Source organism: Pseudomonas sp. 43NM1, assembly GCF_002836905.1.
GTDB lineage: Bacteria > Pseudomonadota > Gammaproteobacteria > Pseudomonadales > Pseudomonadaceae > Aquipseudomonas > Aquipseudomonas prosekii.
In genome coordinates this window covers 56,253-112,446 of record NZ_MKGS01000184.1, presented here as the reverse complement: position 1 = coordinate 112,446, position 56,194 = coordinate 56,253, and the positions used below count along the sequence as shown (strand labels likewise).

Below are 56,194 nucleotides of genomic sequence, written 5' to 3'. Positions count from 1 at the left end.
ATGTAAGCGTCGGCGGCATCCAGCAGCGCGCGGTAGTTTTCGTCGCCGCGCGCGAGGTTCTCGGACAGGTTCGGCTGGAACGTCGCGACGCTGCCATCGAACGCCTGGGTCAGGCCCACCAGGGTCATGCCACGATGGGCGAGGCCACGGAAGTCCACGGTTTTGCCACCGTGGGCGCCGCTGACGGCGATGGTCACGTGCTCACGGCCAGGTTTCATCGCCGCTTGATCCCACTCGCCGAGCACGCCCAGCCACCAGCAGAAATCTCGGTTGCGGTAAGCGCGAGGAGGGCGGTCGTGGGCGCCAACCGAGAGGTAGACTTTTTTGCCGCTGCGCTGCAATTCATCGGCAATCTGCACCCCGGACGAACCGGCGCCCACCACCAGCACCGCGCCTTCCGGCAGTTGCTGCGGGTTGCGATAGTCGGCCGAGTGAAGCTGCGTGAACGGTGCGTCTTTCGGTGCAATCGGCGGGATCACCGGGCGCTGGAACGGCCCGGTGGCCGCGACTACGCGATTGGCTTCGATCACGCCTTCCGAGGTTTCGATGGTGAAGCCGGGACGACCGACGTTGCGCTGGACTTTCTTCACTTCAACGCCGGTGCGAATCGGTGCGTTGAATTTTTTCGCATAGGCTTCGAAGTAATCGGCGACCCGCTCTTTCGGGGCAAAACCGTCGGGGCTGACGTCGTCAAACTCAAGCCCTGGAAAGCGGTCGTGCCAGGCCGGACCGTTGGCCACCAACGAATCCCACCGCCCGGTGCGCCAGCGTTCGGCAATGCGGCTGCGTTCCAGCACCAGATGCGGCACGCCGAGTTTGCTCAGGTGTTCACTCATGGCCACGCCAGCCTGACCGGCGCCGACGATCAACGTGTCTGTTTTTATTTTATCTGTGGTCATCTCAATACCCTTCGAAGTGGGAGTCAGGTCGGTTATGACCTGCCATCTCTTGGGCTCAAGACTAGGGTTCACCCTGGTATCGGTAAAATATTATTAAGCTGGGAACTGAGCATAAATAACGGATGCAGAGGGTTTGCGCGCGGCTGTGCGGCGGGTTGGTGTATCAACATTAAAAGGACAGATTTATTTTCCAGACAAATAAATCTGTTCCTTTAAACGCTTTAAACGGTCCCCTTGAACCGAAGCTATTTGGTTTTCCAGTTGCCGCCGCCCGATTCGCAATCGATCCGCGCCTGATCGATGTGTTCGGCGCCGTAGTAGTACGTCGTGACTTGGGCGTTGTCGGGGATGTTCAGCGATTTGGCGTTTTTGTCTTTGCTGGTGGAATGCGGGTTGGCCAGGGATTCCTGGGTCAACGTGGCCACGCAGGTGGCTTGATAACGATCGGCGCAATGCTCGACTTTTTTCTTGGTGCTGCTGATCATTTCCTTGCTTTCGTTGCTGCACGACCAGTCGATGGAGTTCACCGGCATGCCTTCGTACTCGTAGCAGGTATGCGATTCGACCGCGGGCACGGAAGGGCTTTGTGATCGGGTTTGCACATCACAACCTTCAGCCATGGCAAGTGCCGGGCTGAGGCTGGCGATAAAAAACAGAAGCGGCAGTCTACTGTTCATCGGGATTTCCTCCAGGGAGCGCTTTCCTCGGAGGAGGGACAGCGCTATAGAGTTTCGAAAACAGCAGCGGGTCTGGGGTTCAATTCGTTTTGCGCAGCATCTCGCTCGACCTGCTGCCATAAATCCTGTGGCGAGGGGGCTTGCCCCCGTTGGGTTGCGCAGCGACCCCCAGCTTCCCCATGAAAGAAACGGTTGCCTGGATTTACGACTGCTGCGCAGCCGAACGGGGGCAAGCCCCCTCGCCACAGGTGGTCACTATGCAGTTTTGTTGGTTCAGGCTTTGCTTGCCGCCAGGTATGCCCCCAGCCGCTGGCCCATCTCCGCGCCGAGGGCTTGCAGACCGCTCAACGGGCGGACCATTACCTCGAACTCGACAATTTTTCCGTCCTCATTGAAACGGATCATGTCGATGCCCTTCAGCTGTTTGCCACTCACGCTGGCGCTGAATTCCAGCACCACATTCAAGCCATCGGCGGTCGCCAGTTCGCGGTGGTAGGCAAAGTTCTCGAACACCCCGAACACCGTGTTCAGAATCATCGAAACCACCGCCGCGCCGGGGTAAGGCGTGTGCGCCATGGGCGAGCGAAACACCGCGTCAGGGGCGAGCAACGAGGGCAAGGCTTGCAGGTCGCCGGTGCGAATCATCGTGTGCCATTGGCTCAAGGATTGCGCGGCTTTGGGGTGCAGTTGCAGTTCAGACATGTTCAGTCCTTTATTTTTGTTGTTAGATAAGCGCACAGAAGTATCGTCAAAAGCGCCGATATTGCCAGTATTGCCCACGATCAGACGATTTTCGGGAGCGGTGCTGGCCTTTGGATGCGGAACTTACCTTCAGGAAAACCAAGATGAGCCAGACATTGGAACGCGCGATTGCTATCGCTGCGGCTGCGCATGAAGGGCAGGTCGACAAGGGCGGATCGCCTTACATTCTGCATCCGCTGAAAGTGATGCTGCGGGTGAGCACCCTGGAGGAGCGTATCGTCGCCGTGCTCCACGACGTGGTCGAAGACACCGGCATCAGCCTCGACGCGTTGCGACAGGAAGGGTTCAGCGAAGCGGTGCTGGAAGCGATCCAGTCCGTCACCAAAATACCGGGCGAAACCTATGAAGCCTTCGTCGAACGCGCCGCGCTGAACCCGATCGGCCGAGTGGTCAAACTCGCCGATCTGGAAGAAAACAGCGACCTGTCACGAATCGCCCAGCCTTCGTGGGACGATCTGGAACGCGTCGAGAAATATCGCCGCGCGATAGGCGTGTTGCGTTCGTAAGCCTCACGCCCCAACCCCGACCTTTTATCAATCCTGCGCAAATGTGCAGCAGCCCCAAAAACAGGGGACCGCTGCGCGCTCCAGCGCGAGCAAGCTCGCTCGCCACAGGGGCGGTGGTTGGCTAATGGCGGGGCAGGGAGGTGAGGTGTAACCCTAACCCCAACTCAATAAACATCGCGCAAATAGCGCTTCTGCTCACTCATCTGCCGCCAGTAATTCGCGGCATTTTCGGCACTTAACCCACCGTGCTCCTGCGCCACCTCGTGCAGCACCCGGTCGACATCCTTGGCCATCTGACTCGCGTCGCCGCAGACATACAGCTGGGCGCCGTCCTGCAGCCAGCGCCACAATTCGGCGCCTTGTTCTCTGATCCGGTCCTGCACGTAAATCTTCTGTGGCTGATCGCGGGAGAAGGCCAGGCTCAGTTGCGTCAGCAGGCCGTCGTGCTGCATGCCTTGCAATTCTTCGCGGTAGTAAAAATCGCTGGCAGCGTGTTGTTCGCCGAAGAACAGCCAGTTGCGACCCTGATCGCCACGGGCGCGACGTTCTTGCAGGAAGCCGCGAAACGGCGCCACGCCGGTGCCGGGGCCGATCATGATCATCGGCACGTTGCCGTCGCTGGGTGCGCGAAAGTGCCGGGTTGGCTGCACGAACACCGGGACTTCGCCGCTGGCCACGCGGTCGGCAAGGAAGGTTGACGACACGCCTTTGCGTTTGCCGTAGCGCACCGCTGCCACGGTCAAATGCACTTCCTCGGGATGCGCCTTGGCGCTGGAAGCAATCGAATACAACCGTGGTTGCAGACGTTTCAGCGCGCCCAGCAGCTCAGCCGCCGAGCACTCAATCGGAAACGCCTGCAGCACGTCCGCCAATTGCCGGCCCCAGAGCCAAGCCTTCAATTCCTCCTTGCGCTCACAACTCAGCAACTGTTTCAGCTGTGGATTGGCGCTGCGCTCGGCGATAAACGCCAGGGTTTCGCGATTCGGCCGGGCAATCTCAAAGTGCTCGGTGAGCGCCTGACGCAGTCCGACATCGCCGAGTTTGTCGACAGTCACGCAGGTGTCCGCGCCAAGCCGCGTGAGCGCGAGCACTTCGTCGACCAGTTCCGGACAGTTGCGCGGCCACACGCCCAAGGCATCGCCGGCCTCGTAGCGCAATCCGGAATCGGCCAGATCCAGCGAAAACATCCGCGTTTCTTTATGCAGGCTCTGCTGATTCAAGTGCAGATTATTCAGCAGCCGCGAAGCGTAAGGATTGCTTTTGCCGGGCGCTTCAATCGGGCTCGCGACGACACCGGCACTCAACGCCTGCGCCGGTTTCAGCAATTGATGAAACTGCTTCAGCCAGGCCTGCGCGCGTTCTTCAAACTCGGTATCGCAATCGACCCGATCCAGCAGCCGCGTGGCGCCAAGTTCCTGCAAGCGTTGATCGAGTTGTTTGCCGTGGTGGCAGAACTGCTCGTAGTTCGGATCGCCCAGCGCCAGCACGGCGAAACGCAGCGATTCCAGACGCGTTTCGGCGCGGCTCAAGGTGTGCCAGAAACCCTCGCCATTGTCCGGCGGATCGCCGTCACCGAAAGTGCTGCTGATCAGCGCCAACGTCTGCGTGTCCGCCAGTTTGCTCGCCGGGAAATCGGCCATCGCGCTCAATTCCACGGCGATGCCTTCTTCGCGCAACCGCGCGGCAAAACGCTGCGCCAGTGCTTCGGCGTTACCGGTTTGCGAGGCCCACAACATCGTCACCGTCGGCCGGTTATCGTCGGCCAACACACCCGGCGCCACGGCACTTTGCACCCGGCTGAACAAGCCGCCGAGCAAGCCGTCCAGCCATAACCGCGTGCCCTCGGCCATCGGCGCGTTGGCGGGCAGGGCAGGGACACCAGCGGCCTGGCGCCCGGCAGTCGATTGCAGGCCGCTGATAAAACCGGCGAGGTAGGTGCGTTCACTGTCGTTCAGTTGCGGCGAAGGCTGGCGATTGATGCCGGCGAGCTCGGCAAAAGCCTCGATGCACGGCATGGGCAGTTCCTCAGTTGCACCGGCAAGGTCAATGTCTGAAGGCGTCGCGACGTGCAGAAACTGATGCTCGATCAGTTCGACGCGCTGCAGCGCGACCGCGCAGAACTTGAATTCCGGCTGCAGCGAAATCGGGTCGACGGCATCGTTGGTCACCGCGTTGATCGCCAGGTTTTCGCCAAACACATCGTTCCAGTGAAACGGCGCAAAACAGTTGCCCTGACGCACCCGGTCCGTGACCACCGCCGGCAGCACCGCGCGACCACGCAACGAACGAATATCGAGGTGATCCTTGTCCTTGATCCCAAGGCTGGCGGCGTCTTCCGGGTGGATTTCAACGAAAGGCCCCGGATTCAGTTTGTTCAGCGTCGCGACTTTGCCGGTCTTGGTCAGCGTGTGCCACTGGTGCTGCAGACGCCCGGTATTCAGCACAAACGGGAACTGCTCATTGGGCATTTCTGCCGGCGACAAGTGCGGTCGGGCGAAGAAAATCCCCTTGCCGCGCTCGGTGGCGAACACGATGGCCGGGCGACTGCCGTCGTCATCAATCTTCAACTGTTGACTCACGCCATCGTTCAGATAACGAATCGGATTACGCCACGCAGCCGCGTCGGCGGCGCACGGCCATTGCACTGGGCTCTCGCGCAAACGCGCATAACTCGCGCCGCGAATGTCATACCCGGTCTTCGGGTTCCAGGCGCGTTTGATCTCTTCAAATACCTGCGACGCCGAGCTGTAACTGAAGGCCTCGGCGAAGCCCATGGCGCACGCGACTTTGGCGATGATTTGCCAGTCGGGCATTGATTCGCCAGGCGCATCCACGGCTTTTTGCATCAGCGTCAGGTTGCGCTCAGAGTTGATCATTACGCCTTCGGCCTCGGCCCACAGCGCGCCGGGCAGCAAAATGTCGGCGTAGCGATTGGTCTCGGTGTCGAGAAAAGCGTCCTGGGTGATCACCAGTTCGGCGTTCTGCAAACCTTCGATGACGGTCTGGCGATTCGGCGCCGAGGCGACCGGGTTGGTGCAGATGATCCAGCACGCCTTGATCTGCCCGGCGCGCATCTGTTCGAACATCGCCACCGTGCCGCCACTCACCGTGCGCGGCAGGCTATCGCGAGGGATTTGCCACAAGTCTTCAATAAATGCGCGATCGGCTTCGACCAGCACCGAACGCTGACCAGGCAGGCCCGGGCCCATGTAGCCCATCTCGCGGCCGCCCATGGCGTTGGGCTGTCCGGTCAGGGAAAACGGCCCGCTGCCCGGCCGGCAAATGGCGCCGGTGGCCAGGTGCAAATTGCACAGCGCGTTGGTGTTCCAGGTGCCGTGGGTGCTCTGGTTGAGGCCCATGGTCCAGCAACTCATCCACTCGGCCGCAGCGCCAATCCATTCGGCGGCCTGACGAATATCGGCTTCGCGCAGGCCGGTAATCTCGGCGACGGCGCTCGGCGAATAGTCTTCGAGGAACGCCGGCAGCGCTTCCCAACCTTCGGTAAAGGACGCGATAAAGTCCGGGTCGGTGTGGCCGTTTTTCACCAGCAGATGCAGCAAGCCATTGAGCAACGCGAGGTCGGTGCCGGGTTTGATTTGCAGGAACAAACCGGCCTTGTCTGCGGTGGCGTTGCGCCGCGGATCAACCACGATCAACTTCGCCCCAGCCTTGACCCGATCCATCATGCGCAGGAACAGAATCGGGTGACAGTCGGCCATGTTCGCGCCGATCACCAGGAACACCTCGGCGTGGTCGAAATCCTCATACGAGCCCGGCGGCCCGTCGGAACCGAGCGAGAGTTTGTAGCCGCTGCCGGCGCTGGCCATGCACAGCCGCGAGTTGGATTCGATGTTGTGAGTGCGCACGAAACCCTTGGCCAACTTGTTGATCAGGTATTGCGCTTCCAGCGACATTTGCCCCGAGACATAAAACGCCAGCGCGTCCGGGCCGTGGCGATCCAGCAGATTGCGCAGGCGGCTGGCGGTTTCGTTGATCGCTTCATCGATGCCAATCTGCACCGGATCGCGACTGCGCTCCTGGCGCAAAAAGGCGTTTTCCATGCGTCCCGATTCGGCAATCGCCTGGCCGCAAGTCGTGCCTTTGGTGCACAGCCGGCCGAAATTGCTCGGGTGCGTTTTGTCACCCGTGACCTTGATAACGCGGTTGTTTTCGACCTGCATGACGATGCCGCAACCCACGCCACAATAGGGACAGATGCTGCGTACGCTGGTGTCCGTCATTTTCGCCCCTCGATCTGTTGCTTGGCCTGCCCAACCCGAAAACAAAAAAAACGCCATGTGACCCTCCGTTATGCAAACGGGGATTACACGGCGTCTTTGTCGTAGGTGGGCAATCAGCGTTGACTGCTTTGAGGTGTTATTAGCAAGTCACGCGCCATAAACGATGATCAGTGTTCAACGCCGGTAAATCAGCGGGCCGGGGTTGAACGCGCGGCAATTGGAAGCGCTGGCTCAAGCTGTAATCGATGCACTTTTTTATAGCGCCGTGCACCAGTCGGAAGCGCAATCCTCGCGCCGCAGCATCGAGGGCTATCGCGATAAATCGCCGAGTCGCCCGGTTTCAAGGGGGGCGCGGCGATTGGCACAAACGCTGCAAGTCCTCAGGCAAACCCATTGCGAATACGCGTTGGGTCGCCCCCTCGGTCAACGACGATCGAATGGCCAACAGGTCGTGGGCAACATCGGTGGAGCAGGCATAGATGCCTGATCACAACACCGCAAAAGAACAGGCAAAGACGCCTGGAACCGCAAGGTTTCAGGCGTTTTTTTTTGCTTTTTGAACCGTGATTGGCCGTGCAAGGGTGCTTCTTATGAATTCCAATGTTGCCGCGTTGAACAAACTGCAAACGCTGATCGTGATCGGCAATGGCATGGTCGGACATCATTGTGTCGAACAACTGATCGAGCGCGGAGCGCTGGCGGACTATCGGCTGCACGTCTTCAGCGAGGAGCCGATGCGTGCCTACGACCGCGTGCATCTTTCCGAGTACTTCACCGGCCGCGATGCCGAGTCGCTGGCGCTGTCGGATGCGTCGCTGTACCAGACGCCGGGCGTCACGCTGCACTTGGGCGTGCCGATTCTGCAGATTGATCGCGAGCGCCGCGAGGTGATTACCGCGCAGGGTTGCGTGGCCTACGACAAGTTGGTATTGGCCACCGGCTCGTACCCGTTCGTGCCGCCGATTGATGGCGCCGAAGGTGACTCGCGGCTGGTCTATCGCACGCTCGAAGACCTCGACGCCATCCGTGCGGCAGCGGCCAATGCGCGGCGCGGAGTGGTGGTCGGCGGTGGTTTGCTCGGTCTGGAAGCGGCCAATGCCCTCAAGAGCCTGGGGCTGGAAGCGCACGTCGTCGAGTTCGCCCCACGCTTGATGCCGGTGCAACTGGATGACTTCGGCGGTCTGGCACTGAAGGCGCAAATCGAGCGACTCGGCGTCGGCGTGCACTTGTCCCGCGCCACGCAGTCGATCAGCGCTGGCGAGGATTACCGCTACCGGATGAATTTTGCCAATGACGAATTCCTCGAAACCGACCTGATTGTGTTCTCCGCCGGGATCCGCGCACGGGACGCGTTGGCCCGCGACTGCGCGTTGGACATCGGCCCGCGCGGCGGCGTAGTGATCAACGACGAATGCCTCAGCAGCGACCCGAACATTTACGCCATCGGCGAATGCGCGGCGTGGAACGGCAGCCTGTTCGGCCTCGTTGCGCCGGGTTACCAAATGGCCCGCGGGGTGGCCGCGCAGTTATGCAAGCAGGGCGCCGAGCCGTTCCTTGGCGCGGACATGTCGACCAAACTCAAATTGCTCGGCGTTGACGTCGGCTCCATCGGCGATGCCCACGCCCACACGCCGGGCGCGCGCAGTTATCAGTTCATCGACGAAGCGAGCGCCAGCTACCGGCGTCTGGTGGTCGATGCCAGCGGCAAACACGTGATCGGCGCGGTGCTGGTCGGCGACAACAGCTACTACGACACGCTGCTGCAATACGTGCAGAACGCGATTGCCTTGCCGGCGGAACCGGCCAGTCTGATCCTGCCGTCGTCCGCAGGCGCGCCGACCCTCGGCCCCGGCGCATTGCCGCAAAGCGCTACGGTCTGCTCGTGCCACAACGTCAGCAAAGGCTCGATCTGTTCAGCAATTGACGGCGGCTGCACCGACCTCGGTTTGCTCAAAGCGCAGACCAAGGCCGGCACCGGTTGCGGCGGATGCGCCGGCCTGCTCAAACAGGTTTTCGAGCACGAGTTGATTGCCCGTGGCGTCAGCGTCGACAAAAGCCTGTGCGAACATTTCGCCTACACGCGTCAGGAACTCTATGCGCTGGTGCGCGTTGAGGGCGTGCTCACCTTCGAAGAATTGCTCGCCAAACACGGGCGTGGCCACACCGGTTGCGACGTGTGCAAACCGGCGGTGGGCTCGATTCTCGCGTCGTGCTGGAACCAGCCGATCATGGATGCGTCGCTGGTGCCGTTGCAGGACACCAACGACACCTTCATGGCCAACATGCAGAAAAACGGCACGTATTCGGTGGTGCCGCGCATCCCCGGCGGCGAGATCACCGCCGACAAACTGATCGCGATTGGCGTGGTGGCGAAAAAGTACGACCTCTACACCAAAATCACCGGCGGCCAGCGCATCGACCTGTTCGGCGCGCAGTTGCATGAATTGCCGGAGATCTGGAGCGAGCTGATCGAAGCCGGTTTCGAAACCGGCCACGCTTACGGCAAATCCACGCGCACGGTGAAATCCTGCGTCGGCAGCACCTGGTGCCGTTACGGTGTGCAGGACAGCGTGAAAATGGCCCTGCTGATCGAAGACCGCTACAAAGGCCTGCGCTCGCCGCACAAACTCAAATTCGCCGTGTCCGGTTGCACTCGCGAATGCGCCGAAGCACAGAGCAAAGACGTCGGCGTGATTGCCACCGAAAAGGGCTGGAACCTTTACATCTCCGGCAACGGCGGCATGCGTCCGCGTCATGCCGAGTTGTTCGCCACCGACCTCGACGATGACACGCTGATCCGCTACATCGACCGTTTCCTGATGTTCTACATCCGCACCGCCGACAAATTGCAGCGCACCTCGGTGTGGCGCGAGAGCCTGGAGGGCGGTCTGGATTTCCTCAAAGAAGTAATCATCGAAGACAGCCTCGGGCTCGGCGCCGAACTCGAAGCGCAGATGCAGTTGGTCGTCGATCGCTACGAATGCGAATGGGCCAACGCCCTCAAAGACCCGGAAAAACTCAAGCGCTTCCGCACCTTCGTCAACGATAAACGCCCGGACCCGGACATCCATTTTGTTCAGGAACGCGGCCAACGGCGCCCGATCATGGCCGCCGAACTCAACCTGATTCCGCTCACCGAGGAGATTGCCTGATGAGCCTTTCCATCCCCCAACGCGCACCCGCCATCGACACCGCCGCCACTTGGCAACCGGTCTGCGAACAACAAGATCTAGTGAGCAATTCCGGCGTCGTGGTCTGGCTCGACGGCGCGCAAGTGGCGCTGTTCTATTTGCCGGGCGCCGAGGGCAAAACCCTCTACGCCATCGACAACCATGACCCGCAATCCGGGGCGAATGTGATCGGGCGCGGCTTGATTGGCAACATCAAGGGTGACCTGGTGGTCGCCTCGCCAATCTACAAACAGCACTTTCGCCTCGAGGACGGCAGTTGCCTGGAATACCCGCAGCAGCGCTTGCGCGTCTGGCCGGTGCGGTTGCAGGGCGGGGTGGTTGAGATCGGACCTCTGCAGACTCGCTAAGATTTGCCAGCGTGAATTGCACTGTGGCGAGGGGGCAAGCCCCCTCACCACAGGGTTTCTCGTAGCTGTTACGTGACCATTCGTTCAATCGATAGTGAACATCACAAATAGCGAGTTCTGGTTTTTTCAGCATCGGAGGAGGATGGCGACATACCGATTTTGGTTCTGAAGGAACTGCGCGATGAGAATTTCAACTGTCCTGGCCCTTGTCGCTGCACTCAGCGGCGGTGTCGCCGCCACCGCCCCGGTTTATGCTGCCGAGCCGCAAACCTGCCATTTCCTGCCCGTTGGCGGCAGCAACGCCAGCCTGCAACACGGTCAGTCGGTCGGCGTGCTGTACAGCGAAAACACCGTCAACACCCTGCAATACCTGGAGAACTACCACAGCGTCGCGGTCAACGGCAGCAAGAATCCCGCGCTCGATTCGCGCATCAGCAACGCCTTCGTCAAAAGCTCCGACCCAACACTGGCGATCAACTGGCTGATTTTATAACCCCTTTCTAGAAATGCACACTACGTAACGAATTGCAACGGGAAACCTCCTGAAGCCTTTGTTTATTGTGACCACATAGAAATGCACATTGTGTATAGTGCGCGGGCTTTTTTCTAAGGTGGTGGTGTCATGACGGTAATTGCGGTGAGAGGGAAATTTCTGGATCTCGGTGAGTCCATGCTCAACGAGGGCGTCGAGACGGTTAAGGGAGTTGTGACTGTCAGCGGGGCGGGGGTGTTCGATGAGAATGAACGTCTGTTGCCACTGATTTCTTCATTTCTGAGCGAAAAACTAGTTACCAAAAAATTCGCTTTGCAGACAGCGCTTACCTATGGGCGCAACTTGGAATACTGCCAGGAGTTCCTGAATGGTCGACGAGAGCTATCTGCCTGGGAGCGCGATGAAAAATTCCTCCATGTGGGTCGACCAGTCCTTCGTCAATACGTGTCCGAGATGCAGAGTCAGGAGTTGGGTTCTAAAACTATTCGCAATCGGGATGCATCGACTCTGTCCTTTATTTCAAAGTTTCTATGTGTTGCACGAGACGACCGCCCAGCCTACCGGACTGATGACCCTTATACAGCTGGTCTGATCTCGCCTGCCCCAAAATCCACACTAGTAAAATCCTGCTCATTGCCCGACCTCAAGATTTTGATTGAATCAACTCCCTATGAGCGTGAGCGGTGTTTGCTGCAGTTTATTTTTGACGGTGGAGTTCGCCGTTCTGAAGTCCCAAGAGTTACGAGAACACCTATAGATGAATCGATCAGATTGGGCCAAGCAATCTCCCCAGCTGACCCGAGACCTCTAGGCGTTCCGACCAATTATTGCTTGCTTCATATCAATGGGAGCAAAGGCGGAGGAGACCAAATCAAAGAGCGTATGAGCATTGTTAGCCCTGCCACTCTGGAGCGTATCAAGCGTTATCACGCCTCCGCGATCTACAAACGTCACAGCCGAAAGTTTCCTAAAGACGAAGCGCCTGCATTCCTGAATGCTCATGGGGAGCCCTACACCGCCAATTCCATCAGCGCCTTGCTCAACCGAGTGTCCAAGCGAGCAATACAGTCGCTTCGACTCGGGAAGTCAATCTCGCCCCATAAACTTCGCCATGGTTATGCCTACGCTCTGCTCAACAGCAAGGACATCGGGGAGGACTATTTAGAGCGCTTGGCGATGCTGCAGAAGTCTTTGGGGCACGCGGACTTGAAAACGACTGAAATGTACACCCAAGTGCCTGCAAGCCTTTTGAATGCGGTATGTGGCACGAACTCAGACGCTGCCTCCAAAGCGTTTGATATGGAGCAGCTGTCTTCCACGACCCGCCTCTCGATAGATGCGAGGGCGAAGAAATGAGCAAGGCAGAACAAACGGGCCGCGCTGAGAGTTTGATAACCACTTGGGTGGGCAGCGTTACAAGTAGTCGAGCGAAGTTGCTTGCTTTGCCTCTCAACATTCGAAAAGAAATGGCTATCACCGTCAAATCAGTGGCTGAGGGTGCGGGGGTAGGTACGACAACTGCCCTTACCAACATTCATCTCACTCAGCCAGTGATCGACGCAATGATCGCTGAAAATATCGTTGTTCCAGGGCATAGCGGTATAGCCTGTGAGTGGCGTAGAAGATTTTTAAATTGGTATGAGTGCCTCTCTAACGATGAAAAAGAAAATATTCCGATTTCTGGGGGGACGATAAAGAAATCTGAATATTTAGCTAAGATTCCAGAGTTGGATGGTTATGATTTTGCAGTCATAAATTATCCTTTGGCTAGGCAAACCTTTAATGAGATTTTGGATGATCTCCGCAGTCGAGGTGTAATTAGTAATAACTACATGTCAGTGAAGGAGCGCGCTGCCGCTGACGCCCTTAAAGTAAAGGTGAAAACCGAACGGGTGAACGCTGACTTTGAAGCGCTGCGAAGTATGACGCTTTCATCTGCAGCTGATCTTGTGAATTCGACGCCGGAGAAGCCTTTTCACAGTCTTTTGCATTTATTTAGTTCCGCATCGGTGGAGTCGCATAGCGATTCTGGCCAAGATAATTACTTTGTGGGATGGACGTATACCTGCAAGTGCTTGGTCAATCATGGTTTTTCAGGTGCTGAGCCACTCGAGGAAGTTCTTGGAGAGTATTTGCTATTGCAGGTTCGCGCTTATTTGGAGGATTTAATTCTTAAGGACGAAATTTCTACGGGGTACGGAACCTCGATTATGAGCTCCGTCAGGATCACTTTGAAAACAGCGGTTCAACTTCCAGGGCTTCCATTTTCATCCTTTTATGCAGCGGAAGGATTCAAGGTAAGGCGCCATACCGAAACTTATCGCCCATATTCCAAGTCTGAGCGAAATCGTATTTCACAAGCAATCTCCAGCGACATAGAGCGAATTCGAATGCTCACTCAAGCCTACAAATTCACCGGAGTTGGAGTCGATCCGTTAGACGTAAATGGTGAGCTGCTGCATGGTTTAAGAACTTTGGAAAACGCGCGCTGGATATTTGAGAACAAATTGCGCTGTGTACCTATTGGATTTCAATACAAATACTCTGACAACCCGTACGAATCTGCATTCATAAAGATTGTTACTCAATCAAGGCTCGGGTTAGAGGCGGTCTACAAGAGTTGGGGAGTGCTAAATCGACGAGACTCTAACGTGATCGCCCCATACGTTGCGCGGATTGCACAAGTTACCGGGATGAATGTTGAGTCTATAGCAAGCCTCGGAGTGGAAGATTTTGTTCTTAAAAGTGAAATTGGTGGTAGGCCATATCTTCGCTACTGGAAGGAGCGCTCAACTGGTGAGAAAATCGCTTTCATGGATTTATTTCACGCGGATATTACTTGGCTGTCTGTCTCTCAAGCCAAAGAAGTTAAGCGAATTTTTGATGATGTTAAAAGTATTACAGCAGTATTTAGGGCGGATGCTCCTGATGAAGTTAAGGATAAGTTGTTCATTTTTAGTTCTTCTAGTGGAAAATTTTTTGGAGAGATTAAGTCTTTAGAAACGGCGAACAAGAATACCGTAGCTCTAATGCTTGAAAATATTGTAAAGCGACATGAGTTGAAGGCTGATCTCGGTGAGCCGCTCAATTTGTTGGTTCCGCGATTTAGGCCTAGCTTGGTAAGTGAGTTGATTGACAATGGAGTACCCCTGCCTCAAATTCAGTTGATGCTTGGTCATAAGCATATTGCGACTACGCTTGGATATCTGGATAAGCTTGATTTTAACAAGGTCGCGCGGGATAAGTTGGATCAAGCGCTGAGGAGTCTTCATTCTAATGCAATGTCAGCGGAGAAGGTTGACGCGCAGGCTATTCCGGTAGCGCCAGTTCACGATCCTAAAATTATTTTTAAGACGCCTCTTGCTGCCTGCCGAGATGTAATGAATCCGCCTGATTATATGAAAAAACTCAAGTCATACAATCCTCAAAAGCCCTGCCAGCTTTATAATAAATGCATTTCGTGCAATAACGTGATAATTACAGAGGCGAATTTGCCAGATTTATTTGCAATGCAGCGCGATTATTTACGTATGATCGAGTTGGTTGCTGCAATGGAAACCCCTTATTTTGATACCATTCGTGAAAATCTCTCCGTGTTGTCCAAAATTCTCGATCCTCAATTTTCAAGTTTTAGTTCTGAACAGCTAGAGAATGGTCGGCGCTTGTCAGAATTTGTCGAAACTAGCGTCCTAGTGGATGGAGTGATGCTATGAATCTAGTCAATCTCTCGAAGCTCGAATCTTTTCAAAATTGGAGGCTCGATTTAATCGGTTACTTGAAAGCCATAGCAGGCACCGTTCAGATCTCGTCAAGTGATGTTTGCGAGCATGACGCATTCGTCAGTATGTTGGATTCGAGCTTTCGCTATCAAAGCTTGTTAGGGATGTCGGTTTCACTGCGGTCAAAGTTTGGGGATTCCTTTTGGGATTTCAATTTAGATAATCCGGATGTACCTCGGAATCTGCGCGGCTCGGCCCAGTATATAGATTTCAATCAGTTTTCAAGTATTCCGCCTTTAATCATAATGGAGTTTAAGGCTGCTTTTTTAAGCTATTTGTGGATTCCACAAGAGCTAGGCATTAGCGCCGGCAAATCGACCTTTAAGGTGTATTCGGTTATTAGGGTTTTCAAAAGAGGATTGTCATTTGTTGATGCCTTATACGCAGAATGCTCTAAAAAATATGGACGAGCTTTTGTTAATGACAATTTTTTAGGGTTGAAGGATATCGAGGTTGAGCATTACAAGAAAGTGTCAGTTGAATTCAAAAATACCTACGAGGGCTCTATTGATACTTTCTTTACGGTCGTTCGCTCACCGGTTCTTGCGCAGCGTGTCTTTGGAGGGCAGGTTCCATTTGTTGATCTGGCAAATCTTCCATGGAAGAATCTTGGCAGTAGGAAATCTGACGCCAAGGAGAAGCCTCGGCTTGTTTTGCCGAACTCGGTTTTTGAGAAGGCTTCATTGTTGGCCTCTTTAAATGTAGTGGATTTTCTTGACGCTCTTGGAGAAGAGGTAATAGATAAACAGTCACTCCTTCGTAGAAACGAAAAGGGGCATAATCTTGCTCAAATATACAGTCTCTCACCTCGTAATTACGATTTGTATGTGATCAATCGACTTCGAAATGCTGATTATCATTCATCACAAATTATTGACAATCTATTTGAAGTCTTGCCTGAGTTTTGGTCTAGAATTATACCTAATCAGCTTGTGGAGCGCGGAACTTCCAAGAAAATGGCTGAGGGAGATTTGGATAAAGAATTTCTTGAGTACATTATGTATATTCAAGAAAGTCTTTGTTATATTATTGCGCAGTACACTGGTATGCGGCCATCGGAGCTATCAGAAGTATTGGTTGATACCTGTATTAGCAAGGTGAATGAGTGTTACCTGATCGGTAGTCATGTACTAAAGAATCAGGATAAGTTTTCCAAATTGTTCGATGACTGGTGGGTTGCTATTCCAATCGTGCGTGATGCAATCAATGCGGCGAAAATTTTAGCTAGAATTACGCAAAACCGTTACGTATTTTCAGGCATGAATGTGACAGCTTTGACTGGTACCCCTATTGCCCATGGCTCTGTAGGTTTGTCAAATATGATGGCCAGATTTTTTGGTCGCTTTCTTGATAGTGACAACCTAGAACGGTTGTTGGAGAATTATTCGCCTTACACTTTAAGACATACGCTGGCTTATCAACTTTTCCGGGCGGATGTAGGGCTTCCTTTTATCTCGCATCAGCTTAAGCACTTTAAGGAAACAATTGGTGGTATTGATCCCAATAAATCTTTCAGCGCGGTCACACTAGGCTACGGGGAAATTGGGCTGCAACTTACGGCTGGAAAATCTAAAGCGTCACCCACTGCTCAAAGCCTTCATCGTGAGGCTGCGTTAGAAGCAATTAAGGCTCAATTTGATCCCAATGGAAACTATGCAGGCGTTCATGCTGAAAAGCATTTGGAGGGTGTGCAAAAGTTTTTTCAAGGGTATATTGAAGCTGGCTACACGAAAGAGGAAATCTTCGAGCAAATGGCGGAACAAGGCTTTGGAATCATAAACGTGGGGACGGGCTTCTGCTATGGTAATGAAACGGAAGAATTTGATGACAATGTGCCCTGCCTTGGATCTCTGCGGTGTAATCCCGTCCGTTGTCAAAATGCAATCGTTACTAAAGCTCATTTAGGAAAATGGCGCGAAGTTCGCGACCAAAATAGGAAGGCGCTCAATAGCCCTGCATCTATATACAACAGAGAGCAGATACTCGCGTCCATAGAAGAAGCTGAAAGTGTTCTTTTGCATCTTGGCGAGGATATCGACTGATGAGTGACAAGGCATTTGACAAACGCAACAAAGAGGATTTCGATAAAGTTACGCAAGTTCTCCTTGCTGGAATTGTATCGATTCGCTCGGACTCTTCACTTCGGGCAACCATTGCTGAGTTAGCCCGATTAACTGGCGTTCATAGGAATACAATCAGTAACAGAGAATGGCCTCAGGATCAGTTAGATGACATCAAGGAGCAACGACGTCGGGTAGCGGCTGCGCGCCAGTTGAAGGTTGCGACTCGAGAGGATCCGGTAAGCATCCTAACTGACAAGCTAGAGAAGAGCCGGCTTGAGGTGGTCTACTGGTTTACGCAGGCAAAGGACGCTGAAGATCGCTTCCTCAGCAAAGAGCGAGAGAGTAAAAATTTTCAGGAATCTCAAAACTATTACATAGCTCGTTGCGAGGCTCAGGAAATCACTATCGCCGAGCTGCGAAAAGAGGTTCAAAAGCTCCAGAGAGTGGTTGACGTCCTAGAGTCAGAGGCTGGGCAGAAAGCGCCATAAACCTATATTAACAATTGCTTCCGGTGTTCTGCGATGGTGAAACGAAATCTCCTATCGTTAGGGTGCCGGGGCGATTGTTTTTTGCTAAGTGGTTGAGGCGTTACTCAGCGTATCAGGTGGTAAGTAGAACGGGATCAGGATGAGGCGCGTTCTTTGTTGCTTATGGTGACCAATCCGTAAGCGTATATCAAATGGCAAGTATGTTCTGGCTCTGCAAGCAGTTTGGCTGATTGATATCTCCAGCCATCACGCCTGCACAAGTGAATGCTCGCAGTGCGATCTGCGAGTGGAGTCCACCCTATTTTTCCAATGCCCATACACCGTAGACCTGGATAGCCCGAGCTTCTCCATAACGTCCTTCCGGCTGAATCCTGCCTCCTTGAGCTCCTTAATAGCCAGAGCATTCTTGTAACCTTCCGTAAGCGTCCGGTAGATACACCTTGACCACACCATTTTCCCCTCAGTGACCTCCGTAAGCCTAGGGTTGCTCATCGCCGCCTCGTACGTAAGGTGATTGTGGCAAGCGGAGCATGCAGGCGCGAGACTGGAAGCCGGAAGGGTCAAGACAGCGGCGAAGTGGTGGTTTAGTTCACGACAGCCGTGCGGAGGCGTGAGCGTCAACCTCGATTCCTGGAATCATTTCAACCGCCGTCGTCGCAGCTAGATCCCCAGATAATCTCTGAGATCGGCCATCGCTTACAGTGTCATAAACGACAGCCACGTCAGAGTCTGCGCGCAGAAATCAGGTTGCCGCGGTGTCCGGAAGCGTGCCGACACGATCCATCCCCCGTACACTACCGGAAACTACGACGTCTTCTCTCAGGGCCGAGCCAGGAAGGAAGAGATCAATGGGTTGAGCGCTGATGCACACTCCTCTGGAACCCAGTGGCCGCAACCTGGCAAAACGTGCGATTCAACGTTGGTGGCGTAGCGGCGGATGTTTTCGGGCTGCTGGGCCCCGAATCCACCATTACCACCACCGCCAACCGCGAGGACAGGCAGTGTTAATTTGGTCGCTACCAACTTCTCGTTCTGCGCGATCGATTGTGGCAGCGCGCGATAGTATTCAAACGCGTGGTGGAAGGTCTGGGGCTTAGAGTATGACCGCACGTAACGGTCTACCAGTTCATCAGTGAACACCGCTTGGTTACTGGCATGGTGACGAATGAAATGCGTCAGGAACAACCGCTCGTTACCTTTGACCATTGCGTCAGCCAACTGACCTGAGGCTGCGAAGAAACTGTGGTGCCATCCCGGTGCTTCTCCGGTCGCGACAAAGGCTGGCAGCGAATAGAGCGTGTCGTCAGGAATTGTCGCTTCGATGAAAGCGGCCTTCACAATATCTTCTGGATGGCGGGCCACCATTGGATAGCTATTCCAGATACCAATGTCGTGGGCGACGAGATAGAAGGGCTTGTTCGCACTAATCCGCTTGGCTAGCTTGTGGAGATACTCAGAGATATCCACGCCAGTGAAGGTAGTCTGCGGCGGCGCTGACAAGCCAAGACCTGGTAGATCGACTGCTACGACCGTATAGCGTTCCGCGAGTTGCGGCATGAGGTTATTCCACTCATACCATGTCTGGCCGAAGCCGTGGACAAGCAGCACAAGGGGGCCTTTGCCGCCACGTACGAAATGCAGCTTCACGCCGTCAACAGTTTCGTAGGCGCTGGTAAAACCTTCGGGTATCGGAAACTCCGCCTGGGTGGCGCTGACAGCTGGAGGCAGCGCAGGATTGATCTGTGTTGCGTGGGCCTGAGTTGCACCCATAGCGAGCGCAGCAACGGCTAGTGCAATTGCATGGAACTTCATGTTTTTTACCTGGTGGGACGATAAATGATTGGGCAATCAGCGATCTTGTTGAGCGCGACTACCGGGAGGAAAGGCGTAGCGCCGTGCTGCTAGTGCTATTACAAAAGCGAGGAATGCGAGGATGGCCACAGTGGGCGGCAGCGTGGACGTACCACCTTGAGTGAGGAGCGCTCCGCCAACAGCTCCGCCAGCCGCGATCGCCAGGTTCCACGCAGTGGTTACCATTGCCTGGGCCAAGTCCACGCCATCGCCGGCGGCATCAGCTGATGCAGTCTGCATCATGGCGCCCGCTCCACCAAAACCCAGTCCCCAGACAACGGCGCCCAGATAGACCGCGATACTGTGTTCTCCAGCGATACTCAAGAACGCAGCGGTTAAAGCGAATGACCCGATCGCTGCAAGCACCATCAGGCGGAGCATCCGGTCAACCCAACGCCCGACTACCCATATGCCAACAAGCGAACTGATTCCGAACGCCAGCAGGACTAGATCGACCCGCGACTGCGACGCTGTTGAGAACGGCGCGATGTAGGTGTAGAGAATGTTGTGGGCAGTCATCCAGGCCAGGATGACAAGCAGGATCGGTATGACGCCCTTCGTTCTGATGACGCCAGTGAGCGAGGGGCGGTTGTTGCCTGTTCGGCCAGGAGCATCGGGGACTTTCACGATGATCCAACCGATCAACATGACAGCAAGTGCCGATAGAATCAGAAACGATCCGCGCCACCCCACCAAGCTTCCCAGGAACGTCCCCAACGGCACACCCAGCGACAGCGCCAGGGGCACACCCACCATCGCGACCGCCATTGCCGCCCCTGTCTGTTCGGGACGTACGATGCTACGTGCGTAGCCTGCAAGTATTCCCCACGCTAAACCTGCCGCACATCCTGCTATGAACCGTGCGATCAGCACGACACCGATTGACTCAGCCATCGCGGTCAACGTGTTGCCGATAACAAAGCAGATGATCGTTGCAAGCAGGACAGGCCTGCGGCGCAAGCCTTGCGTGAGACTCGTGAGTGGGATTGCAGCCAACAGCGATCCAAGTGCGTAAACAGCGACAAGCTGCCCCGCAATAGCCTCAGTGATCTGAAGTCCAGAGGCGATGCTGGGCAACAAACCGGCGGGTAATGTCTCGGTGACGATGCATAGAAAGCCAGCGGCCGCTAGGCCAGCCAGTGCCGCGATGGGTAGTCCGGAGATCGTGGTAGGAGCCTCATCGGGCAGACTCTGTGATGGGGAGGGCTGCATGATTTTCCTTGCGATTGGCGTACGGGCTGCCGTGTAGAGCGCCACCTGACGACGTGGATATTTACGTTAGTAGTCACTATAGTATTCGCAAACCCCAAAGTAAATGGTTTCTGTAATGGTCATTAACGTAAATAAGAGATCCCGCGGGCGACCGCGCCAATTTGTCCTTGAGGACGCCATCCAGGTCGGGCTGCATCTGTTCCACGAGCATGGCTATGAGAATGTCAGCGTCGCATCGCTGACCGAAGCGATTGGGATCACGCCGCCGAGCTTCTATACGGCCTTCGGCAGCAAGGGTGCGTTTTTCAACGATGCTTTGAGGCATTACTCCGCGACTGTTGTGCCACTCGACACCTTTTTGATCCCAGACAAATCACCGCAGACTGTACTTAGGGACATGCTTAGGGCTGCGGCACATGCATACGCCGCTCATCCGAACCGCCGAGGTTGTTTTATTCTGGAGCATGCGAAGGCCGGAGCCACTGAGTCGGGAATAGCTGCTAAGCAAATCGCAGACGAGAATCGTGCAAAAGTGATGGCGTTTCTCGAAGCATCTGGCATCTCCGCTGCTAGCCACGTCGTAGACTATGTCTCCGTGACCATGCTTGGCCTGTCGGCTGCGGCGAAGGAGGGTTGGGAGGAAGAGAGGCTGAATGCAGTTGTGGAGACCGCCGCGGTAGGCCTCGGCAAAATAATAGGCAGCGCCAAGAATATACCTGAAGAATCTTCCTGAGACTTCCACGCACGAGGCTTTAACTCCTGAAATCATGACGGCGGCCTCGCTGGCGTCGTCCGGCTATTGCCTGGTTTCTCTCTATACTCGCACGCCTTCCTGGCCAACCCAATGTATGAGTCTTGCGCGATTAAACCGATTGCCACGTATGCGGCAGCAACTGATCGATTTCACTCGCCCGCTGCGTCGGCAACCGCGTCAGCACATCCTTGAGATATGCATACGGATCATGCCCATTCATACGTGCAGACTGAATCAGACTCATGATCGCCGCCGCGCGTTTCCCACTGCGAAGCGACCCTGCAAACAACCAGTTGGAACGCCCCAGTGCCCACGGCCGGATCTGATTCTCGACCGAATTATTGTCTATGGGCACAGCCCCATCCTCCAGATAGCGCGTCAGCGCTATCCAGCGTTTAAGACTGTAATCAAAGGCTTTCGCCGTCGCTGATCCGTTGGGCACAAGATCGCGCTGGGTCAACATCCATTCGTGCAGTGCTTTGGCCAATGGTGTTGCTTTTTCTTGTCGTATTCGCCAGCGATCCTCGTCACTCATGTCTCGCGCTTGGCGCTCAACTTCGTACAAGCCACCAATCGAGTGCAGTGCTTGTTCTGCCAACTGGCTTTTATTCGCTGCGTGCAGATCGAAAAACTTACGGCGAGCGTGGGCCATGCAGCCAATTTCGGTCATGCCCTTCTCGAATCCGGCTTTGTAACCAGCAAAGTCATCGCACACCAGCTTGCCGTTCCATGAGCCGAGGAAGTTTCGCGCATGCTCACCGGCGCGGCTCGGACTGAAGTCATAGACCACAGCCTTTAGCGCTGAAAACGGTGTGGTGCAGTAAGCCCATACATAAGCTCGGTGCGTTTTCTTCTGTCCGGGCGCAAGCATTTGCACCGGCGTCTCATCGGCGTGGACAACTTGCTGCGCCAGAACGGCTTCTCGCAAGGCATCAACCAGCGGCTGAAGCTGTACACCGGTTTGCCCAACCCATTGAGCCAGTGTGGAGCGCGGTATCGCCAAACCGGCGCGGCCGAAGATTTTCTCCTGCCGATACAGCGGCAAATGATCAGCGAACTTCGCCACCATCACATGAGCCAGCAGACCTGCGGTCGGGATGCCCTTGTCGATCACTTGGGCCGGTACCGGTGCCTGGATCAGCGTTTCACACCGGCGGCAGGCCCATTTCCCACGTACGTGTTGCTCGACGGTGAACACGCCCGGCGTGTAATCCAGCTTCTCGCTGACGTCTTCGCCGATGCGCTGGAGCTGGCAACCGCAAGTGCACTGGGTGTTTTCTGGTTCGTGATGAATGACGGTACGTGGAAACTGCTGCGGCAGCGGTGCGCGCTTTGGTTTTTGGCGCACCTCTTCTGGAGCCGGAGCCGGCTGGAGTGCCGTCAGCTCAGCGTCGACAGCCTCAAGATCAGTGTTAAGCAGATCGTCGAGTAAGCTGCCTTGCTCAGGGCTGATCTGCTCGCTGCGCTTGGCAAACCTGTGCCGCTTGAGGATCGCGATCTCGTGAGTCAGCTGTTCGATGATGGTTTGATCGCGATGGATCTTTCTGCCCATGGTGTCGACCTTCGACATCAACTGCGCAGCGAGCGCGCGCAGTTGGTCGGGGGTCATTTGGTCAAGGTTGGGCAAGGAAGTCATGCCGTGGATTTTACCAAAGCAGACCGCCTACGGCAGCAGGCTCAGACGCTAATTACACTTTTTAAAGGATCGTGATTGCACCGCCAGCCCCAACGCGCTGCCACGGCAGACCAAGCACCAAGGCTTGAAGTTGTTCAGTATCCAGTTCCAGCTCGCTACCTTGTCGAGTGCCTGGCCAGTGAAATTTTCCTTGATTCAACCGCCGAGCTGCTAACCAAACCCCAATCCCGTCGTGTACCAGCACTTTCATCCGGTTGGCCCGTCGATTGGCAAACAAATAAGCGCAGTGCGGCTTCGCCGCACCAAATACCGTAATGACTCTGGCCAAAGCAGTCTCGGTACCGGCGCGCATATCCATGGGCTCAGTAGCGAGCCAAATGGCGTCGATGCGGATCATTGAGCAAGCTCACGGATAAAACGGGCACACCCCACAGGGTCTGTAGATGGCCACTTCACGGTGAGGTTCTGCTGGCCGAAAGGCACCTCGATGGTGACGAACATTTGCTGATCGGGCGTTGGTAGGGATGGTAGTTTGATCGGAACGAAAGCGGGCAACGCCGGCGCCTGGCAATCACGATAAACAGGTAACCACTTTCGAACCAAGTTGGCGTTGATGCCGTGGCGCTGGGCTACGCTGGCTAGCGACACGCCGGGTTGCAGGCATTCCTGGACGATCTGGGCTTTAAGGGGTTTGGGGTAAGAGGTTCTTTGGCGCATGGCGATCCTGATGATAAGGGCAATGGTGTCCACGTATTTTTAAGAGGAGAACATCGCCCTTATTGCAGGGGATTGGTAGGTGACTTCGCCGGGCGCTTACAACCTTCCGGCTTCCCACGCGAGCGCTGCACAAGCGTGTCGTCAACGATCTGCGTTTCAAGAAGATCCAAACCTCCTTCTGATCGAAAATTCTCCAAGACGACGCGTACTCGTTCTAAAGCAGCTTCGGGGAGCTCACCATTTCTCAACGAGATGCTGATGGCTAGAAGGGCCACAGGGTCAAGCTTCAGAGGCGCGGATAGCTCGATCAATTTGTCAACAGGGATGTTGATCTTCCCACTTTCGAGCGCACTGATGTTCTTGCGCGCGGTGACAGGCGCCAAGTATTCGTATGGCAGCCCGTGCGCCGAGCTGACTACCCGGATCGTTGCGGCAAAACAAACCATGCATATGCTCTTTGACATGCACCTATGGCTAGCATCTTCCTTTGTCCCAACACAATTCGCTTTTTTTTCCGTTAGTGGTTTCAACACAGCGGATCTAGCCAGCGCTGACTTGAGTCCAGGCGAGTAACTGGAAATAATCAAACCCAGAATCTCTGGACTGAAGACTTTGAAATACCTAGTGCTTCGGAGACTTCCTTTCTTGATTTACCTTCCTCTTTGAGACGCTTAACAGCGAGTCTCTTGCTGTCAGCAATTTCGCGAGCTTTAGCTTTTGATACGAGGCTGGAGCTTCGCTGCTCCTCGCGAATTTCCTCATCTAGGCCGATCGAGCGGAGCTGCCGAAGCTCTTCCTTCAGCTTGCCTATGACATCCAGAAAGTCCTGTCCACTCTCGATAGACTCGCACAGCACCATAAGCGCTAGGGGAGTGATCTCAAGGCTCTTTGAAAGCTCCTGCAGCTTGCCTAGCGATATATTTTTCGGCGTACCAGCCTCTAAGGCAAAGGCATAGCTCCTACTAGAGGGGAGTCGTTCCTGAGTGAGCTCTCTAGTTTTTCGTAGCGCGCGAAGCACAACCGCGAGACTCTGAGTCAGCATGACGACTTGTCCTCAAAGCGGAGGATAAGGCCAGCAAATTATTGACCCAGCTACTCTGTACATAGAGCTGTTGGGTCTGCTATCGTGATCGCCTTCTTGTCCTAATCATACTTTCAAGAAGGATGCAACAAAAACATTAGGCATAAATTGACACCTGGCGAATGGATGCGAAAAGCCGGAAAGGACTCATTCCTTTTTGTCCGAAAGCCACATTCCCCAGGCTCGTTGAATGCATAAGAAGCGCCGTAGGGCGTGTTATGGCATCACTCACGCCTCAGAGCTCTCAAACCAGATATTGATGTTACGGGTATAACCATCATGTTTATCTCAGATGAAACTTGTCTTGTCGGCCTACCGGGCTTTCCCGGGCCTGGCCTCACGGCTTGGCGGATGGTCGAGCGAGATTCGGAAGATTTTTGGTATCACGTTCGCTTTCGCATTTGTGAAGGAGCAAGGGCTCGGTTCAGAAAATTGATGCCATCAGACCCTTCGATGCTGACACACATACTCTCGCAGCGGAGCCCAGAGCATAAGATTGAGGTGGTTCAGGTTGTGACTCCCCCTTGCATGAGTGGGGGTTCTTTAGAACGTATGGAAAAGTTGATCAGTGCGATCGTCGGCTACGACGGCAACGGTGAGTGCGTACTGCTTCATAAAGTCGATAGCGGAGCAATCTACAGCAGCTCTCCCGGTGTGACCGACGCAGGTTTGCTCAGCAATATTCGAATGATTTACGACGCCACGACTGCTGCCGGGAAGCATTTCCATAGCACCAACTATCAGACCCCAACAAGAGTGACGCTCTGATAGAGGCAAGTGAACCCTGCCACGACAACACCACCAGATGGTTAATCTATGAAGATCCAAATCTACTCAGACCTGCACCTCGGCTTCGCTCGATTCGAGCCCGTGCCAAGCGACGTGGACGTAGTCATTCTCGCTGGTGACATTGATATCAAATCGCGTGGCGTGGTTTGGGCGAACGACACATTCCATTGCCCGGTGATTTACGTCTGCGGAAACCATGAGTACTACGGCGGCCATATTGATCGCACGCTTCGAAAAATGAAGGTCGCGGCAGCACCTCATGTCCACGTCCTAGAAAACGAGGCCTTGATCCTGAATCAAACTAGGTTTTTGGTCACGACAGCGTGGACAGACTTCTCGTCGACTGGAGACGTTGCTACCGCGAAGCGTGTCGCTTGGGAGTGGATGAACGACTTCACCGTCATCAGAACAGATGAGAGTTACCGACGCCTTCGTCCCGATGACCTGATCGCTAAATCTAAAGCAGCGTATGCCTGGCTCACACAGGAACTGGACAAACCATTCGATGGCGAAACAGTTGTAGTTACGCACCATGCACCGGTACTGGATTACGTCGGTGATGAGCTCCCTACACATTTGGTGGCTGCTTATGCCAATGACTGGAAGGAGCTCGTAGGCAGGGCCGATCTTTGGGTTTACGGGCATACCCACGTCTCAGCGGATTTCCTCAAGAATGGGTGCCGTGTGATCTCCAACCCTCGCGGCTATCCGAATCAACAAACCGGTTTCAATCCGGATTTTCTGATCGAGATTTGACGAGTAGTCGTTCCCCAACGAACCTCAGCGAACTGAATTTCGCTGCGTACGAATTCGAGAAAATTACATGGTCACGTTAGAAGAAATCTCGCGGTTGCTTTACGGCGCAGGCGAGGAGATGCCTGGTTGGCAGGGCTCCCAAGACGAGCTAATTGCATTGGCCGCAAAGACGTTCCCAGGCAAAGCATTCTGTGTTGTGAGGCAGTGGATCCTGATCAACCTCACTGTGACACCTGCTGAGAAGGAAAAACTCACCGGGCTTGGTCTACTTCCCGCGACGCTTTTCGCTCACGAAGTCGTCTTGGACAGTAAAGGGCGCTTCCAGCCACAGATGTGGGTACGCAGCAATTTCGGAAAATCATTCACGGAAGACTGCATGTTTGAAACCAAGAGTACGGTCTACCTCCTGCTGGGATCGGGTTTAAGAAAAAATGCCAGCATAGGTGCTGCTTTTTCGATGAAAGCAGGGTGAGGAGTGCTCGCAGAGAATTTAGACAGAATCGTTTTGGAGCTTGGGTTTGATGCCTGAAGTAACTGAGTTGGAGTTCCACAGTAAAGATTTAAGCGACTTTCAGCTGAGTCGCTTGGTGCGAGCAAGCCTTCGAAAATACACGGTGCCAGTCACTGCTTTCATTAGCGACGCTCTCATCGCGGATGAAACATGCCTGGGCGTTTCCTTCGACCATTCTGAGCGTGACGATGCGTACCATAGGGTGGATGGTTCTATTCTCCGGACAGGTAAAATTCAGTCAGCGAGGAAAGAAGGGTGGTTTTGGCTGCTCGAAACCCAAGACGGCAACTACGTCATCGCTAGCTTCAAGCGAGACCTCGGAAGAGCGAGCTTTCTCAAGCTTCTTCACTCCGCTGACCCGTGCTGAGTGATGTTCAACCGCCAACTAGGTTTCGCGCGACTCCGATGCGGCTGGCTCAATAACCGTAATCGCTAAGCAATTTCTTCAAAAACTCCCGCCGTCTTTGAACGATGCTCAAAATCAGATAGTCGCGGTTGGTGTCTCTCGTCGACAAGTGCCCGGCGTCCACCAAGCCATGGATGTAGCCTTCGGCCTTGCCTCGTGCTTCAAGCAAAGCATTGATGGATGTGCTTTTGTAGATGTCTTCAGCGATGAGCTGCCACCGCTGTTTCTGCCGGTGACCAATAGGGTCGTCGGAAAATTCCGGTGCGTTGATCAAGGTATTGAAATCGGCATGTGCGTTTGGTGTGTTCAAAGCGAATTCTCACAACAGTTACGTCTCTGTCTAACCTACCATGAGCACCCTTAACCGCCTGTTGCTGACTGGTTTATCGGCTTCATTTTTGTGGGGGTTGCCACGACCGCAAAGGCTAGGCGTTTACGCGAAGAGACGATTGCCTTGCTGCCGGCACATCGAAGATCAGCCAGGATTCGGCCCTCATAGGGGACATGCACTGCCTCGCTGAAAGACACGCCAACATTAGATGAGGGGGAGGTCGTTGAGGATGTTCCTAGATTGCGAATTTACCCAGCTCAATCAGGACTCGAAGCTCATATCACTAGCGCTGGTATCGGAGTCAGGCGAAGAGTTCTACGTTGAGCTGACGGATACCTATATGGTTGAGGACTGCAGTGATTTCGTCATCCATTATGTTTTACCGCAGCTCGATTCTAGAAGGTATGGCCAGTCGCTCATCGAGGCCCAACACTCACTTCGAAGATTTCTAGGCGGCTTCGATGGAGAGCTTGAGGTATGTTCAGATGCGCCAAATTGGGACTGGGATTTTTTCTGTTATCTCGTTGATGTTAAGAATCAACCATGGCCAGACCAGGTAACGAATCAACCGACCAACCTCATAAGCCTTTTCAGTCAGATAAATACCGAAGCTCTTGAGCACGTTGGGCTATGTGATCTACCTCACCATGCTTTGCTAGACGCACGAGTGCTTGCGGAGCTTTTCGAGATTTTGGTATCCCAGCTTAAGGTTTCATCAAAAAGGGGCTTCTTAGCTCGAAGATTTCTTACGCCGTAATGAATGCTTGCAGCCCATGATTGGCAAATGACCTAAGTGAGTGGTGACTGTGTCCGCACAGGTTGGAGAGGGTGCACGCCTGAGCTTCATGGCACGCCACAATCAGGGTTCACGGAGCACTGCATGCGATCGATTTCGACAACAAAGGGTACGGCGGGGAAAGTGGCAAAACTGAATTATTGGAAAATATGGTTCAGCAATAATTATGGCTCAGTCATAATTTCAGATGTCTTCTATCCAGGTAATGGCTAGCGCTGGTATCAGTGCGGTTTTTGGCCACAACCGAAACGACAAGTATGGTCGGTTTGGTGATGGTCATCTGATCAGGACTTCTGCGTGTTGAAGGTCGAACGTGAGAGGAGGTTTTGGGTGATGACAACTAAGAAGTCGCGGTACGTCCTAGCGACGTTTCAGAGGGGCAATGGACGAGCCTCCTTGCGTGACTATCTGCGGGTATCAAAGGGGCAACACCATTTTACTCAGCGCTTGTTGCAGTGATGCGGGGCAAGCTGCTGCTGCACGTTTAATCGGGTACGCAATGAGCTTGCAAGGTGTCTAGGGAGTCCGGGGCGATTCAACCTGATCCAGTCGGCGCGACTCAACGGGCATGATCCGTATGCTTATTTAAAGGACGTCCTCACTCGCCTGCCGACGCAGCGGGCCAGTGAGATTATGGAGCTGCTACCTCATCGATGGGTGCCTGCTCAATAAGTCCGCTTTTTAACGGACTTTTCGAAAACTTTCCTAGGAGGGATCAATGGTAGATAAAACGCACGAGTACGAAGTCCAGGTAACTTGGGCCGGCAACAACGGAACAGGAACGTCATCTTATCGGGGTTACAGCCGGGCGCACGTAATCGCAGCTAACGGCAAAATACCAATTGAGGGGTCGTCCGATCCCAGTTTTCGAGGAGACCCAACACGCTGGAACCCCGAGGAATTGCTCTTGGCATCCTTATCTGCGTGCCACAAGCTTTGGTACCTTGGCCTTTGTGCTGAGGCCGGGATCGTTGTGGTGGCCTACGAGGACAATGCTCAAGGAACAATGGTCGAGGAGAGCGACGGCGCTGGCCAGTTCACCTCAGTTGTTTTGAGGCCGAAAGTGATTCTGGCATCGGGGTCTGAGATCGCAAAAGCTCAGACGCTGCACAAAATGGCTCATGAGAAATGCTTCATTGCCCGTTCGGTAAACTTTCCAGTCAGCCACGCACCCGAAATATCGATAAGCCCATACACCTAGTTAGCTAGAGATGGTGTCCGCATAGTCGGACACCCTCTCAAAGTCTACGTAGCTGACTAGATGACATTGCCGCACGCTTACACTCCACTTCGTTTGGGGGTGGTTGTACGGTGCGACTGGAGGTGGCGAGTCTAACTATGTCGAGTTTGTCGAGTAGTTAAAGGCTTTACTTAGATAGGCAGGCACTCATCGACTCGCTGCGAGGCGCAGTCCCTGGACTGCTCATCCGCACCCGCGCGGCCAGTGAAGCACCATCGTTACAATGACATCCAGACCGTGATGACTTCAGCTTTGAGTGTCCGCTTCTGGCTGAAAGCCGTCATTCACGACGGCGCTATCTAAAACGCAAATGCCGCGCCGTTATTGGGCTCTCACCGTCCACAGCTCATTTACGTTGGTCGTGTAGCTCTGGCTCATCAGCTCTCGACGCATCGCCCAACCAGGTGCGACAGGCACACTAGCCACCCGCAGCACTCTTTTTCCCCAGCGGCCATTGATTTCATCCAGAACGCTCATCACCTTGTTAGCCATCACTGGCTGCGAGTGCGCGAACAAATCGTCGGTGAATTCACCCGGCTGACGCAGATCCATCAGCAGAACCTCCGCTTTGCTGTATTTGAAGCCTGGTCGGAAGAGGCGATTGACGGCTTCGGTCGCTGCCTTGGTCATGAGTCGAACATCGTTTGTCGGGTAGGGTAGTTCGACGAGTGCGCCGTTTGCGTACTTCGCTTCTTCGGGATTGAACATGCCTGTCCTGATACTCACGCGGATCTTTTTGCACAGCGAGTTTTGCGCTCTGAGCTTTTCCGCCGCGCGTTGGGTGTAGGTGGCGACGGCCTCCTTGATCGGCTCGATCTGCGTCAGCCTGGTGCCGAACATCCTGCTACAGCAAATCTCCTGCTTGGGTGGGTCAGCTTCACCTAGTTCCAGACATGAGGTGCCTGCAAGCTCGCGAGCAGTCTTCTCGATCACCACACTGAATTTCTGGCGCAGCATCCACGGATCGGCTTTCGCCAACTCCATTGCGGTCTTGATGCCCATCATTTCCAGGTTTGCCTTCATGCGCCTGCCGATGCCCCAGACCTCGCCAACATCGGTGTTGCGCAGCGTCCAATCCCGTTTGAACGGGTCGCACAGATCCACCACACCACCGGTGATATCTAACAATCGCTTGGCAGTATGGTTCGCAAGCTTTGCCAGAGTCTTGGTGCGGGCAATGCCAACTCCGACAGGAATGCCCGTGCGCTTAAAAAGCGCGGAGCGAATTTGTCTACCAAACGCTGACAAATCACCAGGCATGCCAGTCAGGTCGGCAAATGCTTCATCGATGCTGTAAACCTCAAGAGCCGGCACCATTGATTCAATGATCGTCATGACGCGTTCGCTCATGTCGCCATACAGAGCGTAATTACTGCTGAAGGCCACGACTCCATGCCGGCGTAGATGGTCTTTGATCTGGAAGTACGGCTGGCCCATTTTCACGAAAGGCTTGGCGTCGTAGCTGCGCGCAATCACACAGCCGTCATTGTTGGACAGCACCACGATAGGTGTCTTTGCCAGGTCGGGTCTGAACACTCGCTCGCAGCTCGCATAGAAGCTGTTGCAGTCAATCAGGGCAAAGACTGGCTCAAGTGTTTTCATGATTGCGCACGCTGTATTTCACCACACCCCAGATCACGAGCTCATCGCCCTCCATGACATGTCTTGCCGGATATTTCGGATTCTCCGACAGGAGGAGTACGGCGTTCTCACGCAGAAGCAGGCGCTTGCAGAAAGGCTCCGAGTTCAGCGCGGCGATGACGATATCGCCACTGACCGCATCGATGCTTCGATCAACGACCACCAGATCACCCGAATAGATTCCGGCGCCCTGCATGCTGTCTCCATCAATCCTCACCAAGTACACGTGCGGCGCGCGGATATCGAACAGCTCATCGAGGGAAATGTGCTTTTCGATGTGATCAGCCGCAGGGGAGGGGAAGCCCGCCGGCACCCTGGATGAATAGAGAGGCAGCTTCCTACCGCCAGACGCGAGAGGGCCGAGGATGGTGATGCTCATGATGCAAGCCTTATGAGGTTAACTGTACATGCATACAGTTAACGATTTGGTTCGCTTGCGGTCAATCTTTTAGGTACGACAATTCGACGGGTGACACCATGTGCGGACGCTACTCGATCTACGAATCAATGGATCACTACCTCAAGGAACTTGCGCCAAAGCAATTGGTGATCAATGGCTATGACCTTTGGCCAGTCGAGCGGTACAACGTCGCGCCTTCTACGCGGGTGGAAATCATCCGGCCAGTGGGAGAGGGCTTGAGTGTCGATAAGGTTAAATGGGGATGGGCGCCATTCTGGGCGAAGGGAAAGCGGCCTGACCCAATAAACGCGAGGGTCGAGACTGTCATGACCGGGAAATTTTTCAATCAGCTCTGGCCAAATGGTCGCGTCCTCGCGCCGGCGAACGGCTGGTTCGAATGGGTCAAAGACGAAAATGATTCAAAGAAAAAGCAACCCTATTTCATCACGTTGAAGGAGCAGATTCCGATGTTCTTTGCGGGTTTGGCTGAGGTGCACGAAGGCCTCGAGCCGGATGATCGAGACGGCTTTGTGATCATCACGGCTGCTAGTGACCAAGGTATGGTCGATATCCATGACCGCAAACCTCTGGTTCTGGCACCTGAGCACGCTCGCGAATGGATTGATCCTGAAACTTCAGTTGAACGAGCGAAGGAAATCGCGATGGAACACTGCCGACCAGTTACCGACTTTCATTGGTACAAGGTTCGCAAGGATGTAGGTAACGTTCGTAATCAAGGCCCGCATTTGATTCAGCCCCTCTCACTGGTCGAAGACGTCGATGACTGATTTCAGCCGCAGTCTGAGAGCCGGCGTATCGGCAGCTGCACGCCAGCGAACTGAAGCATTGGGTTGAGGAGGGGAGTAAGGTTTTTCCATGCGCGCCCATCTGAATGTAAAAGCAGCCGTATTAGTCATGGCATTCCCACCGTCTATTCGTACTTTCCGGCTTCAATCGTTGATTGTTCGACCTCAACCCGGGACGTGACTCACCACCATCTGGCCGGGTGAACTGCCGGTAGTTTGAACGACCCCCTGCGCCCGGAAGTCTACCTGTATCTGCTTATTGATAAGGTACAGAGCAATGGATAAGACAATCACCGTCGATCAATTGGCGACCACCGACCTAGGATCAATCAACGAGATATGGCTCGGCGAGACTCATACCCAGCTATGCCTATGGCGGGGCGAACAAGTCTTCACCCACGAGATGATGAGCGAGGGCACCCACGATCAGAATGTCCGACGCTTGTGCTTGCAATTGGTCAACCCTGACGATCAAGCCGCAGTTGTCAGCGTTGAGTTGATCGTGCGCGAACAGCTAAAAAAGATGGGGAAGGAGGGGGAGTTTTATCCGGCTGAGGAGGCGGATACTCATCAATAAGAAAAGGAGCATCGGCCATTCACAGGTAGTCAACTCGGGGCCTATTGTCGCTTGGAAGCAGATTTATATCGGCCGGCCGGGTGAAAGACATCAGGCGCAATTCCTTATTATTGCGGGCCGTGATTTATGGTGTAACCTTCAGGTATTACTCGCATCGAGAATTTTTTTATGTCTAAACTTGCCGAATTCCGCCAACTCGAAAAACACCTTGCCGAACAGCTCCAAGCGCTTGAGGCTCTCAAGGGTGACGCTGGCCTCAAGAAAGAAATAGAATTCGAGACCAAACTGCGTGATTTGCTCGCAAAATATGGCTACAGCCTTAAGGACGTGATCAAACTGCTTGATCCGCAAGCAGGTCGTCGCGTACTAGCAGGCGAGCGTAAAGCTGGAGCCCGCAAGGCTCGCGAAGTGAAGTTTTATAAGAACCCGAATACTGGTGAGACGATTGAGACCAAGGGTGGAAACCATAAGGGTCTCAAAGAGTGGAAAGCGAAACATGGCTCCGACACGGTTGAATCCTGGCTGACCAAGTAACATTGGTTTGAGTACAAAGGGCCCTTCGCGGGCCCTTTTTTATTGGCGGAAGCGACTAAGGGTATGGTTGCTGTTATACAGATGAGGTTAATGAATGCTGCGAGTGGTTCTAGCAACGATAGTACTCGGCTACGGCATTCAGACAGGAAGCTAGTAGAAAAAACTGGATTCAGATACTGTGACATTTGCTAGATTACCGGTGTTGGAGTGGCTCACCTAATGTTCATCATGAGGCACGGTTATGCCAACGCCTGGTAAATCCGCTTCCAATCCCCGCGGTTGCAGTTAGACAGCAATCCCCCTCATCCGAGGTTTAGCCTTGGCTAGCATTAATGCAGCATTGGTTAACGTAGCCTCGGTAGCGTCCCACCCCAAACATGCGTCAGTCACTGACACGCCATATCGCATGGAGTTGCCTAATACCTGGCAGCCGTCATAAAGATGGCTCTCCAGCATCATCCCTTTCAGAGAATGCTCTCCGTCCAAGCGCTGCTCCAGCACATTTGCAAATACTCCGGGTTGCCGAGTATGAGTCTTGCCGCTGTTAGAGTGACTGCAATCAACCAAAATCCGAGAGGGAAGGGCGGCTTTATCCATGGCTGTCTTAGCGGCTGCAACGCTGAAACGATCATAATTGGGGCCTGCGATACCTCCCCTTAGTACTAGATGAGTATCTGGGTTGCCATTGGTTTTAAGAACCGCCGCGAACCCTTGGCTGCTGACTCCGAAATGGGTGTGTGGATGTGCTGCAGCACGCATGGCATCGCATGCAATTGCAACGCCTCCGTCGGTACCATTCTTGAAGCCTACTGGGATGTCTAAACCGCTCACTAACTCTCGATGGACTTGTGATTCGGTGGTTCGAGCTCCAACAGCAGCCCAGCTCATCAAATCATCGAAATATCCGGCTGCTATGGGGTGAAGGATTTCATTTGCAATAGGTAAGCCTTTGGCCGCGATATCTCGCAACAGCATCCGCGCAACCTCCAACCCTGCATGTACATCATTGCTACCATTGAGCCAAGGGTCGTACGCCAAGCCCTTCCAGCCGACTGTCGTGCGCGGCTTTTCAACGTATGCACGCATCACTAAATAGATCTCGTCATTTAACGATTGAGCTAAAGCTATAAGTTTTTCGGCATATTCAAGTGCCGAGTCTGGGTGGTGGAGCGAACAGGGCCCCACAATCACTAGCAGTCTTTCATCTTGACCGCTCAGGATTGCACGTATTGTATTGCGGTTGTCTTGGACTTGATGCGAGAGTGTGTCAGTTATTGGGAGTTTTCGTTTAAGTTCAAGAGTGCTTGGTAGTTGCAGTTGTGCATCAGAAAATACTGATAATGAAGCCGGTGACGCGAGCGAATGGGATTTCATTTTAGTTACCTGATTATAAACGAAAGTTTTGCAGCTCCCAGTCAACAGGAGCTGCAACCAACCATCTCAAAGTTCTGTTTGTCACCAAAAACAGTGATCGATAGAGTCGACCATTTACGACTGGCTCAAACGGTTACGTACGATTTTCTTGGCTTACAACTGCAATTCAGGTATGGCAGCGGAAGAAGTGCGATTTAACCTTTTATGCAGATCTCCCAAGAGCCCCAAGGATTGCAAGTCCGTCACATATTTCCGAATTAGAGATTCAGATATATGTGGGATTGCAAAGGCTCCTGAACCAGAATCGAATGTCTCAACGGCTTCTTGAAAACGATTGGAAGGAATGGTTGAGCCACTGATGACCTCTGCTGGTTCGCTAAAACCATGCATGAGCGGTAGTATTGAATGCTGCTTCAGGCGTTCCGGAAGGCCGAGCAGTGCTGTTTCTAACCGGTTGTACCAATCAGCGTAGTCAGCAATTTTTCTGATGTTGACGCCATGGTCAGTCATCCAGCCGACAAACGTGTCCAGCGAAATTCCATCGTCATGCGGATTCACCAAATTGAATGACCGATACGACTCCGTGTGTTGTTTTACCCCGATTTTCAATATCGCGGAGGCAGTGAAGTCTACCGGCAGCCCATCGTAATGAGGCAGTCCAACGTTGTTAGTGGCGCGGTAGAACGATGGCGGGGCAATGCCTGTAAGTGCGACGCTCAAAAGAAGGCGAGTAAACATATCGGGGACATTCAACTGTCCAGGATATTGGCTATGCGCCAGAATCATGCTTGAACGGAATGTGGTGACAGGCAAACCGTAATGGCTGTGTGCTTCTCTTAGCAACACCTCACTTGCCCATTTACTCAGCGCGTAGCCGGCCGCGTAAGTGTCTTCCGCTTCTATTTCTGCGGCTGCAATGCGGATGTCAGCGTCTTCATCCAAGGTGGTTTCGGTGTTTACTAAAGATGCCACGGCAATGCTGGATAGGAATACAACAGGCTTCAGGTGGTTTGAGAGAGCCAAGCTGATGATTTCCGCAGTGCCCGTCACATTGGCGTCGAACAAGTTGCTGTACGGCAGGACGTGGTTAACTAGGGCTCCTGCGTGGACGATGGTGTCTACTTCCTTGCCCAGTTTGTCCCAGGTTTCCGGATCCAGTCCAAGTTTGGGTTCGCCAATATCGCCTGCCAGTACTTCAAGGTGCAGAGTGGATAGTGATCGTAGCTTTCTGGAAACTTGTGAATTTGCGCTACCAAACGACTCATAAAGTCGTTTGGTGGCCAAGGCCACATTTTTTCCTCGCACTACACAGATCAGCTTACCCCCCGTTTCACCAAACTCCTCTAGCAATTGAAGGCACAAGAACCTACCGAGATAACCGGTCGAGCCCGTGAGCAGGATTGTTCGAGCTGAATTGGAGGATGGTTTCAGCCCTTGTGCTTTCTCTAGGATATCTGGGCTAATGAATTTTTGGAGTGAAAGATCCTTTGCGTTGAATACGTTTGGCTTTGCACCGTGAATTGAGGCAGCTGAGGGGCGAATCTGGCCCGAATGGAGTGTCTTCTCGATGTAGTCAGAAACGTGCTGTAAGTCGTACGCGGGGCTGATTAGCATATCGACAGGAATGGTGATGCCGTAAGCATCAGAAAGTATCGAAGCGAGACTGACAGCAGATAAAGAGTCTCCGCCTAGCTCTCTGAACTGTGCGTGAGAACTGATCTCCTCAGTCGCGCCCCCCACTAAGCTGCGCACTGCTTGTTTTAGCGTTTCGAGTACCGTCTGCTGGTTTATCCGTTCGTGGATATCATGAAGTTCATTCAATTCTTTGGATACAAGCTGAATGTTCAACTCTTCAAGTTGAGAGGCGTACTTTTCTCGAAGCTTAGGCCACAATGGTTTGCCGTGATCAGAAAGCAGACCATTAGTCTGGGTGAAGGGTTCATTGTCGATTAACAAGTCTCTTGGAATTTCATAGCTGCGCAGTTCGGAGGTTTTCGCCACTTTACGAATGGCGTCACCGATAAATTGCTTGATCAGTTCTGCTTTACCATCGAATCGTTGCGCAAGGTGTTTGGAGGGAACAACGACAGCGAGTAGGTAAGACCACTCGCTTTTTCCATACACGAAGATACTTTGGATCTCCGGTATTGCCGAGAAAATGGTCTCCAATTTCGCAGTCGCTACAAATTCGCCCTGGGACAATTTGATTACATTCTTACGACGATCTACATAGACCAGTCGGTTATGACCCGTTTCGGCCACAATATCCCCAGTTTTGTAGTATCCATGCTCATCGAAGAGCTCCGAGGCCAGCTCCGGTCGTTTGTAGTAGCCAGGGATGATTGACTGCGTTTTTAAAAGTAACTCGCCGCGAGGAAATGGCGAATCGGTACCGTAATAGCCGAGTTCGGGTACATCGATAATTCTATAGTCTTCGACTGGAGGACTAAGTAGCTCATTATCAATCCAGATTGCACCTGCTTCTGTGGAACCGTAAACATTGTGAAGAGGAATATTCAGCAGCGACTCCGTAAAAATCTTCAACTCATTGGACAGCGGGGCGGAGCTGCAACTGGCCCAGCCTACCTGGCCTCCCAAGATATTTACTCGGATATCTTCCAGAATCGTCAAGGATGTATCATCGCCGTGGCTCGCTCTTTTTCTGGCCAGCTCTGTTTGATATTTTTGGTAAATCATCTCGCATATCCGTGGCACCAACGACAACTCCGTTGGCTTGCTCAACGAGATGTCTTCGAGCAGAGTGGAAAGATTGCTCTTGGCCGTGAAATAACAGGTGCCGCCTCTAGCAAGAGTGCTTTTAAGCGAAGAGTGGCCAGCGACGTGGCTCATTGGCATATAGTGAAATGTAATAGCTCTCTCTTCTGAAAAAATGGTAGCCCACGAGCCGCCCCACATTCCAGATGCAAGCTTCTGTGTGTACATGGCTCCTTTGGGTGTGCCAGTGCTACCAGAGGTATATATCAGCATCGACAACTCTTCATCTGAGGTAGAGCTGCTATACATGGGGGGCTCAGATAGGGCAGTCCCCCTTTTAATCAGATCTTGAAGAGGTTCGATTGATATCACACTGGAGTTGCTGTCAAGTTGACTAAGTACGGCGTTGAGTTTTTTCGAGTGTTCAGATATCTGTGAGTAGTAGTCCAGCAGCAAAATTCGACGAATAGAAGGGGTTTTAATTGCGACTTCTACGGCGATATCCAAGTAGTCGATACTTGTAGCGAAGACCAAAGGTTCGGTTTCTTGCAAAATCGAGTCTATTTGAGCTTGAGATGATCCTGTTTGAAGAGGGACGACTATCGCACCGAGACGAATGCAAGCTAAGTCTAATATGGCGTAGTCACCGCTCGTGAAGGCTAGAAATGCAACCGAACTGCCTGCAGTCAAAGGCGCATTAGTACTGTGGTGTAGTTCGGCTGCCAAGGCACCTGTTCGCTTCCAGAGCTCGCCATAAGTTATCGTGCCGTAACTTGGCAGCAGCTTCAATGACACCTCTTGACTGGAGTCATCAGTAATAAATATTTTGTCTCGCTCCCCAATAGCAGGGCGATCCGCGTACTTGCTCATCGTGTCAGCGACGATTTTTGCCAAGCTCATAATTCATTCCTTGATAAAAAATTGGCGGATAGTGCTTTGATAATCGAATAATCCGATCCAGTGATTATTCGGGAAGTGTTTTGGGTAGCCAGTAGACAGCGAGTAGGCCTACTGCAAAGGTAAGGAGGCCAGCAACAGCTATTGCTAGATGCATACCAGTCAAGAATGCCTGCTGTGCTTGAGCAATTGTTTCGGCGGCGAGACCTGACGTATCGAGTGTTTCGTTCAGTGTGCCGGCAACGTCAGGGCCCGAAAGGCGAAACCAAAGTGCTGCGAGTGAACCGAGCACGGAGATACCCAGCGCGTTGCCGATCTCGTTACTTGTCTCTGCTATTGCGGCTGCAGCGCCTGCTCGCTCAGGTGGTACTGCTGATACTGCAATTTCGGCGACGAGGCTGAATGAAAGGCCGTATCCGATGCCTGCGATTATTGTTGAGGCGACAAAAAAACCTGCACCGTAGTTGGTGTCCGTCATCAGTAGCAGCAACATCCCACCGCTGATCAGGAAGTGCGTAGCTACAAGCGCCCATTTTTTTCCGATCATTTCAACGATTTTGCTCGTCCAAATACATGTGGCGGTTAGTACTAGGGCTCCTGGCACAGTCAGCAGTGCGGTGGTAAAAACGTCGAACCCTAGTACTGATTGAACATAGATGCCTACTAGATAGCCAGTAGCAGACCAAACCACCAGGGACAGTAGTCCAGTCAGAATCGCAATAGTGAAAATCCGATCTTTGAATAGGCTCACGTCTAGCAAAGGGTGCTTGAGATTGCGCTGCCTGCTGACGAACCAAAAGAGACCAATGACGCCAATCACGCCAAAGACCATCTGACCGGTGGAGATGCCGTACGCTGCAGCCGTTTTGAGCGAGTATGTGAAGAGCAGGATGCCAACAAACGAAAGTACGAGGCTCGGAACGTCGATCTTACCTGTCGTCTCAGCGTGTACCTCGCGCAACAGATACGGTGCGGAGAGCATGAAAATCAACACCACGGGAACGTTGATAAGAAAAACAGATCCCCACGTGAAATTATTCAGCAGCATTCCGCCGATCAGTGGCCCGACCGCAAATCCGCCTGCGAAAGTCGCTGCAAAAATTCCGATAGCTTGCGCGCGCTGCTTAGGATCAGGAAACAGGTTGCTGACAATTGCCAGGCCAGAAGGCAATAGTGTTGCTCCTCCCAATCCCATAAGAGCTCTGAACGCAATTAGGCTCTCAGGGGTTGTCGAGAATGCAGCTCCAACGGATGCCCCGCCGAAAATCATTGCTCCCACCATCACAAGCTTCAATCTTCCGTATCGGTCACCGATGTTTCCGAAAGCCACCAGAAGCGATCCGACTACGAAACCGTAAATATCTAGAATCCATAGTGCTTGGTCAGCGCTAGGCATAAGAGATGAGGTGATTCTGGGCATAGCTAAGTAAAGAACGGAACCGTCCATCGCGACAAGTGCAACCAGTCCCAATACCGTAAGTAGTCCTAGCCATGCTTGCCTATCTGCAGGCTGAGCGATAGTAGCTTGGTGCATAATAAAATGACCTTTAGTTATGTGTTTGTTGATGAAGCAAAACTCTAATATGAGCTTTTTACTTAAGCAGGTCGCAAATGGCCGTGCCGAGTATTTTTGCACCGTGCTGGGTCAGTACTGACTCGGGATGAAATTGAAACGATGAGAATAGAGGCCCGCGTAGTGCGTGCACTTCACCAGATTCAACATCACGACTCACCTCAATTGATATATTTGCACCATATTGAATTTTTGAATGATTTGTTATCGCGGAAAAAGTGTTATAGAAGCCAGCTTTTTCCTGGGTTCCAAAAAAATCGATTTCTTTCTGAGTTCCTTGGTTTGGAGTTTCTTTGCGCATCAATTCGAGCCCCAAGTGAGAACAAAGCACTTGGTGGCTTAGACAGACAGCTAAGAACGGGCGACGTTGATCAAGCAACATTTTGACTGCCTTGCGCAGGCTGTTAACTCTTGCATCCTTTTGATCGCAGGGGTCTCCTGGGCCAGGGCCTAATACAAAGATATCGTAGTCATCGAAGTTTACTGGTTCTCTTGCATTTGCCACGGTAACTGACAGACTGAATGCACTGAGTTGGTGGCATATCATTGACGTAAACGTGTCCTCAGCGTCCAAAACTAAAACTCTAAGACCTTCTAGCTCCTTTTGTGGGCAAGCACGGTCATTCGCAGATGCTTGCCAAAAATTTGAAATGTGGTCATTTCTTTTTTGAAGCGCAGCACTGATGAGCGGATGGGTGACAAGGTCTTTATATCGGTTTCCAGGAGATGGATCACCGGACTTGGAATTATGGGTTCCGGTTGGTGTATCCAAAACGCCAAGGGCTGAAAGCAGACCTGACGCTTTTGCTCGGGTTTCAGCGGCTTCTGAAGTTGGGTTCGAGTTTCTTACCAGCGTGGATCCGGTAGAAATTCTGATTGTTCCATACTTATTTATATCTGCAGTGCGGATCATAATCGAAGAATCCACGTAGTGCTGACCGCTTCGTTCGCGACCTAACAGCGCGACGATTCCGCTGTAATATGCGCGGCCCTCAGGCTCATATTTTTTTATGACCCGGCAAGCGTTTTCGAGCGGGCTTCCTGTGATAGTTGGAGCAAACAAGGTCTCGCGCAGAATTTCCCAAGGTTGCGATTGGGTTTCCCCTTTGATGAGATATTCCGTGTGTGCCAGTCGAGTCATCGCTTTCAGATAGGGGCCTTGGATAGTGCCGCCTTGGGCGCAAACATTGCCCATCATCTTGAGCTCCTCATCCACGACCATATATAGTTCTTCAGTTTCCTTACGGTCGGCCAGGAAGTCCAAAACTCCTTCGACGCTCGGCCCTGATGCCGGATATCGATAGGTACCACTGATGGGATTCATGGTGACCACGTTTTGCTCCATGCTGACGTGCCGCTCAGGCGTCGCACCGACGAAGACCCTGTCACCGGTGTAGATGATGAAAATCCAGTAAGCGCCTATTTCCTGTTGCAACAACCTGCGAAAGAGCGTCAAAGCTTTGCTATGATTAAAATCCTCAATGGATGCGAGGAATGAGCGTTTCAATACGAAATTTGAACCTGCCCCCATGCCAATTTCATCGTTGATAATCTGCAAAGCAGTCTCGGCATAAGCGTCATCATCGATGTCGTAGTGCTCACCGGTTAACGTGATGCCCGTATCAGGAATTTGCTCCAGTACGTCGCGTTTCGAGAGAGTTGTTGCTGCATCAATGCTCAGTGCGATCAGTGGTTCTTTGTCATCAATGCATTCGAAGCCACGTTCAGTTATCTGGCGATATGGAATGATCGCCAATACGTCATGTCCACCGATTGTTGACCCTCGTGGACGATAGCACCGGGAAAGATCGGCGAGTTTTTCTAAGTGCTCAACTGTACCTGTCAGAATATCGACGGAGTCGCCGTTCGCGGATTCTGGGCGATAAATCAGCGCAAACGCAGGAGGTGACATGGAAAGAACACTATTGAGCAGCTCGTTGTTATCGTCGGGCGCGTTCAGAGGAGTGGTCATATAAAGACATCCTCAGTCGTGCAAACAACGGCGCAACGTTGTGCCGCATACTCAAGTGCAAGGCGATGATATTTTTCTGAAAAGTCTGCGACAGCGTCCGCAACTAGAAACGTCTGAATGTCGTTGGTGAATGCTTCAACTGCGGTGAACAATACCCCGACGTGAGCGTAGACCCCGCAAATTACAAGCTGGTCACGACCTGCTTCACGCATGCGTTCGAGTAGACCTGAGCGAAAGAAAGCGCTGTAACGCCATTTAGTAGAGATCCAATCGTTGGGTTCAGGTGCTAACTCCTCAACGATTTTACGATCTTCCGGATCAACCTTCATTCCTGGGCCCCAAAAGTCCTTTAGTAAGCCCCGTTGTTCTGGACTCATACCACCAGGCTGGGCCGAATACGCTATAGGTACACCCAATCTCCTACCGCGCTCGCACAGTAATGAGATGTTTTGGACAAGCTGAGTACGATGTTCCCCGTTAAACGGCTGAACGAAGTACCGCTGCATGTCATGAATGAGCAAAACAGCACGGTCGGGATCGATACCCCACTGGGCGATGTTTGGGGGAAGATCAAATGAAGTGGGCATTTCGTATGGTGCAATGGATGGTATGCCGGTCATGATTCTCTCCTTGAAAACCAACAAATGAGTGCACCCTCTGCGAGGACGGTGGCGACTAACGGACTACAGTGCACATGGCGGACATTCCATATGCCTGTGTCGAATAATCGTGTCACCGTGCGACACATTATGTCAACTGACAAAATTCTCATTGCGATAACATTCATCTGGCGACACACAATAAAAGCCTATTTTTCAATTACCTATCTGTATTTGTATCCAAATAATTCTGCTAGGGAAGGTCTGAAGTAGTCAGCGATTTTTGATGCCCTCGTTGGTAGAGGTTCAAAAAACGCTGGCTGGTCAGAAATCAGACCTTTCTTGTTCTTAACTCATCTTTTCACCCTTGAGCGACGCCTTTTAAAGGCGCTTTTCCCGCATTACAGGCGCACCTCTCCCGCGACCAGCAGTCGTTTTCGCATCATCCACAGGTTCGACAGGGCAAATAGCGTGGCCTGTTGCGCGGTGTTTTTCATCAGGCCGCGAAAGCGCACTTTCGTATAGCCAAATTGACGCTTGATCACTCGGAATGGATGCTCAACCTTCGCCCGGACTTGTGCTTTCGCATATTCGATTTTGCGCCGCAGGCGCCCGATCAAACTCTTTTTCGCGTGTTTTTTATAGCTGCTGGGCCGGGCGGCAATCGACCAGATCACCTTGCGATTCTGATGCTCAGGACGCTTATCCACGCCGGTGTAGCCGGCATCGTCAGACACGTATGATTCCTCGCCATGCAGCAACTAATCGACCTGCGTCACGTCCGCCACATTGGCCGCCGTGCCCACCAGGCTATGCACCAAACCCGACTCGGCATCGACGCCGATATGCGCTTTCATCCCGAAGAAATACATATTCCCCTTCTTCGTCTGATGCATTTCGGGGTCGCGTTTGCCGTCTTTATTCTTGGTCGAACTCGGCGCATGAATGATCGTCGCATCGACCACCGTACCGTGGCGCAACAACAGGCCATGGTCGCCCAGATAACCGTTGATGACCTGCAAAATCCCGCCGGCCAATTCATGTTTCTCCAACAAGCGCCGGAAGTTGAGGATCGTAGTTTCATCGGGAATCCGATCCAGATGCAGTCCCGAAAACTGGCGCAGGATAGTGGTCTCGTACAGCGCTTCTCTCATCGCCGGATCGCTGTAGCCGAACCAGTTCTGCATCAGATGAACTCGCAACATCGCCATCAACGGATACGCCGGACGACCACCTTCGCCTTTCGGATAATACGGCTCGATCAAGGCAATCAGTCCCTTCCAGGGCACGACCTGATCCATCTCGATCAGGAAACACTCGCGGCGGGTCTGCTTACGTTTGCCGGCGTACTCGGCATCGGCGAAGGACATCTGTTTCATCGGGGCTCAACCGTCGTGTTCGGATCAGCGGCTATTTCACCAAATCTGAAAGTCTTTTTCAGAGTTTCCCTAGGTGAGGTTTGTGCTGCAGCCATAAGCTAGTAATCATGGGGCGGCTGTTACCGAGAACCAAATTTAGGGAGGCATGCTCTCTCCATCGGTCAAGGCCCGCTCGGGTCACCAAATAAGCAAATCTGAAATGTGATTCGAGACTGAGGTTTTTTAAAATTCTCGGCTCCCGGTGCGTTTTTTGGGGGCTGCCAAGTTCATCCAATATCGTGCTCAAGGTTGATTCAGTTTCCCTCGCCGGGTTGACGGGGGCAGGTCGGCTCCGTCCTATAATGATCAGCATTTTTTTCGCGAAATCTTGAATCCTTGCGCTAAGCCCATCGCGTCCCAGCGAAATCATAACGGTTCAGTCTATGACATTTGTCGTTGTGAGTTATTTATCTCGTTGAGAAAATAGTCTGCCTATGTTAAAACGTAGGAGCTCAGCTGGCATTAAGACGAAGGCGAGGAATAGAAATTAATCAGGAAGAGGTAGATTGTGAAGGCACCTGAGGATATCGGCCGCAGAGAGCGGAAGAAGTTGATGTTACGTGAGGCTTTGATCGAGTCAGCGTACAATTTGTTCGAAGAAAAGGGATTTGACGAGACAAGGATTGAAGATATTACGGATAAAGTAGATGTGTCTTCACGTACTTTCTTCCGGTATTTCTCTTCGAAAGAGGAAGTCGTTCTTGATTACCAAGAAGTCGAACATGATGAAATCATAACAGCCTTGAGTGCGAGACCTGAGGGCGAGCCAATTTTGACGGCTTTGCGTCACGCAGTAGTTGAGGTTGTCAATGGCTGTGAGCTTGGTTCTTATGGATTGGACTCCGATAGGTTCAAAGTTTTAAAGCATCTGATTCGCGGCCATCCATTAGTTTGCGCTAGAAACTTAGAGCGCACACAGATTCGTCAAGCTTCATTGATTGCAGTGATTGCAAGTAAGATGGGTGTTGATCCTGCTCAGGACATTCGTCCCGGTGTCGTCGCTGGTGTTTTGGAGTTTGCGCATAGTGCCGCTTATGAAGTTTGGAAAGATTTAGACGGACGCTCTGTCCTATATTCAGATGTGCTTGATGACGTCTTCGTGCTGATTGAAGAAGGGCTGAATTTTAGCTGCGAAGGCTGATGCGACACTTTGTATTGGCCTTGTCGGGGAGCCATTACAAATCGAGAAGCCACTTTAAGTATCCGTAGACTTAGCGATGGCTCTCGTATACTCGAAAGCCATATGAAGATGTGTTCAACCCCCTTGCTGTTGCGCTCCTTTCTTCTAATTTAATTTTGTTTTGGTACTCCCTTACGCAGCAAGCGTTTCGACGTCGTGAGTATTTGCGAGACTATTTAATTGATTTTTAAATGAAACTTATATCATTACCGTTCATGATTGGCAGTGGGTATATATAATTGTGGCAACTGCTGCTGTTATGTTGGTTGTGATTTTCGATGAATTGATATTTTGCCTTTAATGCTTTAGCTCTTTTTTCGCTGCACAGCCTTATAAATAGATTGATTTTTCAGATTTGATAAAACCATTCGTTCATACGTTCATCTGCTTTTTCCTTTGATCAACCAATTGCATTGTTGCTATTTATTCTTTGCATCAAGTCTTAGCCGATGTTGGTCTATGATGAGGCTGACAGAAGACGTTGAGCAAACGATTTTCAAACTGCAGAGATGGAATTTTCTTCGTCACGAACACACTCCTTGGATGCACTGAACAAGTTACGACCTAGGCTTCGTGCTGCTTCCAAGTGAAAAATTGGATCTCGGCTTTCTGACTCCAGCATGAGTTCGGACGTAGCGACGCTTGCGCCGCAGTAGTCAAAGATCCCATGCTCAATCTGCGTTTTCATGGCATCAGCATATCCGTATCTAGCATAGGTTCCCTTATCGGCGCCTCCGACGGCCACCAAATGAACTTGCAGCTTACTAAGATTTTTCACAAGCGTGGTTTCGGGACTAAAGTCAAAAGCCCATCCATTCGTAAATACGCGATCTATCCATCCCTTGAGAATCGCCGGCATCGACCACCAATAAATGGGGTAGACCAGAATAAGTGCATCTGCACGATCGATTCTCATTTGTTCTGCGGCAACATCTGCAGGGGGCCGCGCTTCCCTGTGATGAACTGCAAGGTCATAGGCTGTGAACCTTGGATCGAAAGCTTCTGCCGAGAGATCGGCGATTTCGAAGGAGTTAGTGGGGTCAGTGGATATACCTTCAGCGACTTGTGTGGCGAGGCTATGGGTAAGTGACCGGGAATCATGGTGGGCAATCACGATAAGTGCGTGCACGGCGAAAACTCCTGCGTGTGATTGAGAGGCAACGGCCTAACCTATATACTATCGGTAGGTTACACCCATAAGTTACGTTTGGTATATAGTCATGTCAAGCAGTAAAACAGTTGAGCAGGACACAAATCCAGAGCCCCGCCGCCGTCTGTCAAGAGAGGATAGGCAGCGTCAGTTAATGGACGTCGCCTGGCGGCTTGTTCGGAACGAGGGAACAGATGCGCTGACGCTTGGAAGACTCGCTGAACAGGCGGGCGTTACTAAGCCCGTAGTTTATGACCACTTCGTCAGCCGACCAGGTCTGCTCTCGGCACTCTATAGAGAGTTCGACACACGTCAGACCGCGCTCATGGACGCCGCTCTTCAGGCCAGTGAGCCGACGCTGATAAGTACGGCAACGGTCATCGCGTCGTCTTACATCGACTGTGTGATGCTCCAAGGCACCGAAATACCCGGGGTGATCGCGGCGTTGGCCAGCTCACCCGAGCTCGGAATGATCAAGCGTAGGTATGAAAAGGTCTTCCTGAACAAATGCCGGCTGGCCTTTCTTCCATTTGCCGGAAAGGGCGATATCTCATCGGCGAGCCTGCGTGCGATGCTTGGTGCGGCTGAAGCACTATCCCACGCCGCCGCCAATGGAGAGATCACACCCAAGCAAGCGATGGATGAACTTTTAGAAATAATCGTCTCGATGGTTGAAAGAAGTTCACGCGGTGGCTCCCCAAAAACTGAATAGACAGGGAAAGGGCTTTCGCGGCTCGATACCTATCCTGCTTTGCGTTGAGCATTTGATAGGGAAGACAAGCTCCATCACGATCCTACGTAGCGCATCGCTTTGATATCCGCTGTATCAGCTAATCCAACCTACGCCAGAGCGCGATACGTACGCTTCATTTCGGTGTCGCTCGCTCCGCGAGCCTCATAGTGATGACTTCTCATTTTTGCCGGTGGTGTCTAATGCGCCCTCGTACATTGCCCCCAACCTCACACGATCCTAGCTGGTCGACGCCAGACCGTCAGTTCCATGATGGCAGACTCAAGGACTTGCTGGTTTACGTTGGTCGTGAATATCAGGGAAGGGAGCAGTTCTGAGTTCGGCATTGCGAGTCCTCCATGCAAGAGGTTAGCTTAGCAAAGGGTGAGTCAAGCCGGAGGTGACTTCGATCTCGTTGAGTCTTGGGTGGCCAAGTGATTTTGGTTTGAGTACAAAAGGGCTCTTCGAGGGCCCTTTTTATGGCACGGATCACGATGTGCGTGATACCACAACCTGTTTCAAGGTAGTGGAACTCGTGGCTTCGGTGTGTACCAGACCCTTCCATCGAGCGTCTTTCTTAGACTACCTCCTCATGCTTAGTGCAACCCCACAGGTAGTTGCTCACGGCACATGAACCACAGCCATCAAATCATTGATATTTGATGATGTTTTGAAGGATGAGTGGGCCGCCCAAGCCCAGCAACTTTCCGCCTTCATCAATCTCACCCAAGGATATCGGGGCAAAGCCCAACTGATCCACCAGTTGGGTAACGGTCGTGTTGGCTTCCTGATTCCGGCTCCACACAAACATCACTTGGCGCCCTCCATCTCGCGCAGGATCTTTGGCGAGCATTGCCGCAGGGAGCTGGTTGAAGGTTTTCACCACCCTTGCGCCGACAAAAGCGGTGGCGACGACGTCAGTGGAAGCGCGGTCGCCAAGTTCCTGAGGCGGCACGCCATAAGTGTTCATCGCATCGATGACGATCCTGTTCTTCCAGTTCGCGAATTGCTGGCCAATCTCTCGATGAGCGCCGAAAGGAATGGCGAGAATGACGATCTCTGCTTCGAGGGCCTGTTCAAGAGGCTGCGCAGTCACGGTGTTGCCCAACTCATTGATGAGCGGCGCGAGGCTGATCGGATCTCGGGTGTTGGCGATTGCGACGGGAATGCCATTACGGGCGAATTGGCGGGCGAGGGCGGTGCCCACCTTGCCGGAACCGATGATGGAGTAAGTCATGCTCAAATCCTCTATTGCGGGAAAAGGAAGTGCGGGTTGTGATCAGCCGGTGATGGCAGCGATGTCTTCGAGAGCTTTAGCGATGGCGGCATCTTTGACCTGCGCATTGATAGCCAAGCCCTCAGCACGAATAACCTTTGTATCGCTGATACCCAGGAACCCCAGCAATCCGATCAGGTAGGTCTCTTGATGTTCCAAAGACGCCGCAGGACTCCCAGAGGAATACACGCCACCGCGAGATGACGCGATGTAGGCCTGTTTGTCTTTCAACAGGCCTTCGGGGCCTTTGTCGGTGTAGTGGAAGGTTTTGCCGACCAACGAGATTCGGTCGATCCACGCTTTAAGCGGAGTAGGGATCGTGAGGTTGTACATGGGCGTGCCGATGACGACGACATGCGATTCGAGCAGTTCTTGCAGATATGCAGTGCCTTTGTAGAGATCTTCCGTGAGCATTGCATTGTCACTCCCGGCACCCTGCCATGCGGCCAGATGCTTAGCAGAAAGGTGCAGGGCTGGGTCGAGCGCGAGATCCCGGTAGATCACCTGGCTGTCAGGATGTAGTGCTTTCAAGCGATCAACAATGTTCGAGGACAAATGGCGGCTGACTGAAGCAGTACCGAGAATGCTGGAGTCGAGATGGAGAATTTGCATGGTGAAGTCACCTTTATCGTGCGGGTTGAGCGTCACGAGAACGATGAGCTTTTACCGTGCATCTGAATAGACGGTATATTGAGATGTAAAGTATCTCTGCATGAGATGGAGCGAAAACGAAATGCTCGACGGCGTATCACTTGATCAGCTGCGAACCTTTGTTGCAGCAGTGGATGAGGGCAGCTTTTCGGCGGCGGCCAGAAAACTCAATCGAGTTCAGTCGGCCGTCAGTGGTTGGGTCGGTAGCCTAGAGGATCAGATTGGCGTCGTACTGTTCGACCGCTCTGGACGATTTCCCAAACTGACGCCTCAAGGCGCGCTATTACTCACGGATGCACGCAATATCGTCTCTGGAGTGGACACTTTGAAGGCACGGGCCAAACTCATGGCATCGGGTCTTGAGCCAGAGTTGTCGGTGGTGGTGGACGTGTTTTTCCCCACCTCGGCGATTACCGCAGTGGTCAAGGAGTTCGCCGAACGTTTCCCGCTGACGCGATTGAAAATGTTTGTCGAAGGACTGGGCGCCGGCTATCAACCGATATTGGATGGCCGTTGCAGTCTCGGCATTCTGGCCTCGCTGCCAATGAACTTTCCCTCCTTATCCAGCGAGCGCATTGGTGAGTTTTCACTGGTGATGGTGGCCGCCGCAGATCATCCGCTTTCCAGCCTGACGGGCAAGTTATCCAAGCGTGAACTGGCAAAGCACATCCAACTGGTGCTGACAGACCGTTCAGAAATGCTGGGGGGACAAGATTATGGCGTGATATCGCCATTGACGTGGCGCTTGGCCGATCTATCGACCAAGTACGCCTTCCTAAAAGACGGCGTCGGCTGGGGCAGCATGCCGTTGCATATGATCGAACAAGATTTGGCGGCAGGCACTTTAGTGATGCTTGATGTCGAGAGCATCCCCAGAGAGGGGGTGAAGATCGATATTTCTGCTGTTCACTCGACCAACACGTTGCCTGGGCCGGCAGGGCGTTGGTTAATTGATCGCATCAAGATCAGCCCGCACAATTAGTATCAGCTGCCAACCTGAGTCGAGCTGCCATGAGCGCATCGACAAGACGCTGCCGCACGTGGCGACGCCGCTCCGTGTCGCTGCCAAGCGAAGCAGCGCATTTGCTGGCTGGCGTGATATGGCGAAGTGGGATATGTATCTCTGATCTCACACTGGCAGGAGGCCTACATGAGGTTGCAGAGCGATATTGATGCGCTAGCGGCGATTGAAGAGGACGCTAAAGCGATGCTAAGACGGATAGGGCTACCCGATGACGCCCAGAAACTTGAGGTCGTCGTCTTCCTACGACAAATCGTCGACCTAGCCACCTACATGGAGTCGGCTGATCGATTCATTGAGACGCCGATCATTGCCTGAGATGCCCACAGCCGTAGAGCGCTGGTCACCAGTGGACGATTCGTTCGGTCTGTTGCGGAAGTAGGGACAATCGCACATTCGGGCCTTAAGGCCCGGCTCATCACTAACCCAGCATTTCCTTGACGATCGAAGCCACATTTCTCGCATCGTCGATACCTCGGTGATAAGTACCCTGCCAAACTAGACCCAACCATTCGACTGTTTGCTTCAGACTTTTCGGCTGATCGTCGTATGGGCCTGTATGCCACTTCCTGACGTCGAGATGCTGCAATCCTGAGAGCAGGGAAGGGCAGGCAGCGAATCTTGGATCACGCCCCAGCTGCCTTGCATCATAGTCACCATGCATTCGTGAGTTCGTCTATTCGATCCACGACTTGAGATTTTTTGATAGGACTAGTCATCGCGTGTTGCCGACAAATTCTTCTATCAGGTACACAGCGTCGCCGACATCCAGTTCGAGCTCCTGCAGCGCTTCGTCCGGAATTCGAATCGCACCGTCACCAGGGTATCTTTCGATTCCATCATCACATCCTTCAGATAGGCCGCGGGCGCAGCGGCTGATCCTGCTGAAGGGCAGTCCATCAGAACGCATCGGCGATAGTAGGCATTCCTTTAAGGAAACTCTGAAGAAGACTTTCCGATTTGGCAAAATACCCAGACTCCACCCGCCGAGTTTCCCGATGATGCAAATGACCTTCGCCGATGCCGAGTACGCCGGCAAACGCAAGCAGCCCCACATGTGGGCGCTCCGACCGTAGAGGTGTTACGAGAATACAGTAGTGCCTGAGCCTCAAAAGATAGCTCGGCCCCTGAATGACTACGTGCTCCTTAATGCTTGAATACGGAAAGCGACTTGGCCGCGCGCTTGCCGAACATCGTCATATCTATCCGCTCTTCAAACGCTTACCAAGAGATAAATGGACAGTCAATTCTCAATGTGGTTTTTTTTCTTTTCATTCGGTAGCCAATAGCCACTATTCAATAACAAGCACGAGAGCGGGTATCCTCTCGCTGGCTGTGACATTGAAGGAAATCGGAGCATGACCTTAGGATTTTTGCTTCAGCTCCGTGCTAGCGCTTCGAAGTAAAGTCATTGTGCCCAGATAACGGCCGTATTTCCCATGGTTGAAAAGGAAGCTGCATGAGTGGTTATGTGCCAAAAACAGCTTTGGCAAACATGCCTAAAAATTGCAGCACCTGGCTTGTAGCATCTGTTGACATTCATGCTCTCTGTTGGAAGGAATACGAAGACTGCCCATTGAATCAAGACGCCAAGATCAGCAAAGTGGGCTGTATGTTCATAAGGGGCTGTGACCTTCTTGGCAGTGTGGCCGACCACAAGAAACGAGCCGGGTTTTTCCCTGTCAAGGGACTATCCAACTGGGGCGAACTTTCCATTATTGTTGGTCATGAAACAGATGTGGACGCAGATATTTCCCTCAAAAAGATCAGTGGTAACACTTTACCTGCTGTATACGGAACTCTTCTAGTCGACCGGCCTCCTATTGCTGCTGCTGCTGCTGCTGCTGCTGCTGCTTCCTGTGGAGAACACTGCACTGCTTAAAATAATGGGGCCTTTCTCAAGCCAACTACGTTGATGGATATCGGCTCATTCGAAGCGACTGCCAGCTCTCAGAATAGAGTGCATCAAACCCCCTCATTCTCATTTTTCGGCTTAAGGATAAGCTTATGTTTGCGCCTGCAGATTCCGCACACTTCGCGCTACTGATCCCTTCTATCCGCAATGATTTCAAAGTGCTGGCATTTGATGGCGCGGAAGCCATCAGCACCCTGTATGCGATCAAGATAGAACTCGTAAGCGAGTACCCAGACCTCGACCTGGAAAGCCTCTTAAGCCAGCAGTCATTTCTTCAGTTTGGGCTGAACGGCGAGGGCATTCATGGGTTCATCGAAGACGTGTACGTTGGCGATGCCGGCAAGCGCCTGACCAGATACCACATAACGCTCGTGCCAGCTTTGCACTATCTGCAGTTCAGCTACAACCAACGTATTTTCCAGAACCTGACGGTGCCGCAGATCGTCGCACAGGTGCTGAATGGGCACGGGATCCAGTCAGACGCCTTCAGTTTTAACGTCTCCACCAGCCCCGTGCGTGACTACTGCACTCAGTACTTGGAAAGCGACTTCGAGTTCATCCAGCGGCTGTGCGCCGAGGACGGCATCGCCTGGCACCACCAGCACAGTCAGGATGGTCATCAACTGGTGTTCACGGATGATCAGACCTTCTTCCCAAAGCTTGGCGATACGCCTTACCAGCAGGGCTCAGGGCTCGCTGCAGACAAGCCAGTGGTCAGCCGGTTCTCGATGCGCTTCAGTACACGCACTAGCACCACAACGCGTCGTGGTTACGATCTCAAGCGGCCAAGCGTACTGCTTGAGAGCGCATTCACTGCTGAGTTCACGCCAAAGCTTGAGGATTATCGTTATCCCGAGCTAATCGAGAATGAAAAGCTTGGTAAGCAGCTCGCCCGGCAGGGAGTTGAGCGACATCGCGTCGACTACCAATTGGCTGAAGGGAGTAGCGACCAGCCTACATTGCGTAGCGGCCATTTCTTCAATCTGATTGAGCACCCACGCAAGGTATGCAACGACTTGTGGTTGTTGGTGAGTGTTAAGCATGAAGGCAAGCAACCCCAAGCGCTTGAGGAATCCGTTACAAGTGATACCAGCCCAGCGGATGGCTTCACCCAGGGCTACCGCAATACCTTCAGTGCAATTCCGTGGGATGTTTTTTACCGCCCACCTATGCCTGAGCGTAGAGCTGTCTTGGTGAGTCAGACAGCACGTGTAACTGGGCCGGCTAACGAAGAGATTTTTTGCGACGAGTATGGTCGCGTCAAGGTGGAATTCCATTGGGACAGGGCAGAGCTGAATAGCGATCACAGCAGCTGTTGGTTGCGGGTGGCCTCAAGCTGGGCAGGGGAGGGATTCGGTTCGGTGACCATCCCGCGTATTGGCATGGAAGTCGTTGTCACCTATTTGGAGGGGGATCCTGATAAGCCCCTAATCACAGGTTGTGTTACGAACAAAGTCAACGCTCCGGTCTACCCGCTGAAGAGCCCTGAGCGTAACTGGGGTTGGTTTGCCAGTTCCCCGAATCATGATGTCGATGTAATCGCGACTCATATGCGTGAACGTCTTGTGGCCGGCGAGCGCCCGAATCAAGCCATCTACAGATTTCACGACAACAGAGTGCTGACTCGCGCCCTGACTCACCTCAATGCTGATCAATACCCTCAATACCTCGGGCCAATATCCAGCGTGTGTTACTGGGAAAGCTCGCAATGGGCTGTCACGGAGAACTCCAATCCTGGCGAGCACCCATTACCAGCCAGTCCTGCGTGGCTGAGCATTCCTCAATCTGAGGCAGCTAGCGCGGCTGTGGAGTTTGATAATGTCCGTCGCTACCTCATGGTCGAGCACACCGAGACGCTAGCCAAGCTTGCTGAACAGGAAAATTTTGATGCTTGGTTGCGCACACAGCTGGAACTGGCTCGCAGCTGGGGCTGGAAGGAGCCGGAGCAGCTTCACTTCTTTGTCGATCAGAGTTTAAAGGCCCCGGAGTATCACCTGCCCAAGTCATGGTTCCCGCACCACGCCGAAACGCCAGAAGCACACTTCGAGCGCATTCATGAAGAGTCGCTCTACTGGCAGGGCGAGACCTCCGTATGAAATCTGTCGTCCAAGGGATGATTTTTAGCGGATGCCTGGCACTTATTATGGGCTGTTCGGCTGCCGTCAAACCAAGCACCTTTACGCTGACAGCCGACTTGCCGTCGAATTTCGCGTACACAGCAACGGTGCATTATTCGCAAGCCAAAGACCAAAGCTGCTTCGGTGAGGCCACTGAACGAGTTAACGAAGAATGGCGAACTGACTACAAAGCAAACGCCCGTATCGATATTCACAAAACCGTCAACGGTTGCGATTTAGTAATGAGTGACATTGGGCTGTATGTCAAAGCCCCCTATGGGCCAGGAGAAAGTGATTCTGCCACTGCTTTCGCCAGCATTATCGTGCGTGATCCGATTGAAGATAAGTTCAAAAGCGGCTTCAGCGCTGCAGGCGAAAGCGACTTCTATGGCGCATGCCAATCGCTATTTCTCACGAGAGAGGATTCGCGCCGTCTGGTAAAGGTACTTGAGTGCAAAAGTACCGACGCTCAAGGCACCTTGACCTTCAATCAACCGTTCTCAGCAATGGGTATGTCACTGCAGGGGCATCCTTTCGGTGGCTACACCCTGGAAGAATTGCCCGGTAAAACAGTTCGACTAAAAATCAAACTTGTCGAAGAAAAACCCTACATAGAAGATACGTGGGTCAAGGTAGCAGGCGGCTGGAAACGTTGTATGGGTAAGGGTTTTGAGGATGAGGGCGCCTTTTGCTCAGGTAATCACGTCGATTTCAGCACCTTCAAAATGTCTGATGGCCGTAGTTGCACCATCTACCCCGGCTGCAACGAAAATAAGGAATGAACCCCATGACGCATATAGAAAATCTGCACATGACAAGAGGCAAAACCTTATGAATAGTGCAGTTTTTGGGCTGACTTTTACGGGTTGCATGATGCTTTTGGTTGGCTGCACAGCCACGGCGTCTGACAAGTCGAACACCTTCACCTTTACTGCGGATCTACCGAAGAATTTCGCCTACGTCGCGACGGTGAGTTACGTGCCCGCTAAAGGCCAAACGTGCGACTTGGCTAAGCGCGACAATCTGAATCCGCAATTCAACCGCGAGTGGAGAAAGGAGTACAAACCGGATTCGCAGATTGAAATACGGCGCTCCAGTAAAGGCTGTGAGTTGGTGATCAATCAGATAGACCTGGAAATCAACGCTACTTACGGTGCTGATTTTGGAGATATGGGGAGAGACTGGGCGGGCGTTTCCGTGCGCGAGGATCTCTTGAGTATGGATAAAGGCGTTTTTAACTCAGCTGGTGAGAGCGAGTTTTCCGGCCAATGCCAATGGATGTTCCGCACGGCTGGTGGTTTGCGTCGACTGACAAAAATTCTCGACTGTAAAACATACGATCCGGCTGGAAAGCCAATACCAGGTAAGCCATCTGCCGCCTATACCCTGGATCAACTCCCTGGTAAAACCGTACGGTTGAAAATCAATCTCGCTGATGAAGAGCGACCTTACATGAAGGATACCTGGGTCAAAGTCAGCGATGGCTGGAAGCGCTGCATGGGCAAAGGATTCAAGGATCAGTACGCATTTTGTCGTGGCAATGAGAAGGATTTCAGCACTTTCCTCATGCCTGATGGCCGCAGCTGCACCATTTACCCTGGATGCACCGAAAACAAGGAAGTCACTCCATGACAGTTAAGCCTATGAAGACGTGGGAAAAACCGTTTTTCAATAACCGCGTACACGCCTGCCCTAGGGGAGAGGTTGTGTTCAAATCAATCTGCGTTCGAGTCATCGCGTGCGCATAGTTAATCCGTGTCTTAGAGAAAGAGGAGACGCCCTTCGGCGCCTCGGAAACGAACCTGATTATGGTTTGCCAGCCGCTTTCGCCGCAGCCTCAACCCACTTGCCCAAATTTTCGCGGCCGTTGTTGTTATTCCACAGATAGTGGGGGGCGCCTGGGACGCGAAGGGTGCAGCAATCGGTCGTTTTTCCGTTGAGGTCTGCGACCTTGCTGATGTCGATGGTCAGGATGCCATTGCCACCCGCGATGCTTTGTTCGATCTCGTACTGCACCCATTTGCTCTTGTCAGTAGTCGCACCAACCAGAACCACCGTTACGCTCGTTCCATGCAACTGATCGTTGATCCATTTCTTGATGGCCGCATCGCCCCTGCGCTCG

Annotated in this window: 49 protein-coding genes and 4 pseudogenes (1 of these 53 running past the window's edge); 27 read left to right on the top strand and 26 right to left on the bottom strand. The window is 52.9% G+C overall.

From position 1 onward, the window contains the following. The 3 genes from BI292_RS24170 to BI292_RS24160 all read right to left on the bottom strand — a co-directional run. The coding region (locus tag BI292_RS24170) for a flavin-containing monooxygenase (protein WP_371918757.1) at positions 1-935 on the bottom strand (935 nt) is incomplete at its 3' end. Between the two features lie 209 nt (positions 936-1,144). Next, positions 1,145-1,576 carry a hypothetical protein gene (locus BI292_RS24165; RefSeq protein ID WP_101209457.1) on the bottom strand — a complete coding sequence of 144 codons (432 nt, stop codon included), beginning with the start codon at positions 1,574-1,576 and terminating at the stop codon, positions 1,145-1,147. Positions 1,577-1,849: 273 nt separating this feature from the next. Continuing rightward, positions 1,850-2,278, bottom strand: a complete 429-nt coding sequence (locus tag BI292_RS24160) for a nuclear transport factor 2 family protein (protein ID WP_101209456.1) — start codon at positions 2,276-2,278, stop codon at positions 1,850-1,852. A 143-nt stretch (positions 2,279-2,421) separates the two neighbouring features. Between BI292_RS24160 and BI292_RS24155 the strand changes: the two genes are divergently transcribed. After that, complete coding sequence (locus BI292_RS24155; RefSeq protein WP_101209455.1) at positions 2,422-2,844, top strand: HD domain-containing protein; 423 nt, start codon at positions 2,422-2,424, stop codon at positions 2,842-2,844. Positions 2,845-3,008: 164 nt separating this feature from the next. Here the strand turns inward: BI292_RS24155 and BI292_RS24150 are convergent, their stop codons facing one another. After that, on the bottom strand, positions 3,009-7,085 hold the full coding sequence (locus tag BI292_RS24150; protein ID WP_101209462.1) for a bifunctional nitrate reductase/sulfite reductase flavoprotein subunit alpha: 4,077 nt from the start codon (positions 7,083-7,085) through the stop codon (positions 3,009-3,011). Between the two features lie 590 nt (positions 7,086-7,675). Here BI292_RS24150 and nirB point away from each other — a divergent pair. The 7 genes and pseudogenes from nirB (at position 7,676) to BI292_RS24115 (ending at position 17,446) form a co-directional block, all read left to right on the top strand. After that, positions 7,676-10,237, top strand: a complete 2,562-nt coding sequence (gene nirB / locus BI292_RS24145; RefSeq protein ID WP_101209454.1) for a nitrite reductase large subunit NirB — start codon at positions 7,676-7,678, stop codon at positions 10,235-10,237. After that, complete coding sequence (gene nirD / locus BI292_RS24140; RefSeq protein WP_101209453.1) at positions 10,237-10,623, top strand: nitrite reductase small subunit NirD; 387 nt, start codon at positions 10,237-10,239, stop codon at positions 10,621-10,623. Before nirB ends, nirD begins: the two co-directional genes overlap by 1 nt. A gap of 181 nt (positions 10,624-10,804) precedes the next feature. Next, positions 10,805-11,110 (top strand): annotated as a pseudogene (locus BI292_RS24135) (ATPase); the annotation flags it as partial. 135 nt (positions 11,111-11,245) lie between these two features. Then, positions 11,246-12,472: a tyrosine-type recombinase/integrase gene (locus BI292_RS24130; RefSeq protein WP_101209452.1), complete on the top strand. Its 1,227-nt coding sequence runs from the start codon at positions 11,246-11,248 to the stop codon at positions 12,470-12,472. Then, positions 12,469-14,829 carry a site-specific integrase gene (locus tag BI292_RS24125; RefSeq protein ID WP_101209451.1) on the top strand — a complete coding sequence of 787 codons (2,361 nt, stop codon included), beginning with the start codon at positions 12,469-12,471 and terminating at the stop codon, positions 14,827-14,829. Before BI292_RS24130 ends, BI292_RS24125 begins: the two co-directional genes overlap by 4 nt. Further along, the gene (locus BI292_RS24120; protein ID WP_101209450.1) at positions 14,826-16,937 is read left to right on the top strand and encodes a site-specific integrase; all 2,112 of its coding nucleotides are present in this window, start codon (positions 14,826-14,828) and stop codon (positions 16,935-16,937) included. The genes BI292_RS24125 and BI292_RS24120 overlap by 4 nt, the downstream gene beginning before the upstream one ends. Then, positions 16,937-17,446 (top strand): hypothetical protein, encoded by a 510-nt coding sequence (locus BI292_RS24115; protein ID WP_101209449.1) that lies wholly within the window; start codon positions 16,937-16,939, stop codon positions 17,444-17,446. Before BI292_RS24120 ends, BI292_RS24115 begins: the two co-directional genes overlap by 1 nt. Positions 17,447-17,692: 246 nt before the next feature. Here the strand turns inward: BI292_RS24115 and BI292_RS29555 are convergent, their stop codons facing one another. The 3 genes from BI292_RS29555 to BI292_RS24100 all read right to left on the bottom strand — a co-directional run bounded on the left by BI292_RS29555 (position 17,693) and on the right by BI292_RS24100 (position 20,509). Continuing rightward, positions 17,693-17,899, bottom strand: coding sequence for a helix-turn-helix domain-containing protein (locus BI292_RS29555; RefSeq protein WP_371918756.1), 207 nt, complete (start codon positions 17,897-17,899; stop codon positions 17,693-17,695). 366 nt (positions 17,900-18,265) lie between these two features. Next, positions 18,266-19,258 carry an alpha/beta fold hydrolase gene (locus BI292_RS24105; RefSeq protein WP_218563492.1) on the bottom strand — a complete coding sequence of 331 codons (993 nt, stop codon included), beginning with the start codon at positions 19,256-19,258 and terminating at the stop codon, positions 18,266-18,268. A 36-nt stretch (positions 19,259-19,294) separates the two neighbouring features. Continuing rightward, positions 19,295-20,509, bottom strand: a complete 1,215-nt coding sequence (locus BI292_RS24100; protein ID WP_101209447.1) for an MFS transporter — start codon at positions 20,507-20,509, stop codon at positions 19,295-19,297. Between the two features lie 115 nt (positions 20,510-20,624). On the opposite strand from BI292_RS24100, the gene BI292_RS24095 reads away from it, so the two are divergent. Then, entirely contained in the window at positions 20,625-21,242 is a 618-nt protein-coding gene (locus tag BI292_RS24095; RefSeq protein WP_157831305.1) for a TetR/AcrR family transcriptional regulator, read from the top strand. A 130-nt stretch (positions 21,243-21,372) separates the two neighbouring features. On the opposite strand, the gene BI292_RS24090 is transcribed toward BI292_RS24095, so the two are convergent. The 5 genes from BI292_RS24090 to BI292_RS24070 all read right to left on the bottom strand — a co-directional run bounded on the left by BI292_RS24090 (position 21,373) and on the right by BI292_RS24070 (position 24,658). Next, entirely contained in the window at positions 21,373-22,899 is a 1,527-nt protein-coding gene (locus BI292_RS24090; RefSeq protein ID WP_101209445.1) for an IS66 family transposase, read from the bottom strand. 61 nt (positions 22,900-22,960) lie between these two features. After that, positions 22,961-23,296 (bottom strand): IS66 family insertion sequence element accessory protein TnpB, encoded by a 336-nt coding sequence (tnpB, locus tag BI292_RS29285; protein WP_157831304.1) that lies wholly within the window; start codon positions 23,294-23,296, stop codon positions 22,961-22,963. Next, positions 23,293-23,616, bottom strand: coding sequence for a transposase (locus tag BI292_RS24080; protein ID WP_101209444.1), 324 nt, complete (start codon positions 23,614-23,616; stop codon positions 23,293-23,295). The genes tnpB and BI292_RS24080 overlap by 4 nt, the downstream gene beginning before the upstream one ends. Before the next feature lie 59 nt (positions 23,617-23,675). Further along, on the bottom strand, positions 23,676-24,062 hold the full coding sequence (locus BI292_RS24075) for a resolvase (protein WP_101209443.1): 387 nt from the start codon (positions 24,060-24,062) through the stop codon (positions 23,676-23,678). Between the two features lie 137 nt (positions 24,063-24,199). Further along, on the bottom strand, positions 24,200-24,658 hold the full coding sequence (locus BI292_RS24070) for a helix-turn-helix domain-containing protein (RefSeq protein ID WP_101209442.1): 459 nt from the start codon (positions 24,656-24,658) through the stop codon (positions 24,200-24,202). A 591-nt stretch (positions 24,659-25,249) separates the two neighbouring features. Here BI292_RS24070 and BI292_RS28850 point away from each other — a divergent pair. The 4 genes from BI292_RS28850 (at position 25,250) to BI292_RS24050 (ending at position 27,120) form a co-directional block, all read left to right on the top strand. Then, a complete protein-coding gene (locus BI292_RS28850; protein ID WP_157831303.1) occupies positions 25,250-25,465 on the top strand; it encodes a hypothetical protein in 216 nt (71 codons plus the stop codon). Between the two features lie 48 nt (positions 25,466-25,513). Beyond that, complete coding sequence (locus BI292_RS24060; RefSeq protein WP_101209440.1) at positions 25,514-26,242, top strand: metallophosphoesterase; 729 nt, start codon at positions 25,514-25,516, stop codon at positions 26,240-26,242. 67 nt (positions 26,243-26,309) lie between these two features. Next, positions 26,310-26,714 (top strand): hypothetical protein, encoded by a 405-nt coding sequence (locus tag BI292_RS24055; RefSeq protein WP_101209439.1) that lies wholly within the window; start codon positions 26,310-26,312, stop codon positions 26,712-26,714. A gap of 49 nt (positions 26,715-26,763) precedes the next feature. Beyond that, complete coding sequence (locus tag BI292_RS24050; RefSeq protein WP_101209438.1) at positions 26,764-27,120, top strand: hypothetical protein; 357 nt, start codon at positions 26,764-26,766, stop codon at positions 27,118-27,120. Positions 27,121-27,169: 49 nt separating this feature from the next. Here the strand turns inward: BI292_RS24050 and BI292_RS24045 are convergent, their stop codons facing one another. After that, entirely contained in the window at positions 27,170-27,469 is a 300-nt protein-coding gene (locus BI292_RS24045) for a hypothetical protein (RefSeq protein WP_101209437.1), read from the bottom strand. Positions 27,470-28,497: 1,028 nt separating this feature from the next. Between BI292_RS24045 and BI292_RS29280 the strand changes: the two are divergent. The 3 genes and pseudogenes from BI292_RS29280 to BI292_RS24025 all read left to right on the top strand — a co-directional run. Continuing rightward, a pseudogene (locus tag BI292_RS29280) lies at positions 28,498-28,745 on the top strand (hypothetical protein); the annotation flags it as partial. Between the two features lie 78 nt (positions 28,746-28,823). After that, positions 28,824-28,958, top strand: a pseudogene (locus BI292_RS24030) (transposase domain-containing protein); the annotation flags it as partial. Positions 28,959-29,004: 46 nt separating this feature from the next. Further along, positions 29,005-29,487: an OsmC family protein gene (locus BI292_RS24025; RefSeq protein WP_101209435.1), complete on the top strand. Its 483-nt coding sequence runs from the start codon at positions 29,005-29,007 to the stop codon at positions 29,485-29,487. 360 nt (positions 29,488-29,847) lie between these two features. On the opposite strand, the gene BI292_RS24020 is transcribed toward BI292_RS24025, so the two are convergent. Beyond that, positions 29,848-31,128, bottom strand: a complete 1,281-nt coding sequence (locus tag BI292_RS24020) for a Y-family DNA polymerase (protein ID WP_101209434.1) — start codon at positions 31,126-31,128, stop codon at positions 29,848-29,850. Next, the gene (locus tag BI292_RS24015) at positions 31,115-31,546 is read right to left on the bottom strand and encodes a LexA family transcriptional regulator (protein WP_101209433.1); all 432 of its coding nucleotides are present in this window, start codon (positions 31,544-31,546) and stop codon (positions 31,115-31,117) included. Before BI292_RS24015 ends, BI292_RS24020 begins: the two co-directional genes overlap by 14 nt. Positions 31,547-31,644: 98 nt before the next feature. On the opposite strand from BI292_RS24015, the gene BI292_RS24010 reads away from it, so the two are divergent. From BI292_RS24010 to BI292_RS24000, 3 genes are all read left to right on the top strand, one after another. Next, the gene (locus BI292_RS24010; RefSeq protein ID WP_101209432.1) at positions 31,645-32,355 is read left to right on the top strand and encodes an SOS response-associated peptidase family protein; all 711 of its coding nucleotides are present in this window, start codon (positions 31,645-31,647) and stop codon (positions 32,353-32,355) included. Between the two features lie 295 nt (positions 32,356-32,650). Continuing rightward, positions 32,651-32,950 carry a hypothetical protein gene (locus tag BI292_RS24005; RefSeq protein WP_101209431.1) on the top strand — a complete coding sequence of 100 codons (300 nt, stop codon included), beginning with the start codon at positions 32,651-32,653 and terminating at the stop codon, positions 32,948-32,950. Positions 32,951-33,118: 168 nt separating this feature from the next. After that, complete coding sequence (locus tag BI292_RS24000) at positions 33,119-33,484, top strand: histone-like nucleoid-structuring protein, MvaT/MvaU family (RefSeq protein WP_101209430.1); 366 nt, start codon at positions 33,119-33,121, stop codon at positions 33,482-33,484. A gap of 285 nt (positions 33,485-33,769) precedes the next feature. Here the strand turns inward: BI292_RS24000 and BI292_RS23995 are convergent, their stop codons facing one another. The 6 genes and pseudogenes from BI292_RS23995 to BI292_RS23970 form a co-directional block, all read right to left on the bottom strand. Beyond that, a complete protein-coding gene (locus tag BI292_RS23995) occupies positions 33,770-34,858 on the bottom strand; it encodes a 3-deoxy-7-phosphoheptulonate synthase (RefSeq protein WP_101209429.1) in 1,089 nt (362 codons plus the stop codon). A 153-nt stretch (positions 34,859-35,011) separates the two neighbouring features. After that, positions 35,012-38,473 carry a carboxylic acid reductase gene (car, locus tag BI292_RS23990; RefSeq protein ID WP_101209428.1) on the bottom strand — a complete coding sequence of 1,154 codons (3,462 nt, stop codon included), beginning with the start codon at positions 38,471-38,473 and terminating at the stop codon, positions 35,012-35,014. 64 nt (positions 38,474-38,537) lie between these two features. Beyond that, positions 38,538-40,106, bottom strand: coding sequence for an MFS transporter (locus tag BI292_RS23985; protein WP_256592737.1), 1,569 nt, complete (start codon positions 40,104-40,106; stop codon positions 38,538-38,540). Beyond that, complete coding sequence (locus BI292_RS23980) at positions 40,063-41,955, bottom strand: anthranilate synthase family protein (protein WP_371918755.1); 1,893 nt, start codon at positions 41,953-41,955, stop codon at positions 40,063-40,065. The genes BI292_RS23985 and BI292_RS23980 overlap by 44 nt, the downstream gene beginning before the upstream one ends. A 56-nt stretch (positions 41,956-42,011) precedes the next feature. After that, complete coding sequence (locus BI292_RS23975) at positions 42,012-42,635, bottom strand: isochorismatase family protein (protein ID WP_101209425.1); 624 nt, start codon at positions 42,633-42,635, stop codon at positions 42,012-42,014. Between the two features lie 380 nt (positions 42,636-43,015). After that, positions 43,016-43,993: pseudogene (locus tag BI292_RS23970) on the bottom strand (IS5 family transposase). 547 nt (positions 43,994-44,540) lie between these two features. Here BI292_RS23970 and BI292_RS23965 point away from each other — a divergent pair. Beyond that, entirely contained in the window at positions 44,541-45,173 is a 633-nt protein-coding gene (locus tag BI292_RS23965) for a TetR family transcriptional regulator (protein ID WP_101209424.1), read from the top strand. A 535-nt stretch (positions 45,174-45,708) separates the two neighbouring features. Here the strand turns inward: BI292_RS23965 and BI292_RS23960 are convergent. Further along, positions 45,709-46,341, bottom strand: a complete 633-nt coding sequence (locus tag BI292_RS23960) for an NAD(P)H-dependent oxidoreductase (RefSeq protein ID WP_101209423.1) — start codon at positions 46,339-46,341, stop codon at positions 45,709-45,711. A 91-nt stretch (positions 46,342-46,432) separates the two neighbouring features. Between BI292_RS23960 and BI292_RS23955 the strand changes: the two genes are divergently transcribed. Further along, positions 46,433-47,074 carry a TetR/AcrR family transcriptional regulator gene (locus BI292_RS23955; protein ID WP_101209422.1) on the top strand — a complete coding sequence of 214 codons (642 nt, stop codon included), beginning with the start codon at positions 46,433-46,435 and terminating at the stop codon, positions 47,072-47,074. Positions 47,075-47,741: 667 nt separating this feature from the next. On the opposite strand, the gene BI292_RS23950 is transcribed toward BI292_RS23955, so the two are convergent. Both BI292_RS23950 and BI292_RS23945 read right to left on the bottom strand, forming a co-directional pair. After that, positions 47,742-48,329 (bottom strand): NADPH-dependent F420 reductase, encoded by a 588-nt coding sequence (locus tag BI292_RS23950; protein WP_101209421.1) that lies wholly within the window; start codon positions 48,327-48,329, stop codon positions 47,742-47,744. A 42-nt stretch (positions 48,330-48,371) separates the two neighbouring features. Then, positions 48,372-48,980 carry an FMN-dependent NADH-azoreductase gene (locus BI292_RS23945; RefSeq protein ID WP_101209420.1) on the bottom strand — a complete coding sequence of 203 codons (609 nt, stop codon included), beginning with the start codon at positions 48,978-48,980 and terminating at the stop codon, positions 48,372-48,374. Positions 48,981-49,101: 121 nt separating this feature from the next. Between BI292_RS23945 and BI292_RS23940 the strand changes: the two genes are divergently transcribed. After that, positions 49,102-50,001, top strand: coding sequence for a LysR family transcriptional regulator (locus tag BI292_RS23940; RefSeq protein WP_101209419.1), 900 nt, complete (start codon positions 49,102-49,104; stop codon positions 49,999-50,001). 168 nt (positions 50,002-50,169) lie between these two features. Continuing rightward, on the top strand, positions 50,170-50,358 hold the full coding sequence (locus BI292_RS23935) for a hypothetical protein (RefSeq protein ID WP_101209418.1): 189 nt from the start codon (positions 50,170-50,172) through the stop codon (positions 50,356-50,358). A 397-nt stretch (positions 50,359-50,755) separates the two neighbouring features. Here BI292_RS23935 and BI292_RS29550 read toward each other — a convergent pair whose 3' ends face one another. After that, on the bottom strand, positions 50,756-51,097 hold the full coding sequence (locus BI292_RS29550; protein WP_371918752.1) for a hypothetical protein: 342 nt from the start codon (positions 51,095-51,097) through the stop codon (positions 50,756-50,758). Between the two features lie 402 nt (positions 51,098-51,499). Between BI292_RS29550 and BI292_RS23920 the strand changes: the two genes are divergently transcribed. The 4 genes from BI292_RS23920 (at position 51,500) to BI292_RS23905 (ending at position 55,704) form a co-directional block, all read left to right on the top strand. Further along, positions 51,500-51,922 carry a hypothetical protein gene (locus BI292_RS23920; RefSeq protein WP_101209417.1) on the top strand — a complete coding sequence of 141 codons (423 nt, stop codon included), beginning with the start codon at positions 51,500-51,502 and terminating at the stop codon, positions 51,920-51,922. Between the two features lie 125 nt (positions 51,923-52,047). Continuing rightward, positions 52,048-54,051 (top strand): type VI secretion system tip protein TssI/VgrG, encoded by a 2,004-nt coding sequence (tssI, locus tag BI292_RS23915; RefSeq protein ID WP_101209416.1) that lies wholly within the window; start codon positions 52,048-52,050, stop codon positions 54,049-54,051. Then, positions 54,048-54,854, top strand: coding sequence for a hypothetical protein (locus BI292_RS23910; protein WP_101209415.1), 807 nt, complete (start codon positions 54,048-54,050; stop codon positions 54,852-54,854). Before tssI ends, BI292_RS23910 begins: the two co-directional genes overlap by 4 nt. A 49-nt stretch (positions 54,855-54,903) precedes the next feature. Beyond that, a complete protein-coding gene (locus BI292_RS23905) occupies positions 54,904-55,704 on the top strand; it encodes a hypothetical protein (protein WP_101209414.1) in 801 nt (266 codons plus the stop codon). Positions 55,705-55,878: 174 nt separating this feature from the next. On the opposite strand, the gene BI292_RS23900 is transcribed toward BI292_RS23905, so the two are convergent. Next, positions 55,879-56,194, bottom strand: partial view of a TIR domain-containing protein gene (locus tag BI292_RS23900; RefSeq protein ID WP_101209413.1) — the 3' portion only. 128 nt of this gene lie beyond the right edge of the window; only the last 316 of its 444 coding nucleotides appear in the window; its start codon lies beyond the right edge, outside the window — the gene reads right to left on this strand; its stop codon occupies positions 55,879-55,881.

What these genes read in the sequence shown, in the direction of transcription:
- BI292_RS24165 (WP_101209457.1), bottom strand. Translation starts at nt 1,576, where the DNA reads ATGAACAGTAGACTGCCGCTTCTGTTTTTTATCGCCAGCCTCAGCCCG.
- BI292_RS24160 (WP_101209456.1), bottom strand. Translation starts at nt 2,278, where the DNA reads ATGTCTGAACTGCAACTGCACCCCAAAGCCGCGCAATCCTTGAGCCAA.
- BI292_RS24155 (WP_101209455.1), top strand. Translation starts at nt 2,422, where the DNA reads ATGAGCCAGACATTGGAACGCGCGATTGCTATCGCTGCGGCTGCGCAT.
- BI292_RS24150 (WP_101209462.1), bottom strand. Translation starts at nt 7,085, where the DNA reads ATGACGGACACCAGCGTACGCAGCATCTGTCCCTATTGTGGCGTGGGT.
- nirB (WP_101209454.1), top strand. Translation starts at nt 7,676, where the DNA reads ATGAATTCCAATGTTGCCGCGTTGAACAAACTGCAAACGCTGATCGTG.
- nirD (WP_101209453.1), top strand. Translation starts at nt 10,237, where the DNA reads ATGAGCCTTTCCATCCCCCAACGCGCACCCGCCATCGACACCGCCGCC.
- BI292_RS24130 (WP_101209452.1), top strand. Translation starts at nt 11,246, where the DNA reads ATGACGGTAATTGCGGTGAGAGGGAAATTTCTGGATCTCGGTGAGTCC.
- BI292_RS24125 (WP_101209451.1), top strand. Translation starts at nt 12,469, where the DNA reads ATGAGCAAGGCAGAACAAACGGGCCGCGCTGAGAGTTTGATAACCACT.
- BI292_RS24120 (WP_101209450.1), top strand. Translation starts at nt 14,826, where the DNA reads ATGAATCTAGTCAATCTCTCGAAGCTCGAATCTTTTCAAAATTGGAGG.
- BI292_RS24115 (WP_101209449.1), top strand. Translation starts at nt 16,937, where the DNA reads ATGAGTGACAAGGCATTTGACAAACGCAACAAAGAGGATTTCGATAAA.
- BI292_RS29555 (WP_371918756.1), bottom strand. Translation starts at nt 17,899, where the DNA reads ATGGTGTGGTCAAGGTGTATCTACCGGACGCTTACGGAAGGTTACAAG.
- BI292_RS24105 (WP_218563492.1), bottom strand. Translation starts at nt 19,258, where the DNA reads ATGAAGTTCCATGCAATTGCACTAGCCGTTGCTGCGCTCGCTATGGGT.
- BI292_RS24100 (WP_101209447.1), bottom strand. Translation starts at nt 20,509, where the DNA reads ATGCAGCCCTCCCCATCACAGAGTCTGCCCGATGAGGCTCCTACCACG.
- BI292_RS24095 (WP_157831305.1), top strand. Translation starts at nt 20,625, where the DNA reads ATGGTCATTAACGTAAATAAGAGATCCCGCGGGCGACCGCGCCAATTT.
- BI292_RS24090 (WP_101209445.1), bottom strand. Translation starts at nt 22,899, where the DNA reads ATGACTTCCTTGCCCAACCTTGACCAAATGACCCCCGACCAACTGCGC.
- tnpB (WP_157831304.1), bottom strand. Translation starts at nt 23,296, where the DNA reads ATGATCCGCATCGACGCCATTTGGCTCGCTACTGAGCCCATGGATATG.
- BI292_RS24080 (WP_101209444.1), bottom strand. Translation starts at nt 23,616, where the DNA reads ATGCGCCAAAGAACCTCTTACCCCAAACCCCTTAAAGCCCAGATCGTC.
- BI292_RS24075 (WP_101209443.1), bottom strand. Translation starts at nt 24,062, where the DNA reads ATGGTTTGTTTTGCCGCAACGATCCGGGTAGTCAGCTCGGCGCACGGG.
- BI292_RS24070 (WP_101209442.1), bottom strand. Translation starts at nt 24,658, where the DNA reads ATGCTGACTCAGAGTCTCGCGGTTGTGCTTCGCGCGCTACGAAAAACT.
- BI292_RS28850 (WP_157831303.1), top strand. Translation starts at nt 25,250, where the DNA reads ATGGAAAAGTTGATCAGTGCGATCGTCGGCTACGACGGCAACGGTGAG.
- BI292_RS24060 (WP_101209440.1), top strand. Translation starts at nt 25,514, where the DNA reads ATGAAGATCCAAATCTACTCAGACCTGCACCTCGGCTTCGCTCGATTC.
- BI292_RS24055 (WP_101209439.1), top strand. Translation starts at nt 26,310, where the DNA reads ATGGTCACGTTAGAAGAAATCTCGCGGTTGCTTTACGGCGCAGGCGAG.
- BI292_RS24050 (WP_101209438.1), top strand. Translation starts at nt 26,764, where the DNA reads ATGCCTGAAGTAACTGAGTTGGAGTTCCACAGTAAAGATTTAAGCGAC.
- BI292_RS24025 (WP_101209435.1), top strand. Translation starts at nt 29,005, where the DNA reads ATGGTAGATAAAACGCACGAGTACGAAGTCCAGGTAACTTGGGCCGGC.
- BI292_RS24020 (WP_101209434.1), bottom strand. Translation starts at nt 31,128, where the DNA reads ATGAAAACACTTGAGCCAGTCTTTGCCCTGATTGACTGCAACAGCTTC.
- BI292_RS24015 (WP_101209433.1), bottom strand. Translation starts at nt 31,546, where the DNA reads ATGAGCATCACCATCCTCGGCCCTCTCGCGTCTGGCGGTAGGAAGCTG.
- BI292_RS24010 (WP_101209432.1), top strand. Translation starts at nt 31,645, where the DNA reads ATGTGCGGACGCTACTCGATCTACGAATCAATGGATCACTACCTCAAG.
- BI292_RS24005 (WP_101209431.1), top strand. Translation starts at nt 32,651, where the DNA reads ATGGATAAGACAATCACCGTCGATCAATTGGCGACCACCGACCTAGGA.
- BI292_RS24000 (WP_101209430.1), top strand. Translation starts at nt 33,119, where the DNA reads ATGTCTAAACTTGCCGAATTCCGCCAACTCGAAAAACACCTTGCCGAA.
- BI292_RS23995 (WP_101209429.1), bottom strand. Translation starts at nt 34,858, where the DNA reads ATGAAATCCCATTCGCTCGCGTCACCGGCTTCATTATCAGTATTTTCT.
- car (WP_101209428.1), bottom strand. Translation starts at nt 38,473, where the DNA reads ATGAGCTTGGCAAAAATCGTCGCTGACACGATGAGCAAGTACGCGGAT.
- BI292_RS23980 (WP_371918755.1), bottom strand. Translation starts at nt 41,955, where the DNA reads ATGTCACCTCCTGCGTTTGCGCTGATTTATCGCCCAGAATCCGCGAAC.
- BI292_RS23975 (WP_101209425.1), bottom strand. Translation starts at nt 42,635, where the DNA reads ATGACCGGCATACCATCCATTGCACCATACGAAATGCCCACTTCATTT.
- BI292_RS23955 (WP_101209422.1), top strand. Translation starts at nt 46,433, where the DNA reads ATGTCAAGCAGTAAAACAGTTGAGCAGGACACAAATCCAGAGCCCCGC.
- BI292_RS23950 (WP_101209421.1), bottom strand. Translation starts at nt 48,329, where the DNA reads ATGACTTACTCCATCATCGGTTCCGGCAAGGTGGGCACCGCCCTCGCC.
- BI292_RS23945 (WP_101209420.1), bottom strand. Translation starts at nt 48,980, where the DNA reads ATGCAAATTCTCCATCTCGACTCCAGCATTCTCGGTACTGCTTCAGTC.
- BI292_RS23940 (WP_101209419.1), top strand. Translation starts at nt 49,102, where the DNA reads ATGCTCGACGGCGTATCACTTGATCAGCTGCGAACCTTTGTTGCAGCA.
- BI292_RS23935 (WP_101209418.1), top strand. Translation starts at nt 50,170, where the DNA reads ATGAGGTTGCAGAGCGATATTGATGCGCTAGCGGCGATTGAAGAGGAC.
- BI292_RS29550 (WP_371918752.1), bottom strand. Translation starts at nt 51,097, where the DNA reads ATGTGGGGCTGCTTGCGTTTGCCGGCGTACTCGGCATCGGCGAAGGTC.
- BI292_RS23920 (WP_101209417.1), top strand. Translation starts at nt 51,500, where the DNA reads ATGAGTGGTTATGTGCCAAAAACAGCTTTGGCAAACATGCCTAAAAAT.
- tssI (WP_101209416.1), top strand. Translation starts at nt 52,048, where the DNA reads ATGTTTGCGCCTGCAGATTCCGCACACTTCGCGCTACTGATCCCTTCT.
- BI292_RS23910 (WP_101209415.1), top strand. Translation starts at nt 54,048, where the DNA reads ATGAAATCTGTCGTCCAAGGGATGATTTTTAGCGGATGCCTGGCACTT.
- BI292_RS23905 (WP_101209414.1), top strand. Translation starts at nt 54,904, where the DNA reads ATGAATAGTGCAGTTTTTGGGCTGACTTTTACGGGTTGCATGATGCTT.